The sequence below is a fragment of the Malikia spinosa genome (assembly GCF_002980625.1).
GTDB classification, from domain to species: Bacteria; Pseudomonadota; Gammaproteobacteria; order Burkholderiales; family Burkholderiaceae_C; genus Malikia; species Malikia spinosa.
In genome coordinates, this window is sequence record NZ_PVLR01000015.1 from 1 (window position 1) to 57,093 (window position 57,093).

Genomic DNA, 57,093 nt, shown 5'->3' on the forward strand with positions numbered 1-57,093 from the left:
GGGGGGCCCCCCCCCCGCGGGCCCTGCCGAGCCTGCCGATGGCTGAATGCGGTCAGAGCGTCTCGATGCGCGCCAGCGTGGCTGCAGCCTGTTCGCTGAGAGCGGCTCGCGCCTCGGGCGTCATCTTGTCGAGGTTCTTGTAGACCATGGCCAGCCGGTGGTTGCCGCGCAGGCGCTCGGCCTGGCGCTCGAAGAAGTCCCAGTAGAGCGCGTTGAACGGGCAGGCGCGCTCGCCGGTTTTCGGCTTCTTGTCGTAACGGCAGCCCTTGCAGTGGTCGCCCATGCGGTCCAGGTAGGCGGCGCTGGACACATAGGGCTTGGTCGCGAGCTGGCCGCCATCGGCGAACTGGCTCATGCCGAGGGTATTGGGCGCCTCGACCCATTCGAAGGCGTCGATGTAGATGCCCAGGTACCAGCGGTGCAGCGGCTGCGGGTCGAGCCCGGCCAGCAGCGCGAAGTTGCCAATCACCATCAGGCGCTGGATATGGTGCGCATAGGCCTGCTGCAGTGAAGCCCGGATCGCCGCCGCCAGGCAGGCCATGCCGGTGTCGCCGTTCCAGAACCAGTGCGGCAACGGGCGCTGGTGCCCCAGCGCGTTGGATTCGGTGTAGCCCGGCATGCGGGCCCAGTAGACGCCGCGCACATATTCGCGCCAACCCAGGATCTGACGGATGAAGCCCTCGGTAGCGGCCAGCGGCGCCCTGCCCTCGCGCCAGGCCTGCTCGACGCGCTGCACCACCTCCTGCGGGTTCAGCATCTTGACATTGAGCGCGAACGACAACAGCGAGTGAAACAGGCGCCAGCTCTTGCTGGAGAGCGCATCCTGGTAGTCACCGAAATGCGGCAGTGCCTGCTCGATGAAGTCGTCGAGCTGCTGCAAGGCCTCGGCGCGGTTCAGCGGCCAGCGGAAATCAGCCGCCTGCGGCTGGCCCAGGGTGACGATGCCGGCAGCCTCGATCTGGCGCCATAGCGCCGAATGGTCATGCCGCGGCCGGCGGTCAGCGGGTTCGGGCGGATTGCCGGGCCAGGACTTGCGATTGTCGGCATCGAAGTTCCACTGGCCGCCCTCCGGCTGGCCGTCGGCGTCGAGCAGCACGCCGTGGCGCCGCCGTAGCGTGCGGTAGAAATGCTCGAGCAGCCACTGCTTGCGGTCGGCAAAGAGCTCGGCCGCCTCGCCGCGCGCGGTATAGAAATGCTCGCTGTCGACGGCCTGGCAGGCAATCGGCTGGCGCGCGGCCCAGTCGTTCAGCTGCGCGTCGAGCCGCCATTCGTCGGGTTGCTGCCACTCGACCGCGCTGGCACCGTAATGGCTGATCAGCGCATCGAGGTTGGCAGTCAGCGACTGGCGGTTCGAGGCATCGTCGATCGCGACATGGCGCACGCGGTGGCCGGCGGCCTTGAGCTGGCGCGCGAAGTCGCGCATGGCGGCAAAGATCGCGATCACCTTCTGTGCGTGGTGCACGACATAGTCGGTTTCCTGGCGCAGCTCCAGCAGGACATGGACCCGCTGCGGATCGGGGCGGGCGAACCAGGAATGCAGCGGATTGAGCTGGTCGCCCAGGATCAGGCACAGCGTCGGGCCGGCCGGCGCGCTGGTGGCGGCAGCGGCTGGGCCGATGGCTTGGGCAGCAGTGGGTTCGATGGCGCTCATGGCTGGCCCCAGAGCCGGCGATAGGCGCCGTCGCGGTCGTAGTCCTGCGCCTGCTTGTGGGTGTTGAAACGGCGACCACCGCGCGGGTCGGTGCCGCGCCCGGCGACATAGAGCCAGTTGCCCTGGTTGCTCTGGACATCGTAGTCGAGCAGCTGGGACTCGAACCAGGCGGCACCGGCGCGCCAGTCACCGCCGAGGTCGTGCACCAGATAGCTGGCCACGTTCTGGCGCAGCCGGTTCGACAGATAGCCGGTGCAGATGAGTTCGCGCATGCCGGCATCGACCAGCGGGTTGCCGGTGCGGCCCTGGGTCCAGCGCTCGAAACCGCGGGCGTTGTGCGCCGGCAAGGGCAAGTCGGACAGGCCGCGCGGGCCGTAGAGACGGCGCCCATGCTTGCACTGCATCCAACGGAAATGGTCGCGCCAGAGCAGCTCGAACCAGAGCCAGTAGCTGCCGTCGTTGGCGCCGCGCTCGGCCTCGAAGGCGCGGATGGCAGCCATGGCCTGGCGTGGCGACAGCGCGCCGGTCGCGAGCCAGGGCGAGAACTTGCTCGAGTAGTCGAGCCCCGCCAGGCCGTTGCGGGTGTCCTTGTAGCTGTGCGGCAGGCCGCGCGCGCAATACTGGCGCAGATGGGCCAGCGCGGCGCGCTCGCCACCATGGCAGCAGGCTTCGGCATAAGGGAAGGAGCTGCGCGGATCGGCAGCAGCAGGCGGGATGGCGGGGCGTGCGGTCGCAGCCGCCAGCCAGGCGCGCAGCGCCGGTGCGCCCTCCGCAGCGGAATCGCCCGCCGCGCCGGGAACCATTGCCGCGACTGCAGCCGGCAGCGGTGGCAGCGCATCGGGCGCCGGCCTTGGCAGGGCTTCCAGCACACCAGCGCGTTCGAGTTTCTGGCGGAAAGTGGTGAAGGTATCGGGCACAGCCTCGGGACGGAAAGGCAGGTCAGCCGGATCGATCAGGCTGGATTGCCAGACCGTCTCGACCTGCAGCCCGGCCGCGCGCAGCGCCTGCACCGCGTCCTGTTCCTCGGGCGCGGCGATGGCCTCGCAGACCAGCCGGCTGGCGCCAAGCTGGCGCATCAATCCGGGCAGCAGCAAAGCCGGACTGCCCTGCAACTCGATCAGATCGCTGCCCAGCGCCTGCAGCCGTGGCTTCAGGTCATCAAGCGCCTGTGCCAGGAAGGCGCGCCGGTGCGACCCCATGCGCGCAAAGCCCCAGCGCGTGTCGCGCTGCTGCTGCGGGTCGTGCAGATAGACCGGCAGCAACCAGCCGCCCTGCTCGCGTGCCCGCCTTGCCGCCAGCAGCAAGGCCAGGTTGTCGTGCAGGCGCAGGTCGTTGCGCAGCCAGTAGATCACGCCGGTGCTCATCGTTGCGCCTGCTGGGACTTGGGCGCGCTGCGGCGGCAGCGCTCGGAGCAGTACTTGACCTGATCCCAGTCGCGCTCCCATTTCTTGCGCCAGGTAAAGGGCAGGCCGCAGCAGAGGCAGGTCTTGCTCGGCAGATCGGTTTTCTTCTTCATCTTCATGCGGATCGCTCTCAAAAATCCAGGCTCAGTTGCGCCGCGTCGGGCGCTGCTGCGTTGCGACGGGTGACGCGGGTGCCGCGATCAGAAACTCGCCCCGGCATGCCCTTGCGCGAGCCATGCTTGTCGACGATGGCGGCCTTGGCGGCGCGCACCTCGGGCTGGGCGCGGCGCGCGTAGAGTCTTTGCTTGGACTCACGGGTGGCGACTTCGAGATCGACCAGCGGCAGCGCGATATCGACGCCGACCCGCAGGCCACAACGCTGCTGCAGCTCGGGCGGCAGGCGCCAGGGCTCGAAGATCCAGCTGTCGGGCACGCGGCGCAAGGCCGGCAGCCAGCGCCGCACGAACACGCCCTGCGGGTCCTGGTCGCGCGCCTGCTTGATCGGGTTGTAGACCCGGGTGGTGTTGATGCCGGTGGTGCCCGACTGCATCTGCAACTGGCTCCAGTGGATGCCGGGTTCGTAGTCGAGGAACTCCCTGGCCAGCCACAGGCCGACCTCGCGCCAGTGCAACCAGAGCGGATAGGCCGCGACCGAGACCAGCATCGCGCGCATGCGGAAATTGAGCCAGCCGGTCTGGTGCAGCATCGCGACGCAGGCATCGACCAGCGGCCAGCCGGTGCGGCCCTGCACCAGAGCCTCGAAATGGGCCGGGTTCCAGTCGGGCTCGCGCAGGCCATCGTAGCCGCGGTGCAGATTGCACGATTCGAGCGCCGGCTCGCTCTCGAGCTTCTGGATGAAATGGCAATGCCAGTAGAGCCGGCTCAGGAAGGCCTGCAAGCCCTGGCGGGCCCGCGCCTGCGAATCGGGCAACCGGGCGATCTGCGCGCGCGTGGCCTGCACCACTTCGCGCAGGCTGACGCTGCCCTGCGCCAGATAGGGCGACAGGCGCGAACAGGCGGTCGGTGCCGACAGCGGCGACGAGATATGGCCCCGGTAGCGCTCGCAGCGCTGGTCGAGGAAGTCGTCGAGCAGCGCCAGCGCGCGCCGCCGGCCGCCCCGCTGGCGCTGCGGCGGCTGCCAGGGGTCCAGCCCCAGCTGCGCCGGCTGGGGCGGCAGGTCGCTGGACCAGGGCGGCTCGAAGCAGCGCAGTGCAGGCAAACCAGCCTGCGGCTGGGCCATCAGCGCCTCCCATTCGCGCTGCCAGTGCTTGCGGTCCGCCAGCCGGCGCACGACACCGAACTGCGGCCACTCGCGCCAGGCCACGCCGCGCGCGCGACACCAACGCCCGACTGCCAGGTCGCGCACATAGGTCCAGCCGTTGCCGGTCTCCTCGTGCGCGTGCAGTGCCAGAAAGGGCGCGGCGCGGTACAGCTGATCCAGCACCTCGACCGCCTCGCCGACTCGCACCAGCAGCCGCCCACCCAGGCGCTGCAGTTCGGCCGCCAGATCGGCCAGCCCCTCGAGCGCGAAGCGGTAATGCTGGGTCGCGGCGTCGGGCTGGGCCCAGAGCCCGGGCTCGATCACATACAGGCACAGCACCGGACCCAGGCGTGCCGCCTCGGCCAGCGGCGCATGGTCGCACAGGCGCAGGTCGCGCTTGAACCAGACGACGCGGTAGCTCATGCTCAGGCGTTGGCGCGCGCTTTCAGCCAGCGCATCAGGCCGCCGACCAGCGGCAGCTTTTCATAGAGCTCCTCGGCCGCATCCCAGTAGTCGCGGTGCAGCGTCACCAGCCCGGCGTCATCGAGCTTCAGGTGCGTTGCGCCCTCGATGCGCTGCAGCTCGCCGCGCCTGAAGTTCTTGAAGCGGAAGGTGAAGTCCCAGCTCAGGAAGGCGTCGCTGCCCTGCTGCAGCTGCTGGGTGACGACGAAGCGCGGCTGGTCGAGCGAGTCGAACATGTGCTGGAAGATGCGCGCGATCGCCGGCACGCCGCGCACGTCGTTGAACGGGTCCTTGAAGCGTGCGTCGGCGGCGTAATACTGGCCGAGCCGCGCGATATCGGCCGGCTGCAGTTGCTCGAAATAACGGGCGAAGCGGGAAATGGCGTCCGGTGGCATGGCTCAGAGCCCGGTCAGGCGCCGCACCAGCGCGAAATAGGCGCGGTAGGGCAGCAGTCGCAGCAGCAGCAGGAAGCGGCTGAAGCGCTTGGGGAAATGGATCATGAATTCGCCGCGCTCCCAGCCGCGCACGATCTCGGCGGCAGCCTGTTCGGGCGTCAGCAGCGCCGGCATCGGGAAGTCGTTGCCGGCGGTCAGCGGCGTCGCGACGAAGCCGGGCGTGATCACGCTGACGCCCAGGCCCCGCGGCTGCAGGTCGAGGTAGAGCGATTCGGCAAGGTTGATCAGCGCGGCCTTGGTCGGGCCGTAGGCCAGGCTCCTGGGCAGGCCGCGAAAACCCGCCACGCTGCTGACCAGGCTGACATGACCATGGCCCTGCGCCAGCAGCGCCGGCAGCAAGGCCGCCAGCAGATGCCAGACCCCGGTCAGGTTGACCTGCTGATGGCGCAACGCGTCGTCGAGGTCGATGTCCATCGCGCGCATCGGCTGGTAGTGACCCGCGAGGTAGCAGACCAGATCGAGCGGGCCGGCGGCCAGCAGCTGATCGGAGGCCTGCTGCAGCGCCGCGCGGTCGGTGATGTCGAGCGCCAGCGCCTGGCTGCCCGGATGGGCGGCGACGAAGTCGTCGAGCGCGGCGGCCTGGCGTGCCGACACGATCACGCGGGCACCGCGCCCATGCAACAGGCTGGCGGTGGCGCGGCCGATGCCGCTGGAAGCCCCGATCAGCCAGACGCGCCGACCCTGCCAGCGGTCGATGCGTGGGTTCAGGCTCATCGCGCCACTCCGGTCGGTGCGGCCGCAGCGGCGGGTTCCGCCTGGGCAGCGGCCAGCGAAACCGGCTTGTAAAAGCTCAGCGTGACCTCGCCCAGGCGCAGGCCGAACTTGCTCATGGTGGCGCGGTTCAGCATGACCTGCTGGTCGATCAGGTACATCCAGTCATCGAACTGGACCTCGTAGGTCTTGCCGTCGACCGGCAGCTTGAGCGTGTAGGCCCAGCGAAAGGCGTTGCCCGCGACCTGGCCGTTGGCCTCGCCGACCACGTCATCGGCGCGCCCGGTGTAGCGGCCGTTGCCGTGATGGGTCAGGCGCCAGATGCGGCGCTCGCGCGTGCCGTCCGAATAGAGGAAATGCTCGTCGAGCACGCCCTGCTCGCCTTCCCAGCGCCCCTCCATGCGGACCGTGAAGCGCTTGACGACCGCGCCGCCACGGTCCTGGAACATGCCATGGGCCTCAACCGGGCCGTCGAAATAGCGCCGCAGATCGAGCGCGGGTTGCTCGGCGGCGTAGTCGGTGACCTGCGGGCCGGCACAACCAGTCAAGATCGCCAGGCCGGCCGCCAGCGACAGCAGCAGAAGTTTCGGTTTCATCGGGAACTCCAGGGATGATGCAGACGGCTCCAGCGCCAGAGCGCCGCCGCCGCCAACAGTTTGAGGACACAGGGCAGCACGGCATAGGCCCAGCTCAGGGCCAGCAAGCCCTGCGCGCTGCGGCTGCCCGGCTCGTAACCCCACCAGGCCAGCAGCGGCAGCGCCAGACCGGCAGCCAGTGCGAGGTTGAGCTTGGTGGCGAAATTCCACCAGCCGAAATAGGTCGCGGCATGCTGGTCGCGCTGACCCGACTCAGCCAGCAGACCCGCCAGCAAGGCGCTCGGCAATGCCAGGTCGGCACCGAGAGCCAGACCGGCCAGCAGGCAGACCAGGCCGAACGGGATCAGGTCGCCCGCGCCCAGCGCTGCGGCCCAGCTGAACACCGCCACCGACAGCCCCATGCCGAGCAGCCAGCTGCGCGCCAGCCCCCAGATCCGCACCAGGCGCAGCCACAGCGGCAAACCGAGCGCCGCCGCCAGGAAATAGGTCAGCAGGAACAGCGGCTGCTGGGCCGCCGGGGCCTGCAACCGGTCCTCGATGAAGAACAGCACCAGCGTGGCCGGAATCGCAGTGGCGATGCCGTTGAGCACGAACACCCCGAGCAGGCCCCGAAACGCCGGCTGGCGCCAGGGCTGCCAGAACGAGACCGGCACCCGCCCCGGATCGACCACCCCCTGCGGCGCGTGCGGCGCGTGCGGTGCGTGCGGCAGCGGCGAATGCCACCAGGCCAGGCAGCCCAGCGCCAGGCTGATGGCGAACACGGCCAGCATGGCACCGATGCCCTGCCAGGCCGGCAGCACGGAGGCCAGCACAACCCCGAACAGGCCCGCGCCCTCGCGCCAGGCCACGATGCGGCCGCGCTCGACCTCGCCGCCGCCGAGCCGCGCGCCCCAGGCCTGATGCGCGATGGCCAGCAGGCTGTAGGCGGCATAGGTCAGCAGCAAGGCGGCGCCGGCCCAGAGCAGCAAGGCATTGGCAGCGCGCAGCGGTGGCAGGAACAGGCCGGTCAGGCCCAGCGCCAGCAGCAGCGCGGCCAGCAGCCCCAGCCGCTGCACGCTGCGCGCCGAGCGACGAAAGCAGCGGTCGATCCAGCGCCCCAGAAAAGGATCGATCAGCGCATCGGCCAGCCGCGCAGCCAGCAGCAAGGCACCCAGCGTCGCCAGCGGCAGGCCGAACTCGCGCGCATAGTGATGCGGCAGCAGCACATACAGCGGCAGCGAGACAAACGCCAGCGGCAGCCCGAGCAGGCCGTAGGCCAGACTCTGGCGGGCGTTCAGGCTCACGCTGCGCGGCGCTGGTCCTGCGACCGGCGCAGCGGCGACCGGTTGATCGGATTCGGAACCGAGTACGGCAGGCATGGCAGTCCTGCCTCAGCCCGGGCCGACGCCAGCCAGCAGCGCCTCGCGCAGCGTCGGCTCGGAAGTCGCGGGCGAGAGCCAGATGGCAAAGAACAGGCGCGCGAACTCGGGATCGGCCACCTCGCCCAGCAAGCGTCCGCCCTGCTCGAAGCGCGCGCCCAGGCCCGGCCGATGCAGACCGACGATCCGGTCGCCCGGCCTGACATCGGGCAGCGCCGCCTGCAGGGCACGCTGCCAGCGCTGGGCCTGGGAATCGCTGAAGGTGCCCAGGCGGCGCATCTCCTGGATCGAGCGGTCGGCGATCGCGCCGGCCTTGAAGGCGCGCCGGTATTCAAGCTCGAGCGCGAACGGCTGGCTGGCAAAGGACTCGGGCCGGAAACCGGGCCCGACCCAGAGACTGGCCTGGTAGACCTCGAGGCCCCAGAAGCGCAGCAGGCCCTGGCCCGCGAGCCGGGTCCCCGCCAGCGGCGCCAGGCGACCGCTGTCCGCCAGCGCGGCCGTCGCGGGCACCGGCTCGGTTGCCGCCAGCGCCTGGCCCTGTGCCTGGGCACTGCCCGAGCAGGACATGGCCAGCCCGACGCACAGCAGCAGCGGACCGATGCGGCGCCGGGCGGCAGGGCTCATGGCTTTTGCAGCGTGTACTGACGCACGTCAATGTCGCCGGCCCGAAAGCCAGCCTCGCAATAGGCCAGGTAGAACTCCCAGACCCGGATGAAGCGCTCGTCGAAGCCGAGCTGCAGCACCTCCTCGCGCCGAGCCAGGAAGGACTCGCGCCAGCGCCGGCAGGTCTCGGCATAGTCGAGGCCGAAGCCAAACTGGTCGACCACGCGCAGGCCGGCAGCCTCGGCCTGGCGCTTGAATTCCTGCGGACAAGGCAGGCAGCCGCCCGGAAAGATGTACTGCTGGATGAAATCGGTCGAGCGCAGATAGCGCGCGAACAGACTGTCATCGATCACGATGCTCTGGATGCAGGCCTTGCCGCCGGGTTTGAGCAGGCGCTGCACGGCCTGGAAATAGGTCGACCAGTATTCCTGGCCCACGGCCTCGATCATCTCGATCGAGCAGATCGCGTCATAGGGCCCGTCATCGATATCGCGGTAGTCCTGCAACCGCAGATCGACCCGCTCCGACTGGCCCTGGTCGGCCAGCCGCTGGCGCGCGAAATCAAGCTGCTCGGTCGACAGGGTCACGCCAGTCACCGAGGCACCGAACTCGAGCGTGGCCTTTTCCGCCAGCGCACCCCAGCCGCAGCCGATCTCGAGCAGGCGCTGGCCCGGCTGCAACCCGACCTGGCGCAACGCGCGCGCCACCTTGGCATGCTGGGCCTGGTTCAGGTCGCCGTCCGGACGACCCTCGAACCAGGCCGATGAATAGTTCATGCTCGGATCGAGCCAGAGCCGGTAGAACGCGTTGCCGAGGTCGTAATGGGCATGGATGTTCTTGCGACTGTTGGCGCGCGTGTTGCGGTTCAGCAAATGCTTGATCCGGTACAGCAGCCGGCCGGCCCAGTGGCCGAAGATCACCGCATCGAGCGCCTGCCGGTTCGCGGCCAGCAGGCCGAGCAGCTCGGCCAGGTGCGGCGTGCTCCAATCACCGGCGATATAGCTCTCGGCAAAGCCGATGTCGCCCGACTTGAGCGCGGCCGCGCAGGGCTTCCAGTTGTGCAGGTGGATCACCGCGCAGGGCGCGCCCGACTCGGCCTGGCCGAAATGCTGCAGCTGGCCATCGGGCAGCTGCAGGGTCAGCGTGCCGTGGGGCAGGCGCTGCAGCAGGCCGAACAGGGTACGGGCCGAAGCGGGCAGATCGGCCGGCAAGGGCTGCAGGCCAGAGACGCCTTGGGGAACTGTGGAACTGTTCATGGATGAAGCCTCCCGCGGATCAGCGGGTCAGGAATCGGTCGGGGGGAGTGGGCTTGGCATGGAAGCGCACGCGCTTGGCCCAGAGCTTGAGCGCCTGCCAGTGGATGCGCCACACGATCATCAGCGTCATGGCCGGATAGCCCAGCAGCGCACGCCGCAGGCTGGCGCGGGTGACGGCCTCGAGCCGCCCGCCGACGCTGGTGCGCAACAGCGGGCCGGCCTCGTCGTCGTGGTCGACCCGCACCAGGGTCTGCAGGCTGCCGGCCTGCTGCTGGCGCAGGAAACGGAAGCGATAGCGCCCCGCCACTGCACAGAAGGGCGAGACGTGAAAGACCTTCTCGGTCTGCAGCTCGACGCCGTAGCGCGGGTGCTCGAGCAGATAGCCATGGCGCTCGCCGAAGGTGTTGTTGACCTCGGCCACGATCGCGCGCAGGCTGCCGTCGGCACGCTCGCAATACCAGAAGCTGACCGGCTTGAAGCTGTGGCCGAGCACGCGCGGATAGGCATGCAGCCAGACCTCGCCATCGGCATCGCCGATGCCCTCGGCGCGCAGCAGCTCGTCGAGCCAGGCCAGCGCACCGCCCTGCTGCGGCCCACGGCCGTCGCCATGGTCGGCATCGAAGAAGCTGATCAGCCCCGGGCGGTTCAGCGCCAGCGCACCGGCGCTCGACGGGTCGGCCGCCAGGCGGCGCATCGGCAGCAGCAGGAACCAGGTCGGATAGGTGAAGTCGTTGCGGCTCGGCCGCAGCCGGCTGTGGTGCACCTGGCCGAAACCGATCAGCGGCCCGGCGCCAGGCCAGCCAGCCGGCTCGAGCGCCGCTGCTGGAGCCGAGGAGGCCAAAGCGGCTGGCGCGGCCGACAGGCTCATGCCGCCTCCCGCCAGGCCTGCAGCTGCTGCTTGAGCCCGGCCGCCACCGCCAGCCCGGACTTGAGTCCGTCCTCGTGGAAACCGTAGCCGGTCCAGGCACCGCAGAACCAGCTGTGCTGCTGACCCTGCAGTTCGCCCAGCCGCTGCTGGGCGCGGATCGCGGCCAGGTCGAACACCGGGTGCGCATACTCGTATTCGCCGATGATGCGGGCCGGATCGATCTCGCGCACCGGATTGAGCGACACCATCACATCCTGCGCGAACGGCAGCGGCTGCAGCAGGTTGAGCCAGTAATGCAGGCAGACCCGGGCCGATTCACGACCGTCATCGGCGGCGCGTTCGTAGTTCCAGGCCGCCCAGGCGCGCTTGCGCTGCGGCATCACCGCCACATCGGTGTGCAGCACGGCCCGGTTCGGTTGGTAGCGGATCGCGCCCAACAGCTCGCGCTCTTGCGCGCTGGGCTGGCGCAGCAGCGCCAGCGCCTGGTCCGAATGGGTCGCCAGCACCACCTGGTCGAAGCGCTCGGCGCCGCGGTCGGTCACGAGGCGCACGCCGGCCGCGTCGCGCTCGATCAGCCGCACCGGCGTGTTCAGCCGCTTGTCGGCGATGCCGGCCAGGATCTTGTCGACATAATGGCGCGCGCCGCCGGCGACCGTGTGCCACTGCGGCCGGTTGGTGATCTGGATCAGGCCGTGGTTGTGGCAGAAGCGGATCATGGTCGCGACCGGGAACTGCAGCATCTGGTCGGTCGGGCAGCTCCAGATGCAGCCCAGCATCGGCAGGAAATACCAGTCGCGGAACGCCGCGCCGAAGCGGTGCTGCAGCAGGAACTCGCCCAGCGGCTGCATCAGCTCAGCGTCACGCCCGGCCGCGGCGATGCGGTGGCACAGCGCATTGAAGCGCAGCAGGTCGGCCAGCATGCCGAGGAAGCGCGGATTGAGCAGATTGCGCTTTTGCGCGAACAGCGAGGCCAGGTTGCAGCCGCTCCACTCGAGCGCGCGCCCGCGGCCGGCATCCGGCACCTGGACCGAGAACGACATGTCGGACTGGACGGTCTGGACACCAAGCTCGGCAAACAGCGCGATCAGCTGCGGGTAGGTCCGCTCGTTGTAGACCAGGAAACCGGTATCGACGCCCCGGGTGACGGGGCGCCCGCTGGCGTCGGGCAGGGTCACGTCGACCGTGTGGGTATGGCCGCCGAAATAGTCACCCGCCTCGAACAGGGTCAACGCCGCCTGTCCCTTGAGCGCATGGGCCACGGCCAAGCCCGAGATGCCGGAGCCGACAATCGCAATCTTCATCGGTATCTTCTTTCAGCGTGTGGCCGGCGCCGGCTGGGCCAGCAGGCGTTCGACCTCACGCAACAGGCCCTTGCTGTCAGGGCTGGTCATGCTGGAGTAGGACGCGACCGGCTTGCCGTCGCGACCGATCAGGTATTTGTAGAAATTCCAGCGCGGCTTCTGGCCGGTGGCCTCGGCCAGCTGGCGAAAGAAGGGCGAGGCCTGGGCGCCGACGACCGAACTCTTGGCGAACATCGGGAACTTGACGCCGTAGGTGTTGCTGCAGAATTCGGCAATCTGCTGGTTGTTGCCCGACTCCTGGGCGAAATCGTTGGACGGAAAGCCCAGCACGACCAGGCCCTTGTCGCGGTAGCGCGCATGGAGTTGCTCCAGGCCCTCGTACTGGCCGGTGAAGCCGCAGTAGCTGGCGGTATTGACCACCAGCAGCACCTTGCCGCTGTACTGACACAGCGACTGCGGCTTCTCGTCCTGCAGGCGCGGGAAGCTGTGCTGCAACAGGGCCGGGCAGCTGGCAGCCGGCTCGGCGGCCTGCACGGAGGCGCCGCTGAGGGCCAGCATCGCGCCAGCGGCGAAAGGGAGGCTCAAATGCAGGAATTTCATGACGCCCTCTATTTGTCTTGGACAAAGACAAGTATGCTCTATTTATCCGAGTCGCGTGCGACAGTCAGGATAAACCCGGAACCCCATCGCCTTGCCCGCCTCATCACCCGCGAACATGAATCAGACCGCCGACTGCAGCCAAGCGCCCAACCTCTGGAGCATCGCCGAGATCGAGCGCGACACCGGGCTGGGCAAGGACACCTTGCGGATCTGGGAACGCCGCTACGGTTTTCCGACCCCGCTGCGCGACGCGCGTGGCGACCGGCTGTACGACCAGCCACAGCTGCAACGCCTGCTGCGGATCAAGCAGCTGCTCGACTCGGGCCATCGACCGGGCAAGGTGGTGCCGCTGTCGCTGCCGGTGCTCGAAGCCATGTTGCAGGCCAGCTGCGCTCCGGCTGACCAGTCCGACGCGTCGGCCGACCTGGACGACTGGCTCAACCTGCTCGAGCAAGGCCAGCCAGCGCAACTGCGGGCAGCCCTGCAACAACAGCTGCAGCAGCTGGGCCTGTCGCAGGCGATCGAGCAGTTGCTGGTGCCGCTGGGCCACCGGATCGGCCAGGCCTGGCTGGCCGACCGGCTCTCGATCCACCAGGAACACCTGTTCAGCGAAACCCTGCAGTCGGTGCTGCGCGAAGCCATCGCCAACCTGGACGCCAGCAACGGCAGCAGCCGCCCACCACGCGTGCTGCTGACCACGCTGCCGCAGGAGCAGCACACGCTGGGCCTGCTGATGGCCGAATGCTATTTCGCGCTCGCGCGCTGCGAGCGCGTCGCGCTCGGCCCCCGGCTGCCGCCGAGCGAAATCCTGTCTGCGGTCGAACATTTCCAGGTCGACATCGTCGCGCTCAGCATCAGCCTGCACGCCTCGGTGCGCGAGATCGCAGATCAGCTGGCCTTGCTGCGCCAGCAGCTGCCAGCCGAGGTCGGACTCTGGGTCGGCGGCGCCTGGGCCAGCGCCAACCGGCGCCGTCTGCCCAAGGGCGTGCTGCCCGTGGTCAACGACGCTCAGGTCAATACCGGCCTGGCGCGCTGGCGCGCGGCCCGTGGCTGATCTGCTTGATCCAGCCGATCCTCCACCCCAGGCAAGAGACGAAATGCAAGACCAGACCACCCTCCCCGCCCCCTCGATGCAGAGCCTGCGCGCGGGCTATTCGGCCCTGGTGCTGGGTGCCAGCGGCGCCATCGGCCAGGCCTTCGTGACGCTGCTGCAATCCGATCCGCGCTGCGCCAGCGTGACCGCGCTGTCGCGCAGCAGCCAGCCCGGCTTCGACCTCAGCGACCCGGCCAGCCTGGAGCGGCTGGCGCTGGCCCTGGCCGATGCCGGCAAGTTCCAACTCGTGATCGACGCCACCGGCGCGCTGACCCTGGACGGGCGCGGCCCGGAAAAGCGACTGGACGAACTCGATGCGCAGGCGCTGCTCGCTGCGATGAGCGTCAACGCGATCGGCCCGGCACTGCTGCTCAAGCAGCTGCTGAGCCGGCTCGCCAGCGGCGAGCGCGTGATCTGGGCCAAGCTGTCGGCCCGGGTCGGCAGCCTCGAGGACAACCGCAAGGGCGGCTGGTACGGCTACCGCGCGTCCAAGGCGGCGCTCAACATGCTGCTGCAGACCGCCGCGATCGAGATCGCGCGCCGGCGCCCGTTGGCCGTGATCGCCGCGCTTCAGCCCGGCACCGTGCGCTCAAGCCTGAGCCAGCCCTTCGTCGGCGAGCAGGCGCAAGACCCGCTCGAGTCAGCCGGCAGGCTGCTGCGCGTGCTCGATGCGCTCGCGCCGACCGGACGCGCGCAGTTCGTCGACCACGCCGGGCAGTCGATTCCCTGGTGAACGCCAGACAGCCCCACCCCAGAAGCAAGCCCGACTAATCCTGCATATTCCGGTAGACAGCGACCGCACTGTCCAGCCGCTCGGCCCGGGCCATCAGCTCATGCGAGGCATTCACGCTGCCTTGCACCATGACGGCGTTCTCCTGCGTCGCCCGGTCGAGCTCGACCACCGCCACGCTGACCTGCGCTATGCCATTGGCCTGCTCGCTGCTGGAGGTAGTGATCTCGCTGATCAGCTGGCTGACGCGCTGGACCTCGCGCACGATGACTCCCATCGTCTCGCCGGCCTGCTGAACCAGGGCTGATCCGCCCCTCACCTCGGCGACACTTTGTCCGATCAGTGACTTGATCTCTTGTGCCGCAGCTGCGCTGCGCTGCGCCAGGCTGCGCACTTCGCTGGCCACGACGGCAAAACCCCGCCCCTGCTCACCCGCGCGAGCCGCTTCCACCGCAGCGTTGAGCGCGAGGATATTGGTCTGGAAGGCGATGCCATCGATCAGGCCAATGATGTCGGCGATCCTCTGCGAGCTGCTCGTGATGCGCTGCATCACATCGACCACCTGACCGACCACCTCGCCACCGCGAACGGCAGCCTGGCTGGCCTCTTGAGCCAGCTGAGTGGCCTGGCACGCGCCATCGGCGTTCTGCATCACGGTGGAAGTGAGTTCCTCCATCGAGGCCGAAGTCTGCTCAAGCCCGGAGGCCGACTGCTCGGTACGCACCGACAGGTCATTGCCGGCCTGCTTGATCTGCTCGCCAACACCCTGGATGCCGTCGACCTGGACATGGACATCATCGACCAGCGCGCGCAGGTTCAACCCGGCCTGGTTGACCGACCGCATGATCATGCCGATGTCATCGACCCGGTTCAGGTGTTGCGGCCGACCCGGATTTCCCGCCGCCACGGACTGGGCCTGTTGGGCCAGCTTGGTGAGCGGACGACTGATCTGCGCTTGCAGCAGGCAGTCACCCAGGCCGGTCAGCAGCAAGGTCACCGCCGCGGCGATGGCCAACTGAACGGCACCGAGCCCGAGCGAGGCCAGCAGCCCCAGATTGCCCAAGGCAAGCAAGGCCAGCACCAAGCGCATGCGAGCTGCCACCGAGATCAACTGGAACCAGGAGAGCCAGGACCAGATCCCGGTACGGACGATCAACCCGCGGTAAAACCGGCGCGATCCGGCACGGGCCGCACGGAAATCGCCATACAGCTGCTCGGCTGCGGCGACTTCCTCACGCAGGGGCTTGGTGCGCACCGAGATATAGCCCGCGATCCGCCCGGCACGCACCATGGGCGCCGCGTTCGCGCGCACCCAGTAATGGTCACCATTCTTGCGCCGGTTCTTGACCAGGGCAGTCCAGGACATGCCTGCCTTCATGGTCGACCACATGTCGGCAAAGGCCTCGGCCGGCATGTCCGGATGTCGGACCACCTTGTGCGGCTGCCCCTGGAGTTCCTCGTAGTCGTAGCCGCTGACTTCCACGAAAGCGGCATTCGCGTAACTGATATGACTCTGGGTATCAGTGACCGACATTAGCGTCAGCCTTTGATCGTAATCAAACTCCCCCTGAATAGTCGAGGTATTGAGGCTCATCTTTGGACACGTCGAGTTATTCTTGGCGCCAGTCTAGTTTTTCGAACCTAGTTCAGCGTTGCCCAAGCAGGTGCGGCCATTGCTGGAAACCAATGTTTCAATGTCCGCCCGGTCAAACAATGCATGAATCGACAAGCCCAGAAATCCAGCGGTTGGGATTGGACCGACTGCGCGGACGGCGCCTGCTGATCGCGGAAGACGAGGAAATCCAGCGCGAACTGCTGGCGAACTATCTGCGCAGACAAGGCTGCCATGTCTACCTCGCGGGCGACGGAGCAGCAGCAATCGCTCAGGCGCAGCGCTTGCAGCCCGAGCTGGTCTTGATGGACGTGAACATGCCGGTCTATGACGGTCTGACCGCCTGCCGCATGCTGAAGTCGGATCACAGGACAGGTGCGATCGACATCCTGTTCATGAGCGCCAACACGGCGCCCGACGACCGTGTCCAGGGACTGCTGGCAGGGGCGGTTGACTACATCCTGAAGCCCTTCAACTTCGAGGAAGTGGGCTTGCGCCTGACGCTGCATCTGCAAGGAAAATCCACCCCAAGAGCTGAGCCCGTGGTTGGAATGCAAAGCCGTCCCTCGTCCACCTTGGATGGCCTGGTCTTCGAGGCCGCGCGCTCGTATCTGCGCTCCAATCTGGGCCGCACGCCCAAGCTGGACCAGGTGGCACGAGCAGCCGGTACAAATGTCAGTCGACTGAATAATTCATTCAAGCATTGCGTCGGCATGACCGTGTTCGAATACCTGCGCGAAGAGCGCATGAAGAAAGCGCGCCAGTTGCTGGCCGAAACGCTGCTGGAGATCCAGTCCATCGCACGGGAACTCGGATATACGAGCGGCGCCAACTTCACTGCGGCGTTCAAGACCCGATTCGGCTTGACGCCTGGCCAATTCCGCCAGGAACTGCGCCACGACAAACTGCCGTGAGTCTGGGTTTTGTCCTGAATTAGCCGGAATTGGCATCAAACTGACGCGCCAGCAAGGCGGTGATCGCGGCAAATGCCTCGATCAGCGCAACATGCAGTCGCCAGCGCAGGACGTCGAGCTGCTCTGGCGAGCTGACTGCGTCGTCCGCCTCACGCGCCACGGCAACGACTTGCTCCAGCCCCAGATAGCTGGCGGTGCTCTTGAGCTGGTGCACCAGATGCAGGAGCCGTCCCAGGTCCGCCGGTGACGACTGCAGTTCAGCGGCGCTGGCCTGGTAACGCTCGAGGAAGCGGCTGAGACAGTGGTGGTAGGCCGCCTCACCGGCACAAACCGCCAGGCCATGAGCCTGGTTCAGCACCACTCCAGCCGGTGCAGCGAATGATGCGGGCATTGATGCTCCGACATCGGCATCGATACCAGACCGATGCTGGCTCAGGAAGACGCCAGCCGCATTTCGGCCGCACGCGCATGCGCCTGCAGGCCTTCGCCATGCGCGATCACCGAGGCGATCCGGCCCAGCGTCTGTGCGCCCTGCTCGCTGACCTCGATCAGGCTGCTGCGCTTCTGGAAATCGTAGACGCCCAGCGGGCTGGAAAAGCGTGCGGTGCCGCTGGTCGGCAGCACATGGTTCGGACCGGCGCAGTAGTCGCCCAGCGATTCGCTGGTGTAGGCACCCAGGAAGATGGCACCCGCATGCCTGAGCAACGGCTCCCAGCGCATCGGCTCGCTCGACGACACTTCCAGGTGCTCGGGCGCGATCCGGTTGCTGATCGCGCAGGCCTCTTCCATGCTGCGCGTCAGGATCAGCGCGCCGCGCCCGTTCAGGCTCTTGGCGATGATCTCGGCGCGCGGCATCTCGGGCAGCAGGCGGTCGATCGAGGCCTGGACCGCCTCGATATAGGCCGCATCCGGACAGAGCAGGATGCTCTGCGCCAGCTCGTCATGCTCGGCCTGGCTGAACAGATCCATCGCAACCCAGTCGGGCGGCGTGCTGCCGTCGGCCAGCACCAGGATCTCGCTCGGGCCGGCGATCATGTCAATGCCCACCGTGCCGAACACATGCTTCTTGGCGCTGGCGACATAGGCGTTGCCGGGGCCGGTGATCTTGTCGACCTTCGGGATGGTCGCTGTGCCATAGGCCAGCGCGGCCACGGCCTGCGCACCGCCGATCGTGAAGGCGCGCGTGACGCCCGCCACATAGGCAGCGGCCAGCACCAGCGCATTGCGCTCGCCCCGGGGCGTCGGCACCACCATGATGATCTCGCCGACACCGGCGACATGGGCCGGCAGCGCATTCATCAGCACGGAAGACGGATAGGCCGCCTTGCCGCCCGGCACATAGATGCCAACCCGGTCCAGCGGCGTGACCTTCTGGCCCAGCAGCGTGCCGTCCTCGTCGCGGTAGCTCCAGCTCTCGCCGCTGGCGCGCTTTTGCGCCTCGTGGTAGCGGCGCACGCGCGCGGCCGCGGCCTGCAGCGCCTCGCGCTGGACTTCGGGCAGGCCGTCAAAGGCCGCCTTGAGCTCGTCCTGCTTCAATTCGAGCCCGGCCATGCCCTCGACCTGCAGTCCATCGAAGCGCTGGGTGTACTCGATCACCGCCGCGTCGCCACGCGCGCGCACATCGGCCAGGATCTCGGCCACGCGCTGCTCGATCGCGGCATCGGTGGCAGCCGACCAGTGCAGGCGCTGCTGGAAGCGGGCTTCGAAATCGGCGTCAGTGGTGCACAGCAGCAGCGGGGTGGCTTTCATCTTTTCACAGTTCCGGGTTTCAGGCCGTGGCCTGGGCAAAGGCATCGAGGATCGGGCGGATCAGCTCGCGCTTGACCTTGAGCGCGGCCGGATTGACGACCAGACGCGAGGAAATGTCCATGATCGGCTCGACCTCGACCAGATGGTTGGCCTTCAGCGTGTTGCCGGTCGAGACCAGGTCGACGATGGCGTCGGCCATGCCGGTCAGCGGCGCCAGCTCCATGCTGCCGTAGAGCTTGATCAGGTCGACGTGCACGCCCTTGCTGGCGAAGAACTCGCGCGCGATCGCCACATACTTGGTCGCAACCTTCAGGCGCGCGCCCTGGCGCACCGCGCTGGCGTAGTCGAAATCGGCGCGCACCGCCACGCTCATGCGGCATTTGGCGATCTTGAGGTCAAGCGGCTGGTAGAGACCGACGCTGCCGGCACCGCCCCACTCGGCCTCGTGCTCGATCAGCGTGTCGCGGCCGCAGACGCCCAGGTCGGCGCCGCCGTACTGGACATAGGTCGGCACGTCGCTGGCACGCACCAGCACCACCTGCACATCGGGCCGGTTGGTCGGCAGGATCAGCTTGCGCGACTTCTCGGGATCTTCCAGCACCTCGATGCCGGCGGCACGCAGCAGCGGCAGGGTCTCCTCGAAGATGCGGCCCTTGGACAGGGCCAGGGTCAGTTTGGCCTGGCTCATTGGATTCTTTCGATGTCGGCGCCGAGGGCGCGCAGTTTGACTTCCATCTGGTCGTAGCCGCGGTCCAGATGGTAGATGCGGTCGACCACGGTCTCGCCCGCGGCCACCAGGCCGGCGATCACCAGGCTGGCGGAGGCGCGCAGGTCGGTCGCCATCACGGTCGCGCCCGACAGGCGGCCGGATTCGCCCAGGCCTTCAACCAACGCGACGCGACCGTCGGTGTGGATGCGCGCGCCCAGGCGCTGCAGCTCCTGCACATGCATGAAGCGGTTCTCGAAGATGGTCTCGGTCACGCTGCTGCTGCCCTGCGCCACCACGTTGAGCGCCATGAACTGGGCCTGCATGTCGGTCGGGAAACCCGGGTGCTCGGTGGTGCGGAAGGTCTGAGCCTTGAGCTGGGCCGCGCCGGGCGAGGCCACGCGCAGGCCGCCGTCGACGGCCTCGACCGTCACGCCGGCGTCGCGCAGCTTGTCGATCACCGCGTCGAGGTGGTCGGCACGCGCATGCCGCAGCAGCGCCTCGCCGCCGGTCGCCGCGACCGCGCACAGGAATGTGCCGGCCTCGATCCGGTCGGCCACCACCGCGTGATCACAGCCGTCCAGTTTCTCGACGCCCTGAATGCGGATGCGGCTGGTGCCATGGCCCTCGATCCGGGCGCCCATCTTGATCAGCATCTCGGCCAGATCGGTGATCTCGGGCTCCTGCGCCGCGTTCTCGAGGATGGTTTCGCCTTCGGCCAGGGTGGCGGCCATCAGGAAGTTCTCGGTCCCGGTGACCGTGACCATGTCGGTCGTGATGCGGGCGCCCTTGAGCCGGGTCCGACCTGCGGGCAGGCGCGCGATCATGTAGCCATGCTCGACCTCGATCTCGGCGCCCATGGCCTGCAGGCCCTTGATATGCTGGTCCACCGGGCGCGAGCCGATCGCGCAGCCACCCGGCAGCGACACCTTGGCCTGGCCAAAGCGCGCCAGCAGCGGACCCAGCACCAGCACTGAAGCGCGCATGGTCTTGACCAGCTCGTAGGGAGCCTCGGGCTGGATCGGATCGGCCGCCTGCAGCGTGAAACCGCCGCGCTCGCCATGGGTCTGGGTCTGCACGCCCATGTTCTCGAGCAGCTGGCGCATGGTCGCGACATCGCGCAGGCGCGGCACGTTGCGCAGCATCACGGGCTGGTCGGTCAGCAAGGCGGCACAAAGCTCGGGCAAGGCCGCATTCTTGGCGCCCGAAACCGCCACCTCGCCGTTCAGGCGGCGGCCACCGCGGATCAGTAACTTGTCCATCTTCAGCCCTGGGCAGCGGCCCATTCGGCCGGCGTGTAGGCCTTGATCGAGAGTGCGTGCACCTCGTCATTGTGGATGCGTGCGCCCAGAGTCGCGTAGACCTGCTGGTGGCGCGCGATCAGGCGCTTGCCCTCGAAGGCAGCGGACACGACCACGGCGGCCCAGTGGCGGCCGTCGCCCGAGACCTCCAGGTGCTCGCAGCTCAGGCCGGCGGCGATGATGGATTGCAGTTCGTCGGAAGTCATGTTCAGTGTCGGATCTTGTAGCCGGTCTTGAGCAGGTGCAGGGCCAGGCCCGCGACCAGGGCGAAAGCCCCTCCCACCACCCCCAGGCTGAGCCAGGGCGAGACGTCGCCGCGGCCGAAAAAGCCGTGGCGGAAGCCGTCGATCATGTAGAAGAAGGGATTGAAGCGGCTGAGCTGCTGCCAGAAGGCGGGAAGCGAGTGGATGGAATAGAAGACGCCGCTCAGGAAGGTCATCGGCACGATGACGAAGTTCTGGAAGGCGGCCATCTGGTCGAACTTCTCGGCCCAGAGCCCGGCGACCACGCCCAGCGCGCCCAGCAGGGCCGAGCCCAGCAGCGCGAAGGTCAGGATCCAGAGCGGCTCGGCAAAGCTCAGCTGGGCGGTCCAGAAGGTGGCCAGCAACACGCCGGCGCCCACCACCATGCCGCGCACCATCGAGGAGCCGACATAGGCCAGGAACCAGGCCCGGTGCGACAGAGGGCTCAGCAGGATGAAGACCAGGTTGCCCATGATCTTGCTCTGGATCAGGCTCGACGAGCTGTTGGCGAAGGCGTTCTGCAGCACGCTCATCATGATCAGGCCCGGCAGCAGGAAGGCGGTATAGCCCACGCCGTCGTAGACCTCCACATGCGACTCGAGCACATGGCCGAAGATCAGCAGGTACAGGATGGCCGTCATGACCGGCGCGGCCACGGTCTGGAAGCCGACCTTCCAGAAGCGCAGCACTTCCTTGTAGAACAGGGTAGTCCAGCCCTTCATGCGCTTGCCTCCTGATGGCCGGACATCAGATCGAGGAACACATCCTCGAGGTCGGCCTTGCGGATTTCGATGTCCTCGATCGCGATGCCCTGCTCGCGCAACTGGGCCAGCAGCCGCTCGACCGCCACCGCGTCCTGCGCCGGCAAGCGCACCACGCGCCCGGTCACGCGCGCCTGCGCGGCAAGCGCGGGCGGCAAGGCCTGGTCGGTCTTGAAGCAGAGCTGGGTCGCGACCGCGCGCTTGAGCAGCTCGGAAGTCTTGTCGAGCGCCACCACCTGGCCGAGCTTGAGCATCGCGATGCGGTGGCACAGGGCCTCGGCTTCCTCGAGGTAATGGGTAGTCAGCAGCACGGTGCTGCCCTGCTTGTTGAGCCGGGAGACAAAGGCCCACAGCGTCTGGCGCAGCTCGACGTCGACGCCGGCGGTCGGCTCGTCGAGCACGATCACCGGCGGCTTGTGCACCAGCGCCTGCGCCACCAGCACGCGCCGCTTCATGCCGCCCGAGAGCTGGCGCATATTGGCATTGGCCTTGTCGGCCAGGCCGAGGCCAGCGAGCAGCTCGTCGATCCAGTCGTCGTTGCGCTGGATGCCGAAATAGCCCGACTGGAAGCGCAGCGCCTCGCGCACATTGAAGAAGGGGTCGAACACCAGCTCCTGCGGCACCACGCCCAGGCTACGGCGGGCCTGGGCAAAGTCGGACTGCACATCGGCGCCATGCACCAGCACGCGCCCGCTGCTGGCGCGCGACAGGCCAGCCAGGATGCTGATCAGCGTGGTCTTGCCCGCACCGTTCGGACCGAGCAGGCCGAAGAACTCGCCCGGCTCGATGTCGAAGCTCACGCCCTTGAGGGCGTGCAGCTCCCCGCGCGCGGTGGCAAAGGTCTTAGAAACGTTCTGGAATGAGACTGCAGGCATGGACCCGGGATTCTAGCCGGGCAGCAGGCTGCCGACCCCATAAAGTACGGCCAGTTCGCGTAAACGCGGGGGCAAGGCCAGCAGGCGCAGCTCGACGCCACGCTCGCGCGCCACGCGCGCCAGCCCCAGCAGCAGCGCCACCGCGGAGGAATCGAAATCCTGCAGCGCGCCGGCATCAAGCTCGGCCGGCTCGCCAGCGGCGGTGCGGCGCAGCTCGGCCGCGCAGGCGGCCAAGCAGGCGGGTGCCTCGGCATGCGTCAGGCGGGAGGGCAAGGCAGGCAGGCGACTCACGGCATCAGCTCTTGCTGCCGATGGGCGGCTTTTCGGTGGCGTTGCCACGGTTGCGCTGCGCCAGCGCCGCGATAAGGCCGTCCAGGCCCTTGGCATTGATTTCCTGCGCGAACTGGCCGCGGTAGGTCTCGACCAGCCAGACGCCCAGCACATTGAGGTCATAGACCTTCCAGCCGGCTTCTGTCTTCTCGACCCGGTAGTCGAGCTGGACCGGATCGCGACCCGGGGTGCGCAGCTCGGAGCGCACGATGACCTCGGTATCGCCCGGGTTCGCGCGCAGCGGCTTGACGACCAGGGTCTGGTCCTTGACCTGGCTCAGGGCGCCCGAATAGGTGCGCACCAGCAGGGTCTTGAATTCGGCCTGCAGCTTCTGCTTCTGCTCCGGCGTGGCCTGGCGCCAGAAGCGACCGACGGACGAGGCAGTCATGCGGGTGAAGTTCACATGCGGCAGCAGCCGGTTGTCGACCAACGCGATCACCCGACCGGTATCACCGTTGCGCAGCGCCGCATCGGACTTGACCGCCTCGATCAGTTCGGCGGCGACGCGCTGGATCAGCACCTCGGGACTCTCGCTGGCCTGCGCCACGGCGCTGCCGGCAAAGCCGGCCAGTGAAGATGCGACAGCCCAAGCCAGGGCCGTGCGGCGGTCGATGACAACACTCATTTTTTTCTTTCCTGTCGGCAATAGAACCGCCCCACCACGGGGCCGTTCCATGGTCAATGTAGCCGGGGCGGCAGGACAGCGCGCGACCGGCTTACAAATGACTGCAATTGTTTCATTCGAGGTCGTAGCGTTCCTCGGGCGGCGTCACGCCGATCTGGCTGTGGCGACGCTGCAAGTAGGAGTCGCGCAGGAAGCTGTAGGGATCGAGCGCCGCCTCCTGCAGCATGTCGCCCGCACGCAGCAGCCCAGCGCGCTGGTCGACGATGCTCAGGGCGCGCAGTCCGTTGCGGGTCGGGATATGGCCAATCTGGCCCACGGCATTGCCCTGTCCGTCGACCGGCAGGGCGGCGGTATCGCGCAGCGTCGACGGTCCGAGCAGCGGCAGCATCAGATAAGGGCCGTCGGGCACCCCCCAGCGACCCAGCGTCATGCCGAAGTCCAGCGTGGTGCGCTCGAGGCCCATTTCCGAAGCGACATCGAGCACGCCAGCCAGGCCGAAGGTGCTGTTGAAGACAAAGCGCATGCCGTTTTCGGTCGCTTCGCGCGGGCGCAGCTGCAGCACGCCGTTGACGGCCGACCAGCCATCGCGCAGGTTGTCGAAGAAGTTGTTGACGCCGGTACGCAGCGGAGCCGGGGTGACCTCGACATAGGCGTTGGCCACGGGCTTGAGCAGCGCGCGATCGACGTCGACGTTGAACTGGTACAGGCTACGGTTGAGCGGCTCGAGCGGATCGCGCGGGTCCGCAGCAGGTCCGCTGGCGCAACCGGCAAGGGCCAGCAAGCCGGCCAGTCCGGCCACTCGCAGCAGGCTGTTGATAGTGGAGCTCATCGCCATGGTCCTTGTTGGCTGACGGCGCTCATGGCGCCGGGGCATTGCCGGCAGAGTTGCCCGCATCAGCCGCCTTGCTGTAGAGGAACTGGCCGATCAGGTTCTCGAGCACCACGGCCGACTGGGTCTGGGTGATCACGTCGCCCTGGGCCAGGTTCTTCTCGTCGCCGCCCGGCTCGATACCGACATACTGCTCGCCGAGCAGGCCGCTGGTCAAGACCTTGAGCGAGCTGTCCTTCGGGAAAGCATAGCGCGACTCGAGCGCCAGCACCACATTGGCCTGGTAGCTCTTGTCATCGAAGCGGATCGCCTCGATGCGGCCGACCACGACGCCAGCGCTCTTGACCGCCGCCTTCGGCTTCAGGCCGCCGGCGTTGTCGAACCTGGCCGTCACCTGGTAGGTCTTCTCGAAGCTCAGGTTGAGCAGATTGGCCGACTGCAGGGCCAGGAACAGGATGGCGGCCGCACCGATCAGCACGAACAGGCCTACCCAGACATCGACTTTGGAGCGTTGCAATTGGCTCTCCCTTGAATCAGACAGCAAACATCATGGCGGTCAGGATGAAATCCAGACCCAGGACAGTGAGCGAGGCCATCACCACCGTGCGGGTGGTCGCGCGCGACACCCCCTCGGGAGTCGGGCTGGCCTCGAAACCCTGTTGCAGCGCGATGAAGGTCACCGCGATGCCGAACACCAGGCTCTTGATCAGGCTGTTGCCGACATCGGCCCAGACATCGACCCCGCCCTGGATCTGGCTCCAGAACGAACCGCCGTCGACGCCGATCATCAGCACGCCGACGACCCAGCCGCCAATGATGCCCATGGCGCTGAATACCGCGCCGAGCAGCGGCATCGTGATCACGCCAGCCCAGAAGCGCGGCGCCAACACGCGATCGATCGGATCGACCGCCATCATCTCCATCACGCTGATCTGTTCGCCGGCCTTCATGAGGCCGATCTCGGCCGTCAGCGAGGTGCCGGCGCGGCCCGCGAACAGCAGCGCGGTCACCACGGGACCGAGCTCGCGGATCAGGCTCAGCGTGACCATCAGGCCCAGCGCGTCGGTGGAGCCGAACTTCTCGAGGATGTTGTAGCCCTGCAGCGCAAAGACGAAGCCGACGAACAGGCCCGAGACGCCGATGATCGCGAGCGAATAGTTGCCGAGGAAATGGATCTGGTCGCGGATCAGGCCGAAGCGGCGCCAACTGCCCCAAGTGCCGAGCAGCAGGCGAAAGAACAGGCGTGCGCCATGGCCGAGCGCGGCCAGCCACAGGCGCACGGAAAAGCCGATCTCGGCGGGCGACAGGCGCTTCATGCGGTTCTCCCGGCGGCCAGGCCGAAATCTTCCTCGACCGAGGGGCCGGGGTAATGGAAGCGCACCGGCCCTTCGGGCGATGCGGTCACGTATTGCTGGATCAAGGGGTTGTCGCTGTCGCGGATCTGCTGCGGCGTGCCCTGCTGCGCCACCTTGCCGTTGGCCAGCACGATCACATGATCGCAGACCGCGAAGGTGGCGTCGAGCTCATGCGAGACCATCAGGCTGGTCAGGCCCAGCGTGTCGTTGAGCTGGCGGATCAGGCGCGCGGCGGTGCCGAGCGAGATCGGGTCCAGGCCCGAGAAGGGCTCGTCATACATGACCAGCTCGGGGTCGAGTGCGATCGCGCGCGCCAGCGCGACGCGCCGCGCCATGCCGCCCGACAGTTCGCTCGGCATCAGGTGGCGTGCACCGCGCAGGCCGACCGCCTGCAGCTTCATCAGCACGATGTCGCGGATCATCGATTCGGGCAGGCCGCTGTGCTCGCGCAGCGGAAAAGCCACGTTGTCGTAGACGTCCTGGTCGGTGAACAGGGCACCGAACTGGTAGAGCATGCCCATGCGGCGGCGCATCGCATAGAGGCCGTCGCGGTCAAGCGCTCCGACATCCTGGCCGTCGAACAGCACCTGGCCTTTTTGCGCCTTGTTCTGGCCGCCGATCAGGCGCAGCAAGGTGGTCTTGCCGCCGCCCGAGGCCCCGATCAGCACCGTGACCTTGCCGCGCGGCACATGCAGGCTGATGTCCTCGAGCACGATGCGGCCATCCCCATACCCGAAGGTGAGATCGCGGATTTCAACCAGCTGCGGTGTGGGCATGGAATGGGCTCGGAAATGACGAAGGCCGGATCAACCGGCCTTCATATGATAAGGGATACAGGAAAACCCTAAGTTGGATTAGGGCATACCCCTACGCGTATCAACGCGGCAGCTGAGTCGAGCCCATCAGGAACTCGTCGACCGCGCGCGCGGCCTGACGGCCTTCGCGGATCGCCCACACCACCAGCGACTGGCCGCGGCGGATATCGCCGGCAGCGAAGACCTTGGGCACGCTGGTCGCGTAGCCGCCGACCAGCGACTCGCTGGCCTTGGCGTTACCGCGCGCGTCCTTCTCGACGCCGAAGCCGTCGAGGATGGTCGCAACCGGATGGACGAAGCCCATCGCCAGCAGCACCAGATCAGCCTGGTATTCCTTCTCGGTGCCCGGGATCTCGACCAGCTTGCCGTCCTTCATCTCGACATGGACGGTCTTGAGGCCGGTGACCTTGCCGTTCTTGCCGATGAATTCCTTGGTCGAGATCGCGAACTCGCGCACGCAGCCTTCCTGGTGGCTGGAGCTGGTGCGCAGCTTGAGCGGCCAGTAGGGCCAGACCAGCGGCTTGTTCTCCTGCTCGGGCGGCTGCGGCATCACTTCGAACTGCGTGACGCTGACAGCGCCATGGCGGTTGGAGGTACCGACGCAGTCGGAGCCGGTGTCGCCACCGCCGATCACGATCACATGCTTGCCATCGGCGCGCAGCTGACCCTTGAGCTTGCCGTCGGCGTTGACCTTGTTCTGCTGCGGCAGGAACTCCATCGCGAAATGGATGCCGTCGAGCTCGCGGCCCGGCACCGGCAAGTCGCGCGACTGCTCGGAGCCACCGGTCAGCAGCACGGCATCGAAGTCCTGCTTGAGCTGCTCAGGCGCAATGGTTTCCTTGGCCCAGTTGGTGACCTTGGAATCCTTGGGCAGCTGACCGATCAGCACGCCGGTGCGGATCTTGACGCCTTCGGCCTCGAGCTGCTTGACGCGGCGGTCGATGTGCGACTTCTCGAACTTGAAGTCCGGGATGCCGTAGCGCAGCAGGCCGCCGACGCGGTCGTTCTTCTCGAACAGGGTCACGTCATGACCGGCGCGCGCCAGCTGCTGGGCCGCGGCCAGGCCGGCCGGGCCGGCGCCGACGACGGCGACCTTCTTGCCAGTCTGGACCTTGGCCGGCTGGGGCTTGACCCAGCCGTTTTCCCAGGCCTTGTCGATGATCGCGTGCTCGATCGACTTGATGCCGACCGGGTCGCCGTTGACGTTGATCACGCAGGCAGCTTCGCAGGGCGCCGGGCAGATGCGACCGGTGAACTCGGGGAAGTTGTTGGTGCTGTGCAGCACCGTGCTCGCGTTCTGCCAATCCTGGTGATAGACCAGGTCGTTGAAGTCCGGAATGATGTTGTTGACCGGGCAGCCGTTGTTGCAGAACGGCGTGCCGCAGTCCATGCAGCGCGCACCCTGGATCTTGGCCTGCTCATCGCTCAGGCCGATCACGAATTCCTTGTAGTGCTTGACGCGCTCGGCGACGGGCTTGTAGCCCTCCTCGATGCGCTCATATTCCATGAAGCCGGTGACTTTTCCCATTTTCTTTCCTTTGCGGGGCAGGACTCGCGCCCTGCCCCCTGAATCGATTTTGACGGATTACTTGGCGGCGACGGCTTCCGGGGTCGCTGCCTTGGCCTGCTTGCGAGCGTGAATCTCGCCCAGCGCGCGCTTGTACTCGGTCGGGAAGACCTTGACGAACTTGGCGCGGACTTCGCTCCAGTTGTCCAGCAGGTCGCGCGCACGCTTGCTGCCCGTCCAGCGCAGCTGGTCTTCCAGCAGCTTCTTGAGCTGTTCCTCGTCGGTCTGGCCACGGTGCCAGGTCGCGACGTCGCCGATCGCCTGCTGCTCGGTCGCCGGCAGCACCTTGTCCAGGCTGACCTGGGCGGTGTTGCAGCGCGAGGCGAACTGGCCGTCCTCGTCGTAGACATAGGCGATGCCGCCGCTCATGCCGGCCGCGAAGTTGCGGCCGGTCTTGCCGAGCACGGCCACGGTGCCGCCGGTCATGTATTCGCAGCCGTGGTCGCCCACGCCTTCGACCACTGCAGTGGCGCCCGACAGGCGGACCGCGAAGCGCTCGCCGCCGACGCCGCTGAAGAAGGCCTCACCGGTGGTCGCACCGTACATCACGGTGTTGCCGACGATGATGTTCTGCTGCGCCACGCCGCGGAAGTCCAGGCTCGGACGCACCACGATGCGGCCGCCCGACAGACCCTTGCCGGTGTAGTCGTTGGCTTCGCCGATCAGGTACAGGGTCACGCCCTTGCACAGGAAGGCGCCGAAGGACTGACCGCCCGTGCCCTCGAGCTGGATGCGGATCGTGTCATCCGGCAGGCCTTCCGGGTGCACCTTGGTCACCGCGCCCGACAGCATCGCGCCGACGGAACGGTTGACGTTGCGCGCCACTTCCATGAACTGGACCTTCTCGCCGTTCTCGATCGCCGGCTTGGACTTGGCGATCAGCACGTTGTCGAGCGCCTTCTCCAGGCAGTGGTCCTGCTCGGCCACATGCAGACGCGGCACATCGGCCGGCACCTGCGGCTGGGCGAACAGGCGGCTGAAGTCCAGGCCCTGGGCCTTCCAGTGCTCCAGGCCCTTGCGGGTGTCGAGCAGGTCGGAGCGGCCGATCAGCTCGTCGAACTTGCGGATGCCCAGCTGGGCCATGATCTGACGCACTTCCTCGGCGATGAAGAAGAAATAGTTCACGACATGCTCGGGCTTGCCGCTGAACTTCTTGCGCAGCTCGGGGTCCTGGGTGGCGACGCCGACCGGGCAGGTGTTCAGGTGGCACTTGCGCATCATGATGCAGCCTTCGACCACCAGCGGAGCGGTCGCGAAGCCGAACTCGTCAGCGCCCAGCAGCGCGCCGATCACGACGTCGCGGCCGGTCTTCATCTGGCCGTCGGCCTGGACGCGGATGCGGCCACGCAGGCGGTTCAGCACCAGGGTCTGCTGGGTCTCGGCCAGGCCGATCTCCCACGGACCGCCGCAATGCTTGATCGACGACAGCGGCGAAGCGCCAGTGCCGCCGTCATGACCCGCGATCACGACATGGTCAGCCTTGCACTTGGCCACGCCGGCGGCGATGGTGCCGACGCCGACTTCGGACACCAGCTTGACGCTGATGCTGGCGCTGGTGCCGACGTTCTTCAGGTCGTGGATCAGCTGAGCCAGATCCTCGATCGAGTAGATGTCGTGGTGCGGCGGCGGCGAGATCAGGCCAACACCCGGCACCGAGTGACGCAGGAAGCCGATGTACTCGGACACCTTGCCGCCCGGCAGCTGACCGCCCTCGCCCGGCTTGGCGCCCTGGGCCATCTTGATCTGGATCTGGTCGGCAGAGGCCAGGTACTCGGCGGTCACGCCGAAGCGGCCCGACGCGACCTGCTTGATGCGCGAACGCAGGCTGTCACCAGCCAGTAGCGGAATGTCGGCCTCGACCTGCTCGGCACCGATGACCGAAGCCAGGGTCTCGCCCTGCTTGATCGGGATGCCCTTGAGCTCGTTGCGGTAGCGCGCCGGGTCCTCGCCGCCTTCGCCGGTGTTGGACTTGCCGCCGATGCGGTTCATCGCGACGGCCAGGGTGGCGTGCGCCTCGGTCGAGATCGAGCCGAGCGACATCGCACCGGTGGCGAAGCGCTTGACGATTTCCTTGGCCGACTCGACTTCCTCGACCGGAATCGCCTTGGCCGGATCAACCTTGAACTCGAACAGACCGCGCAGCGTCAGGTGGCGCTTGCTCTGGTCGTTGATGATCTGGGCGTATTCCTTGTAGGTGTTCCAGTTGTTGGCACGGGTCGAATGCTGCAGCTTGGCGATCGCGTCCGGGGTCCACATGTGGTCCTCGCCGCGGGCACGCCAGGCGTATTCGCCGCCAGCGTCGAGCATGTTGGCCAGCAGCGGATCGTCGCTGAAGGCGGCCTTGTGGGTGCGGATCGCTTCCTCGGCGATGTCGAACACGCCGATGCCCTCGACGCGGGTCGGGGTGCCGGTGAAGTACTTGGCCACGATTTCGCTGTTGAGGCCGATGGCCTCGAACAGCTGCGCGCCGCAGTAGGACATATAGGTGCTCACGCCCATCTTGGACATGATCTTGGACAGGCCCTTGCCGATCGCCTTGACGTAGTTGTAGATCGCCTTCTCGGCCGACAGCTCGCCCGGCAGATCCTTGTGGATCGCGCTCAGGGTTTCCATCGCCAGGTAGGGGTGAACGGCTTCGGCGCCATAGCCCGCCAGCACGGCGAAGTGATGGATCTCACGCGCGGAACCAGTCTCGACCACCAGGCCGGCGGTGGTGCGCAGGCCCTCGCGCACCAGGTGCTGGTGGATCGCCGACAGGGCCAGCAGCGCGGGGATCGCGAACTGGGTCGCGCTGACATTGCGGTCGCTGACGATCAGGATGTTGTTGCCACCCTTGATCGCGTCGACGGCCTCGGCGCACAGGGAAGCCAGCTTGGCCTCGACGCCTTCCTTGCCCCAGCTGACGGGGTAGGTGATGTCGAGCGTGGCGCTCTTGAACTTGCCCTGGGTCTTGGCTTCGATGTTGCGCAGCTTGGCCATGTCCTTGAAGTCAAGGATGGGCTGGCTGACCTCAAGCCGCATCGGCGGGTTGACCTGGTTGATGTCGAGCAGATTGGGCTTGGGGCCGATGAAGGACACCAGCGACATCACGATCGCCTCGCGGATCGGGTCGATCGGCGGGTTGGTCACCTGGGCGAACAACTGCTTGAAGTAGTTGGCCAGATGCTTGTTCTTCGACGAGAGCACGGCCAGCGGGCTGTCGTTGCCCATCGAGCCGATGCCTTCCTCGCCGTTCTGGGCCATCGGCGCCATCAGGAACTTGATGTCTTCCTGGGTCATGCCGAAGGCCTGCTGGCGGTCCAGCAGCGACGGCGAGACGCTCTCGAGCGCGGCGACCGAGGACTCCTCGACCATGGTCTGAGCGTCGATCTCGCCAGCGACCGGCTGCACCACGTCGTCGAGACGGATGCGCAGGTTCTCGATCCACTGCTTGTAGGGCTTGGAGTTGGCGAGGTTGGCTTTCAGCTCCTCGTCGTCGATCATGCGACCCTGCTCGAGGTCGATCAGGAACATCTTGCCCGGCTGCAGGCGCCATTTGCGCACGATCTTGCTGTCGGGCACCGGCAGCACGCCGGCTTCGGAACCCATGATGACGAAATCGTCATCGGTCACGCAGTAGCGGGCCGGACGCAGACCGTTGCGGTCCAGCGTGGCGCCGATCTGGCGGCCATCGGTGAACACGACCGAAGCCGGGCCGTCCCACGGCTCGAGCATGGCGGCGTGGTATTCGTAGAAGGCGCGACGGCGCGGGTCCATCGTGCTGTGCTGCTCCCACGGCTCGGGGATCATCATCATGACGGCCTGGCTGATCGGGTAGCCGGCCATCGTCAGCAGCTCGAGGCAGTTGTCGAAGGTCGCGGTGTCGGACTGGCCGGCGAAGCTGATCGGGTACAGCTTGCTCAGGTCCTCGCCCAGAACCGGCGACGACATCACGCCTTCGCGCGCCTTCATCCAGTTGTAGTTGCCCTTGACCGTGTTGATCTCGCCGTTGTGGGCGACATAGCGGTAGGGGTGGGCCAGCGGCCACTCGGGGAAGGTGTTGGTCGAGAAACGCTGGTGCACCAGGCCCAGCGCCGAAATGCAGCGCGGGTCCTGCAGGTCGAGGTAGTAGGTACCGACCTGGTCAGCCAGCAGCAGGCCCTTGTACACCACGGTACGGCTCGACATCGAGGGGATGTAGTACTCGTTGCTGTGCTTGAGCTTGAGCGCCTGGATATTGGCACTGGCGGTCTTGCGGATCACGTAGAGCTTGCGCTCGAGCGCGTCCTGCACGATCACATCGGCGCCGCGGCCGATGAAGACCTGGCGCATGACCGGCTCCTTCTCGCGCACGGCGGGAGACATCGGCATCTCGAGGTTGACCGGCACATCGCGCCAGCCCAGCAGGACCTGGCCCTCGGCCTTGATCGCGCGCTCCATTTCCTGCTCGCAAGCCAGGCGGGAAGCGTGTTCCTTGGGCAGGAAGACGAAGCCGACGCCGTACTCGCCAGCCGGCGGCAGGGCTACGCCCTGCTTGGCCATCTCTTCGCGATACAGCTGGTCCGGGATCTGGATCAGCAGACCGGCGCCATCGCCCATCAGCGGATCGGCACCGACGGCGCCCCGGTGATCCAGGTTCTCGAGGATCTTGAGGGCCTGGCCGACGATGGCATGGCTCTTCTGGCCCTTGATATGGGCCACGAAGCCGACGCCGCAGGCGTCATGTTCTTGGGCAGAGCTGTACAGACCTTGCTGCTGCAGCTGAGCGATTTCGGTAGGACGGGTCACGCCAAACTCCTCAATTAAGCATTAACCCTAAGAGGATAGACGATTCCCCCAGCACAAGCAAGCAGAAAAATTGGGGTCAGAGACCAATTTATTCAAGCCACAAACAGAGGGAAAATAAATTGGGGACAGAGTAAAGACGGCCAGCAGCCCAGCCCGCCGGATCAGCCGCTCTCGCCTGGTGCTGCGGCCGGGGCACGCGGACGACCGGCACGCCCCTTCTCAAGGCGACGGGCGGTCTGCTCGCGCAGCCGGGCCAGGAAACCCGCCCCACCGAGCGGCCAGCCCTGCAGCGCCGACTCGGACAGCTCACGCTGGCGGGCGGTACTGAGGCCCTGACGCACCAATTCGGCATAGGCCGCCTCGCGCGCGAAGGGGGTGTTGCCCAAGGACCACACCAGCGGATGCGGCGTCAGCCATTTGTCGTGGCGCAAGCCGATGTAATGGGCATGGCTGGACCAGGGGTACAGCTCGGCAGCAGGAACCATGCCAGCCCGGACCGGATTGAGGTCGATGTAGACCATGCAGGCCAGCAGATAGCGCTCGCTGTCGATCACGGTCGAACGGTAGCGCCCCTCCCAGAGCGTGCCGCTGCGGCCGTGGCGCAGGTTGAAGCGCCGCACATAGCTGCGCCCGAGCGACTGCATCAGGCGCGACAAGCCCCCCTCCTGCTGCGGCGTCAACAGCAGGTGCAGGTGGTTGTCCATCAGCACATAGGCATGGACCTGTACCCGCTCGCGCTGCGCCAGCTCGGCCAGCTGGGCCAGGAAGAACTCGCGGTCCTCGCGATCGACGAAGACCGGCTGCCGGTTGTTGCCGCGCAGGATCACATGATGGGGAACGCCGGTGACAGACAGTCGGGGCAAGCGGGCCATGCCAATTCCTTCAGTACAGGCGGCGCTGCAGCAGGAACGCCAGCCCGAGCCCGATGGCACAGCAAAAAGCCGTGAACCACCAGGCCGGCGACCAATCGCCCCCCTGGCGCGCGACCAGCCAGGCCACCACCGGCGGACCGGCAAACTGGCCCAGCGAGGACAGCTGCTGCACCCAGCCGACCGTGGTCGACACCGTGTGCCCGCTCGGCGCCAGCCGCACCGCCAGGCTGAACAAGGTGCCCGGTATCAGGCCGCCGACCGATGAAAAGACCAGCACCGCGATGAACTGCCCGACCGGCCCGACCAGACCACTGAACGCGATCCAGCAGGCCAGGCCCATGGCGCCATAACCGATGGCCAGCAGATGACCCGGTGGCCAGTGACGCGCCAGCAGCCGGCCGGCGGCCAGATTGCCGATTGCATTGGCCCCCGCGGCAGCGGCACTCAGGACACCCGCGACGCCGAGCGACCAGCCGGCCTGGGTCTGGATCGTGGGCAGGAAGCCAACCACCGCCAGCCACTGCCCCGAATAGACGCAGAAAGCCAGCGCCACCAGCCAGGGACCCGACGAAGACAAGGTCTGCCGCAGGCGCCCGCCCCAGCCAGGACCCGGCAATGCGGTCGAGCGCGCGGGATCGGGCGGCACCTTCAGCCAGACCACGACCGCCCAGCACAGGGTCAGCCCGGACAGCAACAGCCAGGCCCAGCGCCAGCCCAGCGCCGCATAGAGCCCGGGGCCCAGCAGCATCGCCGTGGCCGCCCCGGTCGGCATGTAGGCGCCCCAGGCACCCAGCAGCCGGCTCAGCGCCTGCGGCCCCTGCACCAGGCGCCGGATCAGGCCCGGCGCCGGCAAGACGGCCAGCAACAAGCCGATTCCCTCCAGCATGCGCGCGGCCAACAGCAGCGAGACCCGGGATGCCATGGCACCCAGCGCACAACCCAGAGCCAGCAGGCCAAGGCCCAGCAGCATGGTGCGGCGCAGCCCCATCCGGTCGGCCAGCAAGCCGGCCAATGCCCCCAGCAGCATGCCGGCGACCTGCATCACCGACAGCAGGAAGCCCGCCTGGACCAGGGTCAGGCCCAGCTCGGCGCGCAGGATCGGGATGCCTGGCGGCAGCTTGCCCACATGCAGGGCTGCCACCACGCCAGCGACGATCACCAGCCAGGCCGCACGGCTATCCAACGCGTGCGCGACCCGGTCGGCGTGGAGTGGAGCGGCAGCAGGACTGTCAGGCGAAGGGCGCATGGAATTTCAGGAAAAGGGGCTGGCGCTGGTCAGCCGCTGGTGCTCGCGGATTGCGAAGCGGTCGGTCATGCCGGCGATGTAGTCGGCCGCCTGGCGCCGCAGCCCCATGCCCGCGCGACGCGCCGAATCGGGCATCTGCGCCGGCTCGGCACAGTAGGCCGCATACAGCTCGCTGACCACCTGGCAACCGCGGCCGGTGGTTTCGAGCACCTGCGGATGGCGATAGAGGTTGCGAAACAGGAAGCGCTTGAGCAGCGCGGACTGCTCGCGCATGGCGGGTGAGAACTGCACCAGCACCGGGGCCGCCCTGACTGCCGCGAGCGAATCCACTCCCGCCGCCTGCACCGCGGCCCGAGTCGCATCGATCACGTCGTAGATCTGCACGCTCAGCATGCGCCGGATCGCCTCGTACAGCAGGCGCCGGCCCTGCAGCGCGGGAAACTCGGCCAGCACCTCGCGCCGGTGGCAATCGAACAGCGGCACCGCCTCAAGCTGCTCCAGGCTCAGCAGGCCCGAGCGCACCCCGTCGTCGATATCGTGCGCGTTATAGGCGATCTCGTCTGCCAGGTTGGCCAGCTGCGCCTCGAGCGAGGGCGAGCGCCCGCTCAGGAAACGCTGGCCGACCCCAGCCGGCTCGCGCGACTCCAGCCATTCGGCATTGGCACGCGAACAATGCTTGAGGATGCCCTCGCGCGTCTCGAAACAGAGATTGAGCCCGTCGAAGGACGGATAGCGCTGTTCGAGCGCATCGACCACGCGCAGGCTCTGCATATTGTGTTCGAAGCCGCCGCGCGGCTCGTCCGGCCCCGGGGCAGCGGCCTGCGCCTCGTCACCTTGCAGGCAGGCGTTGAGCGCATCCTGGCCGGCGTGACCGAAGGGGGTATGTCCCAGGTCATGTGCGAGCGCGATCGCCTCGACCAGATCCTCGTGCAGACCCAGGCTGCGCGCGATGCTGCGCGCCAGCTGCGCCACCTCGAGCGAATGGGTCAAGCGGGTACGGAACAGGTCGCCCTCGTGGTTCAGGAAGACCTGGGTCTTGTAGACCAGGCGCCGGAACGCACTCGAATGGACGATGCGGTCGCGGTCGCGCTGGAAGTCGTTGCGCGTCGGCGCCGGGCCTTCGGCAAAGCGCCGGCCCTGGGTGCGTGCAGGATCGCACGCATAGGACTGGAGGCCCTGCGCCTCAGGCGCAGCAGGCATCGATGACCTCGGCCACCAGCGCATCGGGCGCGCCGCGCACCACGGCACGGCCAGCATCCTCGACCAGCACGAACTTGATCTCGCCGGCCTCGGCCTTCTTGTCGACCCGCATCAGCTGCAGATAGCGCTGCGCGTTGCTCAAGTCCGCACAGCCCTCGCCATGGCCGACCTTGAGCTGCGGCCCGCGCACCGGCAGGCCAGCAGCCTCGACCAGCCGCACCAGCCGCTCGACCTTGTCCTCGGCCAGCAGGCCCAGGCGCTGCGACAGGCGCGCCGCCATCACCATGCCGCAACCCACGCCCTCGCCGTGCAGCCACTCGCCATAGCCCAGGCCGGCCTCGATCGCATGACCGAAGGTATGGCCGAAGTTCAGGATCGCGCGCAGGCCCGCCTCGCGCTCGTCCTGACCGACGACATCGGCCTTGATCTCGCAGCTGCGCTGCACCGCATGCGCCAGCGCCTTCGGGTCGCGCGCGCGCAGCGCCAGCAGATTGGCCTCGATCCAGTCCAGGAAGGCCAGGTCGTGGATCGGTCCGTACTTGATCACCTCGGCCAGGCCCGCGCTGAGCTCGCGCTCGGGCAGGGTCTGCAGCGTGTCGAGGTCGCAGACCACCCGCACCGGCTGGTAGAAGGCGCCGATCATGTTCTTGCCCAGCGGGTGGTTGATCGCGGTCTTGCCGCCGACCGACGAATCGACCTGGGCCAGCAGCGTGGTCGGCACCTGGACGAAGGGCACGCCGCGCATGTAGCAGGCGGCAGCGAAACCGGTCATGTCGCCCACCACGCCGCCGCCAAGCGCGAACAGCACCGTCTTGCGGTCGCAGCCTTTCGACAGCAAGGCGTCGAAGATCAGGTTCAGCGAATCCCAGGTCTTGTAGGCCTCGCCATCGGGCAGGGTCACGAGATGGATCTGCGGATATTGCTGGCTCAGGGCCTGCTGCAGCCGGGCGGCATAGAGCGGACCGACAGTCTCGTTGGTCACGATCAGCGCGCTGGCGGCCTTGGGCAGGCCGGACCAGGTGGCAGGATCATCGAGCAGCGAGGAACCGATCAGGATCGGGTAGCTGCGCTCGCCCAGGTCGATCTCGACGCGAGCATGGACTTGTCCGCCTGCGGACGGCTGGTGGGTAGCTGGGATCATCCCGCTAGTTTAGCGGGGGGCAGGCACCGGTAGGTTGCCGGCCAGCTCCAGCTGCATCACGATCATGTTGACCAGGGTCGCCACCGAAGGCCTTCCAGTCTCGATCACGTAGTGCGCACACTCGCGGTACTGCGGATCGCGCGCCTCGTGCAGGTCGCGCAGGCGCTGAAGCGGATCGGCCACCAGCAGCAGCGGACGGCCGCGATCGTGCTTGATGCGGCGGTAGATATCCTCGGGCGTCGAGCGCAGGTAGATCACCTGGCCGCGTTCGTGCAGGAAAGCCCGCGTGGCCTCACGCATGCAGGAGCCGCCGCCGGTCGACAGCACCACATCCTGGCCCCGGGTCAGGTCATCGAGCGTGTCCTGCTCGATGTCGCGAAAGCGTGCCTCGCCCTCGCGCTCGAAGAACTCGCGGATCGAGCAGCCCAGGCGCTGCTCGATCACCTGGTCCGAATCGACGAAGGGAATGGCCAAGCGCCGGGCAAGCTGGCGTCCGACAGTGGATTTGCCTGAACCGGGCAGGCCGACGAGGACGATGGTCAAGAGAGCAAGGTCTGATGGGTGGGCAATTGAACGCGGCCGGCCTGCTCAAGCAGCAGAACCGGGCACCGGGATCACGGCTTGTGAGTGTAACCCGATGCCCCGTAGCACATGACGTTGCTGATCAAGGCACCGTCACAGTGAACATGCTGGTCTTGCTAAGGGTTCCAGCAGTGGTCACAACGGTGAACTCAATGATCTCGCCACCCTTGCATTTCTCAAGAATCGCCTCATGCACGGTCGGCTCGGTGCTGTTGCCGATGACCGAGCCCAGCAGCTTGGCCGTGCACTCGCTCGTTTCAGGACGTACCGACACGCTGATCGTGGCGTCGGCTGCCAATGGATTACCGTTCAAGTCTGCCAGCCTGACGATGATGGAACTCTTTGAACTGTCAAGCACGGCCGTCTGGCTGGCCAACGGGATGCTGGCATGGTACTGACCGGGCTGCCCGATCTCGCCGCCGGAAAACACTACGACGATGGAACGCCTGACCTTGGTTGGCGTGTAGCGGCTGCCGTCCGGCTTGGTACCACTGCCGTTCCATGAGGCGTTGCAAGTGCCCACCTGCGACAGCCACACGTTCGAATTATCAGGACAGGCTGCACTTCCTTTCGCCTCTACGGCTATCGGATAGGACACCTCGCCTTCGTCGGTATTGCGAACCCGGTTCTTGTAGGTCAGCGTAAGGACACCGTCCTCGTTCTTGTCCATGAAGGGCACGCCGAGATCCTCGAACAGTTCGCCAGGGTCGTAACGGTTATTGTTGTTCTTGTCGACGAAGGACTCCTCGCCATCGGCCATCGCCAGCACGGTGACCCGACCCGGGCGCGGATCGCCAAGCGGGCTGCCATCGACGTTCATGGAGCCTAGCGGTCGGTACTCTTGACCGATCAGCGGCACCGAGCAGCCCCCATTCCCATCGCTGACGATGCAACTGCTGATATTGGACTTGTTGATCTGCCCGCCCTCTGTCACGAACACGACTGGCGTGCCATTGGGCACCGGATTACCCTGGCGATCGGCCAAACGGACGGTAATATTGACGCTATCGCCGCTGTACTGGCTCGTGAATAGGCCTCCAGCATAGAAATTCCAGCGATCCGCCGCGATGTCAAAGAACCGCTGTGTCGGCAACCCAGTCTGGACCGTCAAGATGTTCGAATCGGTAAAGATGCCGGTGGCACCGGCCAGGGTCGCGCGCACCTGCACGGTCTCAGGCTGCGTGCCCGAACAGATCGAGAAGCTGACCTCACCGCTCGGAGCCGCCGACACCGCCGAGCCGGCAGAGGCCGCCGCGTCGCAGAAATGCACGCCTCCGGTCGGGTTGATCAAAACGGCATTGACGGTCTGACCACTGACTGGATTGCCGTTGGAGTCGATGACCTTGAACTTCACGATCGAACTGTTGGCCCCGACCGAATCCTGCTGATAGATGACGGCAGGACTGACCTGCACGAACTGGATGCCGGTCACGGGTGCCGTGGTCACCGTGTAGCTGGCCGTCGCGGGCGATGCGACCCCTGCAGTGGTGGCCGCGACCGAACAACTGCCGGAAACCGTGGTCTGGATCACCGCCGATGCCTTGCCGCTGCTGTCGACCTGAGCCGAAGCGGGCGAAACGGTGCCGCAGGTGCTGGTGATCGCCACCGTCACCGAGTTGGAAGCGGCAGGCTGACCATTGACGCTGGCATTGACGCTGACGTTCACCGACTGACCAAGCTGGGCTGAAGTCGGATTGACGCTCAAGCCCGAAAGGGCCACATTGCCGGCCGTGATCTGCAAGTCCAGCGTCTTGGAGACTTCGGCCCCATCAATGCTGGCCTTGGCGGTGGCGGTGACAGCACCACTTGAGGTGACAGAAGCTGGCGCGATCGCGAATACCGCTACGCCAGCGGCGTCGGTCAGCTGAGTGCCGGACTGGGGGGTCAAGACCGCCAATGGGCTGTCGAGCGTGACGACAACCCGCTTGAACGCCTGTACCGCCCCGGCAGCGTTCTTGAGCGTGACCTTCAGATTGCGCGCTTCCGTCTGCGACAGGGTCGGCGACGCCAGGATTGCGCCGGTCGAATCCACCAGCTGCAGGGTCATGGCAGAACTCGTCACGGAGCCGGTCCCCGTCCCTGTGCCGGTATCCGTGCCCGACCCGACCACCTGGGTCCCCGCACTGCCACCACCACCACCACAAGCGGCCAACGCAGCCACCATGAGAGGCGCAACAACCCATCGAAGCATCTTCATGTTTTTTCCCCTTTATGGCTGGCTCAGCGCGCCGAGGTGATGACGTCGGACAGCGTGCGCGGCGTCAGGAACACCAGCAGCTCGGTCTTCTCGGTCTTGATCGTGCGGTTCTTGAACAGGTTGCCGGCAAACGGAATGTCACCGAGCAAGGGCACCTTGTTGACGTCTTCCTGCTCGGTCGAGCTGAAGATGCCGCCGATGACCACGGTGCCACCGTTCTCGACCAGCACATTGGTCTTGACGCGCTTGGTGTTGATCGCGACGCCGCCGTTGTAAACGGTGCCGGGCGTGTCCTTGGCCACTTCGACGTTCAGGATGATGCCGCCGTCGGGCGTGATCTGCGGCGTCACCGTCAGCCGCAGGCTGGCCTTGCGGAACTGCACCGTCGTCGCGCCGGTCACGCCAGCCGCCGCCTGGTACGGGATGTCCACACCCTGCTCGATTTCGGCCTGGGTCTGGTCGGCGGTGATGACGCGCGGGCTCGCGACCACCTTGCCCTTGCCGTCGGCCTGCAGCGCCGAGATCTCGAGGTCGAGGAAGCGGTTGGCAGTCGGGCTGAACAGCGAGAGCGCGAATGCGGGCGGACTGGTGGTTCCGATCCCGATCGCGGGCAGGTTGACGAACTGGGTGTTGGCCGAGGTCAGGGTATTGGCCCGCTCGAGCGTGGTCGCCGAGACCGCGTCGTAGCTGCCACCGAAGGCAGCCCGGTTGCCGCCGCCAATCGAATAGCCGGCATCACCGCCACGGATGCCGCGCAGGTCGCTGCCACCGAGCTTGACGCCGAGCGAGCGGCCGAAGGTGTCGCTGGCCTCGACGATGCGGGCCTCGATCATGACCTGACGCACCGGAATGTCGAGCTTCTTGATCAACTCCTGCACCGCCTCTAGCCGCGACGGAATATCGGTCACGAACAGCTGATTGGTGCGCGGCTCTGGCACGGCACTGCCGCGCGGCGACAGCAAGCGCGCGCCGCCGGTGGAAACGCTGGTCGAGCCCTGCTGCCCGGTCACCTCGCCACGCAGTTGCGCGGCAATGTCGATCGCCTTGGCATAGTTCATCTGGAAGGACTGGGTACGCACCGGCTCGAGCGTGTGCATCGCTGCCTTGGCCTCGAATTCCTGCTTCTCGCGCGCCGCGATCTCGTCCTTGGGCGCGACCCAGATCACGTTGCCGGTCTTGCGCATGCCCAGGCCCTTGGCCTGCAGGATGATGTCGAGTGCCTGGTCCCAGGGCACGTCCTTGAGTCGCAGCGTGACGTTGCCGGTCACGGTGTCCGAGGTCACGATGTTGAAGTTGGTGAAGTCCGCGATCACCTGCAACAGCGACCGCACCTCGATGTTCTGGAAGTTGAGCGTGAGCTTTTCGCCGGCATAGCCCGGTCCCTGGGTCAGCTTGTTCGGATCGACCTTGGGCTCACGCACCTCGAGCACGAACTGCTTGTCGCTCTGATAGACGCTGTGTTCCCAGCGCCCCCGGGCCTCGACCACCATGCGCACGCGGTCACCGACCTGGGTCGTGCTGACGGTCTGGACCGGGGTGCCGAAGTCGCTGACATCGAGACGGCGGCGCAGCCCTTCGGACAGCGCGGTCTTGAGGAAATCGACCACCAACTTGTTGCCCTGCTGGCGCACATCGACTCCGACCTGGCTGCTCGAAAGGCTCACGAGCACGCGACCGACGCCATCGGGGCCACGGCGGAAATCCACATCCTGCAGCGGCAGCACGGCGTTGCCAGGACCTTCAGGGAAGACCGGCTTGACCACCGCGGGAGCCGCACCGGGGTCAAGCTGCACGATCAGGGTATTGCCCTCGATCCGGGTCTGGTGCGTGGCGGCGCGGCTGAGGTTCAGCATGACCCGGGTCCGGTCACCGGACTGGACCAGATTGACCGAGCGCAGCTTGCCCTGCTGGATATCGAACGAGTTACGCCCGGTAGCGTTGCTCGCAGCAGGCAAGTCGAGCGCAATGCGCGCGGGCGACTGAATCGCGAAGCTGGTTGGCAGCTGCGACAAGGGCTCGCTGGTCTGGATGCGCAACACCTCGGAGCCGTTCTGCGTCGAGGCCGTGACCGACTCGATCGCGAGCTTGGCCTCTACCAGCCCGGATGCCAGCAGGGGCAGCAGCAATAAGGGCAGGCGACGCCAGCCGATCCGGCCCGCGGTCGATTTCTGGATATGCTTCATTTGCGGGTCTCCTCCTGTAGCTGCAGCGTGACCGGGCGCTCGACCCAGTCGCCGGCGGCGTCCTGAACAATCTCGCGCAAGGCGATTTCGTGCTCGCTGATCTTCATGACGCGGCCAAAGTTCTGTCCCAGATACTGTCCGATGCCGACCTGGTAGAGCAGCTTGTCCACCCGGACCAGGGCCACCTTGCGGCCGCGTCGGTCCAGCAAGCCAACCATGGACATGGCGTCGAGCGGGATGAACTCGAGCGCTTCCTTGCGCCGATTGAGCTCGGCCCGGATCAGGGCGCCACCGCTGCCCGATGCGCTGTCGCTGCGCAGCGCGACGAAAAGCTTCTCGGAACTGAAGGGCGCCAGAGCCGACTCGGACCCATAGGCCTGCGGCACGAAACGGGTGGGCTCGGGTATGGGTTCGACCTGGGGCGAAACGGCTTGACGCTGCTCGGCCATCCATTGCCGGATTTCGTCCTGATCGGCCTGGCCGCAAGCCGCCAGCAGCAGGATCAGGCCCAAGGTCACGCTGAGCGGAGCGGGATGGATGGGCTTCATTTCTGCTTCCCCTTTTTCTCGGCGGCCTTGGCTGCCGCCTGCTGGACCAGGACCTCGTCGGGGTCCAGGTAGCGGAAAGTCTTGGCCACGGCTTCCAGTGTCAGCAGGTTGGGCTTGTTGGCTACCGGAGCGATCGTCAGGTCGTTGAGCGTGACGATGCGCGACAGCCCGGCGATGTCGGCCGCAAACAGCGCGATGTCGTGGTAGCCGCCGCTGACGCGCAGGGCGATCGGCTGCTCGGCGTAGTATTCCTGCACGTTCACGCTGCCGGGGCGGAACAGCTCGAACTGCAGGCTGCGCCCGAGACCGGCCTGGTTGATGTCGGACAGCAGCGCATCCATCTCGGCCTTGCTCGGCAGCTGCTTTTCGAGCTGGTTGACATAGACCTGGACCTGTTCGAGCTGGAGCTTGAGCACCTCGAGGTTGACGGCCTGGGCCAGCTTGCTGGTATAGGTCGCGCGCAGCTCGATTTCCTGGCGCCGCTCGGCTTCGAGCTCTTCGGCCCGACCGTTGAGCCAGCCGTACCAGAGCGCCACGAAGACCAGCGCCACTGCGACGCACAGCAGCAGGTAACGCGGCAGCGAGGGCCAGCGCGACGGGTCGCTGCGGTCGAGATTCGTGAAATCCTGACGCAGCCGATGGCGCCAGGCGGAGAAATCGACGGACGGCTGGGACTTGGATTGGGCCATGGTCGCTTTCTCCTCAGACCTTGCCGGCCGGAACGTTATCCGGCTTGGCAACAGACGGGTTGGCCTCGGCTTCCTGGCTGCGCACGAGCGCGACGCGGATCGAGAAGTTGGACACCCGTCGGGTCCCGCGCTGGGGCACGTTGACCTCGCCCGCCACGATCTCGACCAGTTGCGGCTGACGCAGCCAGGCGCTGTGGTTGCCCAGGTTGCGCAGCAACTCCGAAACCCGCTCCTGCGACTGGGCCATGCCTGCGATCACGATGCTGGAACCTTCCTGCTTGAGCGAGCTCAGGTAGACGCCATCGGGCACCTGCTTGACCATTTCCTCCAGCAAATGGACCGGCAGGTTGCGATCCGCCTGCAACCGCTCGACCGCTTGCTGGCGCGCCTTGAGGGCTTCGACCTGGGTCTTGAGGCTGGCGACTTCCTTGATCTGCGCATCGAGCAGGGCGATCTCGGCCCGGAACAGGTCGTTGCGATCACGCTGGGAATCGATGCGCGCCTGGTAGGACAGCGCCACGGCGCCGACCAGCAGCAGGCCGACCAGCAGGGCGAACAGGAGCTGAAACAGGAACAGCTCGCGACGCCGCTTGCGCGCCGCTTCGCGATGCGGCAGCAGGTTGATCAGGATCATGGGTAGAACCTCCGCAATGCCAGCCCGGTGGCAACCAGGTAAGAGGTCGACTCGAGCGCCAGCCCGGCTGACCTGACCTCGGGCCCGAGCAACATGCCGTCAAAGGGATTGACAAGCTTGCAGGGAAAGGCGGTCTGGGCGGCCACGGTCTCGACCACCCCGGGCAGGGCCGCGCAGCCGCCCGAAAGCAGGATATGGTCGACCTTGTTGTGCGGCGTGCTGGTGAAGAAGAACTGCAGCGCGCGCCCGATCTCCTGCGCCAGGCTGTCCATGAAGGGGCGCAGCACCTGATCCGCATAGTCGGGCGGCAGGTCGCCGCTCTTCTTTCTCGCATCGGCCTCCTCGAAGCTCAGGCCGTACTGGCGCGCGATCTGCTGGCTCAGGACAGCGCCACCAAAGACCTGATCGCGCTCGTAGAGCATGTCGTCGTTGCGTATGACCTGCAAGCTGGTGCTGTGCGAGCCGACCTCGATCAGCGCAATCAGCGCATCGCGGCCCTGATTGGGCAGCGCGTCCATGACGCGACCAGCCGCCAGACGCATGGCATAGGACTCGACATCCATGACCACGGGCAACAGGCCGACCGCCTCGGCCAGGGCCTGGCGATCCGAGACCTTTTCCTTGCGCGAGGCAGCCAGCAGCACATCGACCATCTCGGCCGAGCCGGCCGAAGGCCCGATCACGCAAAAGTCCAGACTGACTTCAGGCAGGGGAAAGGGGATGCACTGGGAGGCCTCGACCTCGACCAGCGATTCGAGCTCGAGGTCGCTCAGGCCGGCCGCGAGCACGATCCTCTTGGTGATGACCGCCGAACCCGGCAACGCCAGTGCGGCATTGCGGGTCTTGCTGCCGCTGCGCTGCAACAGACGGCGCAGGGCGTCCGCCACCTCGTCAAAGCGCTCGACATTGCCTTCATTGATCCAGCCACGCTCGAGCGGCTCCATGGCGCAGTGTTCCAACACCAGCTGGCCGTCCGGATTGCGCCCCAGCTCAACCAGCTTGACGGTGGATGCACTGATGTCGATACCGAGCATGGGCGCTGGTCCACGACTGATGAGTGTCCCGAATGAGATCAATTCCTCTCTCCTTCGAAAGGTGCCTGCATGGCGTATCTTTTTGTTACTTGCATACTAGCAGCAAGACATCAAAGGCAACAAGACTGTTTGAAGTCTTATTTGTTTTCATAAATGTCAATTGATTTGTAGCAACAAGAAACAGGCAAGGCGAAAGAACTGCCGGATTTCTATAATCCAGCACTACCTTCAGACGGACATCCATGCCTGCTCGCCCACCACACTCGTACTCGCAGGAGGATCCCTCCTCCCCCCGCGGCCAGCAAGCCTCCTCGGGCTGGCGTTGGCTCAAGTGGCTGCTCGGAGCGACTGTCGCTGGCGTGCTGGCCTTGCTGCTGACGGCGGGCATTGCGCTCGCCCTGGCCTTCCCCAAGCTGCCCGACGTGGCAGCGCTGGCTGACTACCGGCCCAAGTTGCCGCTGCGCGTGCTGAGCGCCGATGGCGAAACGATCGCCGAGTTCGGCGAGGAGCGCCGCAACCTGACGCCGATCGAGGACATTCCTCCGGTCATGATCAACGCCGTGCTGGCGATCGAGGATGCACGCTTCTACGAGCACAGCGGGGTCGACTACATCGGCATGCTGCGCGCGGCGCTGGCCAACCTGGGGCAGTCCAAGAGCCAGGGCGCCTCGACCATCACGATGCAGGTGGCACGCAACGTCTATCTCTCGAGCGAGAAGAGCTACCTGCGCAAGATCTACGAGGTGCTGCTGACCTTCAAGCTCGAGGCCCTGCTGAGCAAGGACCAGATCCTCGAGATCTACATGAACCAGATCTTCCTGGGTCATCGCGCCTATGGTTTCGCCGCCGCGTCACAGGTCTACTTCGGCAAGCCGCTCAAGGACCTCACTGTTGCCGAAGCCGCGATGCTGGCCGGTCTGCCCAAGGCACCTTCGGCCTACAACCCGATCACCAACCCCAAGCGCGCCCGCATCCGCCAGCAATACATCATCGAGCGCATGCAGGAAAACGGCTTCATCAGCGCCGAGCAGGCCCGCCTGGCCAAGGAAGAGCCGCTGGTATTGCGCCGCGACAATGGCAAGCTGCCGCTGCATGCCGAGCATCTGGCCGAGATGGTGCGCCAGGCGGTGTTCGAGCAATACGGTCCGGAAACCTACACCCGGGGCCTGACGGTGCACACGACACTCGACGCAGCGGCGCAGCGCGCCGCCTACCAGGCACTGCGTCGGGGCGTGCTCGACTTCGAACGCCGCCAGCATTACCGCGGACCGGAGAAATTCATCACCTTGCCAGCCGACCCCAAGGCGCGCGCCGATGCCATCGACGAGGTGATTGCCAGCCACCCCGACAGCGGCGAACTGCGCACGGCGGTGGTGCTGGAGGCCGGACCGCGCAAGGTGGTGGTGCTGCGCGGCGATGACGAACCGATCGAGATCACGGGCGAAGGCCTGAAGCCGGTCCAATCGGGCCTGTCGGCCAAGGCGCCGCCCAACCTCAAGCTGCGTCCGGGCGCCGTGGTGCGCGTGGTCAGGGGTGCCAGCAACTGGGAGCTGACCCAGCTGCCCGAGGTCGAGGCCGCCTTCGTTGCGCTCGATCCGCGCAGTGGCGAGATCCGCGCGCTGGTCGGCGGCTTCGACTTCGAGAAGAACAAGTTCAACCATGTGACCCAGGCCTGGCGCCAGCCGGGCTCGAGCTTCAAGCCCTTCATCTATTCGGCGGCGCTCGAACATGGCGTGACGCCGGCAACCATGGTCAACGATGCGCCGCTGTATTTCAGCGCTGGCGTCACGGGCGGCCAACCCTGGGAGCCCAAGAACTACGACGGCAAGTTCGAAGGCCCGATGAGCGTGCGCACCGCACTGGCCAAGTCCAAGAACATGGCATCGATCCGCATCCTGCAGATCGTAGGCGCCAACGAAGCGCAACAATGGGCCACCCGCTTCGGCTTCGACGCCGACAGGCATCCGCCCTACCTGACGATGGCGCTGGGCGCGGGCTCGGTCACGCCGCTGCAGATGGCGGCCGGTTACGGCGTGTTCGCCAATGGCGGGCACTATGCCGCGCCGCGCTTCATCAGCCGCATCGACGACCACAAGGGCCGCGTGCTGCAGGAATACCGGTCGCCGTCAGTGCAAGAGATGCCACAGGTGATCGAGCCGCGCAACGCCTTCATCATGAGCCAGCTGCTCAACGAGGTCGCGCGCTCGGGCACCGCAGCGCGCGCACAGGCCACGCTCAAGCGGCGCGATCTCTATGGCAAGACCGGCACCACCAACGACGCCGTCGATGCCTGGTTCGTGGGCTATCAGCCGACCCTGGTCGGTGCGGTCTGGGTCGGCTACGACAACCCGCGCAACCTGGGCAGCCGCGAGACCGGCGGCGGCCTTTCGCTGCCGATCTGGATCAGCTTCATGTCCGAGGCGCTGCGCGACACACCGGTAATGGAGCTGCCCGCTCCTGCCGGCGTGGTGAATGTCGCCGGCGAGTGGTATTACGACAACTATGCGCCCGGCAGCGGCATGGCCAGGATCGGCGGCGGCGAAGGCGAAGCCGCACCGGTCGAATCGGACGAGAAGCGCAGCATCCTCGACCTGTTCAGGAACTGAAGACCAGCGGCTGGCCCGCTTGCGCGCTGACCTCGCGCGTGAGATGGGCGAAGAACTCGCCCTGGCCCTTGGTGTCCTGCCACTGGCTGCCGTCGAACTGGTAGTGGTAACCGCCCGAGCGTGCGGCGAGCCAGATCTCCTGCAGCGGTTTCTGCAGGTTGATCACGATCTGGCTGCGATTGGCGAAGGTCAGCGTGATCATGCCACCGACGCGCTGGTTGTCGATGTCGGCATCGCTCTCGTCGTTGATGCGGTCGCAAGCCAGTTCGATGGCCTGGAGCACCGCTTCGGCGCGATCCATGTATTCGAGGTCGGTCATTACAATTCCCGGATGTTTGAAATTCGCCGAATTTTAGGCCTGCGCGGCCTCCCAGCCCTTGGCCCCATCAGGGCCAGGGCCTTGACCCGCCCGGGACGACTGGCACTGGTCGGCTGTTGCAGCGCCGCCCTGCTGGTCTTGAGCGGCTGCGGCCAGAAGGGCCCGCTCTATCTGCCTGGGCACCAGGCGTCCACCTCGCCCGCCACAGCCCCCTCCACTGCCAAGCCTCTCCGATAAGCCCACCATGTCTTCACTCGAACAAGCCCGGACCGATCTGCCGGCACGTCCCTTCATCGATTACCGCGACGGCCAGCTGATGGTCGAGGGCGTGTCGGCCGCCGAGCTCGCGCGCGCGCATGGCACGCCGCTGTTCGTCTATTCCCAGGCTGTGATGCTGGACGCGCTCGCGGCCTACCAGCGCGGCTTCGCCGGCCGCCAGGCACTGATCTGCTACGCGATGAAGGCCAACTCGACGCTGGCCGTGCTGCGCACCTTCGTGCAGGCCGGCTGTGGCCTCGACATCGTCTCGGGCGGCGAGCTCGAGCGCGCGCTGCGCGCTGGCGTGGAGCCGGCCAAGGTGATCTTCTCGGGCGTGGGCAAGACCCGCGCCGAGATGCGCCTGGCCCTCGAAGCCGGCATCGGCTGCTTCAACGTCGAGAGCCTGCCCGAGCTCGACGTGCTGAGCGAAGTCGCCGCGGACATGGGCCTGCGTGCACCGGTCAGCCTGCGCGTCAACCCCGATGTCGACGCCAAGACCCATCCCTATATCTCGACCGGACTGAAAGGCAACAAGTTCGGCATCGCGCACACCGATGCGCTGGCGGCCTACCGCCATGCCGCCGCGCTGCCTGGACTGAAAGTCACCGGCATCGACTGCCATATCGGCTCGCAGATCACCGAGACCTCGCCCTACCTCGACGCGATGGACCGCGTGCTCGACCTGGTCGATGCGATCGAGGCCGGCGGCATCACGCTCGAGCACATCGACTTCGGCGGCGGCCTGGGCATCAACTACCACGGCGAGACCCCACCGGCAGCCGACGCGCTGTGGCAACTGCTGCTGGCCAAGCTCGACGCGCGCGGCTACGGTCAGCGCAAGCTCGTGATCGAGCCGGGCCGTTCGCTGATCGGCAACGCCGGCATCTGCCTGACCGAGGCGGTGTTCCTCAAGCCCGGCGAGCAGAAAAACTTCCTGATCGTCGATGCGGCGATGAACGACCTGCCGCGACCCGCCATGTACGAGGCCTACCACGCGATCGTGCCGGTGCAGCCGCGCGAGGCCAATGGCGAAATCCAGAGCTGGGACGTGGTCGGCCCGGTCTGCGAGAGCGGCGACTGGCTCGGACGCGACCGCCAGCTGGCAGTACAAGCCGGCGACCTACTGGCGGTCTGCTCGGCAGGTGCCTACTGCATGAGCATGTCGAGCAACTACAACAGTCGCGGCCGGGCCGCCGAGGTGCTGGTCGATGGCGATCAGGCGCGACTGGTGCGCGCCCGCGAATCGGTCGAAGACCAACTGCGACTCGAATCGATATAAATCAGCACTAGCCTGGGCATCAGCCCAGGACTAGACTGCACGGCGGAGGTCGCCGTGCAGAGAAATATCACTTTTGACCTGATCGGGCATGCCCAGGCGCGCCCGGATGCTGCAGCCCTGCTGCTGCCCCACAGGACGATAAGTTTTCGCGAACTCGACCAGAAGGTCTGGCAATACGCAGCCGCGCTCCACGCCCAGGGCGTGCGGGCCGGCCAGGTCGTCGGCTTGAGCTTCGTCGAGGAGCTCGGCCTGGTGCTGACGCTGCTGGCGCTCGCGCGCCTCGGGGCGACCGCCTACTCGATCCCACGCAGCGCGACCCCCAGCCAACGCCGGCAGCTGGCCGATCAGGCCGCCATCGCCTGGCTCGCAAGCGACCAGCCCGAGCGCTTCGAATCTGGCGTGGCCAGCCTGCGGCTGGAGCGCCAGGCGATCGAAGCCAGCCCGGCCCGGATCGACAAGCGCCTACTGGAGCCGGCGCCGGACGCCCCCTGGCTGCTGATCACGGGCTCGGGTTCGACCGGCCGGCCCAAGCTGATTCCGGTCAGTCACGCCCAGGGGCGCGCCAGGTCGGAACTGGGTGCCAAGGCGCTCGGACTGACCGCGTCGGACCGGGTAGCGGCGCTGAGCCATTTCGACTTCTCGACCTCGAAGTTCCGCCTGCACGAGGCCCTTTGGGCCGGGGCTGCCTGCGCGCTGGAGCTATGGGGCGAGGCCCCCCAGTTGCTGCAGCGCTGCGCCAGCGACAGGCTCTCGGTGCTCTACGGCACCGTATTCCATGCCGAAAAGCTGATCGCCGCACTGCCGACGGGTAGCCAAGAGACCCTGCCGGCCCTGCCGGCCCTGCCGATGCTGCGGGCGTTCGAGCTCACGGCCTCGACCGTCAGCGACGACCTGCGCCAGCGCTTCAGGCAGGCGCTGACCCCGCAGCTCTATGTGCGCTACGGCATCAACGAGGCCGGACCGGTCGCGATCGCGGCACCGCCCGAGGTCTATCAGATCGCGGGAACGGTCGGCAGCCCGCCCGCCGGGGTCGAGATCGAGCTGGTCGACCGACGCGGCCAGGCGCTGCCGCCCGGCACGGTCGGCCTGGTCCGGATCAGGACACCGGCGCTGGTCGATGGCTACCTTGGCGACGCGGAGGCCTCGCAGGCGAGCTTCCAGGACGGCTGGTTCCTGCCCGGCGACCTCGGCCTGCTGACCCGGGAGGGACAGCTGGTGTTTTACGGTAGGGCCGACCACATGCTGATCATGAACGGGATCAACATCTACCCGGCCGAAATCGAGCAGCTGATGGCCGCCCATCCCGCCGTTGCCGATGTGGCCGTGGTGCCGGTGCAACATCGCGTGCACCAAGACATCCCAGTCTGCGCGCTGACCCTCAGGGCTGGCGCGACCCTCTCGGAACAGGCCCTGCTCGACCATGCCAGCAGCCAGCTCGGTGCGCGCGGCCCTTATCGGGTGCTGATTGTCGAGGCGATCCCGCGCAATCCGGAAGGCAAGCTCATGCGCGCCGAGCTGCTGCGACTGATCGGCACCCGGCTGCTCGCGCCTGGCGCGCCGACCGATTCGCAGGGTCAAAAGCCGGCGCCAGCAGCCAGCCAGCGTCGACAGCGTCGACAGCGTCTGCAGCGCTTCGAGCAGGTCTTCACCCTGCCCGCACCGGTGGACCTGCCCGCACTGGACTGCTGGCTGAGCCAGGTCCTGCAGTCACCGATCGAGACCATCGATTCAGCGGGCTTGCCGCAGTCGCCACCCTCAGCGCAGCAGGAAGGCGCTCGCCAATGGCTGTGGCGCGCCCTGCTGCTCGCCCGCCAGTTGCTGCAGGCGAGCCGGATCCCGGTGTTCGACCCACCGCAAATCCTCGCGCTCGGCGGGCCTGACCCCACAACGGGCCACTGGCAGGCGCAGGTCGGGCTGGCGCTGGTCCAGCAGCTGCCCCTTGCGCTCTACAGCGAAGCCCTGACAGCAGCGCTCAGGCTCTGCGAGCTGGCCGCCAGCCAGACGCTGACCGAAGCCAGCCTCGAAGGTTTCTACGCTGAAGCCCAGCGCGTGGTCAGCCGGCTGACCCACCTGATGCCACCCGGCAAGTCCACCCTGCCGGTGCTGCAGGCCGCCCATGACAAGGGCATTCCCTTCATGCATCTGGGCGGCGGGGTCTTCCAGCTCGGCTGGGGCAGCAAGTCGCACCGGATCGATCGCAGCGCGACCGAGCTCGACTCGGCCATCGGCGCCAGACTGGCGCAAAACAAGGCGCTGACCGCCAGACTGCTGCAGGGGGCGGGACTGCCGGCACCACAACACCAGGTCGTGACCGATGCGGCGACTGCGCTGGCGACGGCGCAGCGACTGGGCTGGCCGGTGGTGGTCAAGCCGCTGGATCGGGACCGGGGCGAGGGCGTGACGGTCGATGTCGCCGATGGGGCCGCGCTGCAGGCCGCCTTCGCCGCGGCGCAAGGCCTGTCGCCATCGAGGCAGGTGATCGTCGAGCGGCAGGTCGCTGGCTGCTGTCACCGACTCTTCATCGACAGGGGGCGGCTGCTGTATGCCGTCAAGCGCCTGCCCATGTCGGTCCTGGCTGACGGCCAGCGTCCGGTCGCTGAACTCGTGCAGGCCGAGCTGGAGGCGCAACGGCGCCTGCCGCCCTGGCAACGCTCGAAGATCCAGCCACTCGACGCACTGGCGCTGAGCGCGCTCGCGGCGGCCGGCTACAGCGCCGACTCGGTACCCCCCGCAGGAACATGGGTAGCCCTGCGCCGGATCGAGTCGACCGCCTGGGGCGGCGTCGACGAAGATGTCAGCGCCATCGTCCACCCGGAAAATCTCAGGATCGCCCTTGATGCCAGCCGGCTGTTCGGGCTCGACATCGCCGGCATCGACCTGATCACACCCGACATCACTCGCCCCTGGTTCGAGAACGGCGCCATCCTCAACGAGGTCAACCACGCACCGCAACTGGGCGGCGGCGAGATCTCGCGCCGCCAGATCCCGGTCCTGCTGGACTTGCTGATCCAGGACCGGGGCCGGATACCGATCGAGGTATTCGTCGGCGGCGAAGCCGCCTGGACTGCGGCCAGCCAGCGCTGGCAGGCCTTGCTGGCGGATGGCCTGCGCGCCTACCTGACCGGCCCCGAACTCACGCTCGAGCCCTCGGGCGCGCGCTGCCACATGGCGCTGACAGGCAGCTACCCGCGCGCAAGCGCGCTCGCGCTGTCGTCCCGTGTCGACGCCATCGTCATGGCCGTGCCAGTGCAGGAATTCGTCGCGACCGAATTCCCTTTCGAGGGCCTGGACCGCCTGGGCGAAAAAGCAACCCGACATGCACGCGCCAGCGGCCAGTCAGCCAGCGCGCACTGAATCAACCACTTTCCGGTCTTTTCGAATTAAACTGACAGAAAACGAAATGCTGAGATATCCAACAAGGACATACCAGCATGAATACATGGTTACACATTGCTTTCATTGACATACCGAAACATGCTGCGATCCCTATCCTCCTCGCCACAAGGCAGCTGGCCTGCCAGGCGCCAGCGTGGCTTGACCCTGCTGGAGCTGATGGTGACGGTCGCGATCGTGGCAATTCTCGGCGCACTCGCCACCCCTTCCTTCAAGACCATGATCCAGGCCAACCGGACCCGAACCGTAGCCAGCGAGTTGATGGGCATGTTGAATCTGGCCCGCTCCGAGGCGGCGCGCCGCAGCCAGCCGGTCAGCGTATGCCGCAGCAGCGATGGCAGCAGCTGCTCATCCACGGGCACGGGCTGGGACAGCGGATGGATCGCCTTTGTCAACGAGGACGGCATCAGCGAGGGGGCAGCGCCCGCACGCGACAGCAATGAGTTACTGCTGCAGACCAGACAAGACCTGCCGACTGGAGTCACCGTGCGCCCGAACAGCAACTTCACGAACGGAATCACCTTCCTGCGCACAGGCCTGGTCTGGGGGCTGGGAAGCGGAACCTTCGCGGTTTGCGCCAACAGGGAGCTCAACCAGTCCCAGGCCATCCTGGTGATCGCGACCCGATCGGTGCTGGCGACCGACAGCGATGACAACGGCATCCCCGAAAAAGGCGACGGCAGCAATCTGCAGAACTGCGAGAGCCCATGACCCGCCACTCCTACCCCGCGCGCGGCAGTTCCCTGCTAGAAGTCTTGGTCACGATCGTGATCATGACGATCGGACTGCTGGGTCTGGCCAAGCTGCAGGTCAGCAACCTGCACAACAACCAAAGCACCCTGCACCGCGCAGAAGCCACCTTCCTGGCCAACGACATCCTCGACAGCATGCGCGTGCTCAACAACATCAATCACGACCAGTCGGCGGCTTACGTGGTGGCTCCCGGTGGCAGTTCGGCAGCCGCCGGCCCCAGCGGCGTGGCAATTGAAGATGTCAGCGCTTGGAAGGATCGGATCGCGCAGGCGCTGCCGGACGGCGACGGTCATGTCGAGTTTGACGCAGACTCCCGCACCGCCAGCATCTGGATCGAATGGAACGACCGCCGATCAGGCGCGCCTGACTGCCAAGAAGGCTGCAGCTGCACCGAGACCAGGCCCGCCTGCTTCAAGACCGAGGGGGGGGTATGAAATTGCGTCGCCATGCCCGCGGGCTGACCCTGGTCGAACTGCTGGTCAGTATCAGCATCGGACTGGTCGTCGTCGGCGCCCTGGTGGCCCTCTACCTGAGTACGGCCCGCAGCTACCGTCAGCTCGAGGCACTGAGTCAACTGCAGTCGAATGCGCGTTATGTGTTCGAGATCATGGGCTACGACATCCGGATGGCGGGCAACATGACTTGCCAGATACCGGGCCAGGCCAACCCCAGCAACTTCATCAACAACTACGCCGCCCAATGGTGGAGCAACACCGACCGGCCGCTGTTCGGACAGGACGAAACCGCAGACAGCAACGCGGTGGGCGATGCCAACTTCCCCCAGACCGCACCGGGCGGCTACGGGCCTAACGCGCTCCGAGGCGACACCCTGATCGTGCTGCGCGCCAACGCTGACGACACAGCACCTGGTGTCGTTTCCAGTTACAGCACCGGCTCCACCAACCCGATCGCCTTGAGCAGCGGCAGTTTCAATATCGGCAGCCTGCTGCTGCTGACCGACTGCCAAACGACGGCCTCGCTGTTCCAGATGACGGGTAATACAGGCGGCATCCAGCACAGCACAGCACTGACCACCGGCTCCAGCCAGGACATGACCGGAGCCAAGCTGCTGCCGCTCTCTGCCAACGCCTACTACCTGCGCAACAGTGGCCGCAAGTACAGCCGCAGCAACAGCTTAATCCCGTCGCTCTACCGTCAGACCTTGACTACCAGCAGCAATGCCCCTGCCACCTCGGCCGAGGAACTGGTCAGCGGCGTCACGGACCTGCAAATTCTTTATGGCATGGGAACACCCAACGCCGACGGTACCCTGGTCATCAGTGCCTATGTCGAGGCAAGGAACGTGACCGACTGGACCAGGGTGCTGGCGGTGCGCGTGACCGTGATGCTCGAATCCCAGGACGACAACGTGAGCACCGCAAGCAGCAGCTTCACGCTCGGCAACGGGACCGTCATCACCGACCGCCGGCTGCGTCGCAGCTACACGATGACCTTCGGCCTGCGCAAGCGACTGTCATGAACGCCTACCACCATCGCCCCCAAGCCCGCCGTGGCCAGCGCGGCATCGTGCTGATCACCGGACTGCTGCTGCTGGTGCTGATCACGCTGGTCGTGCTGGCGGCCTCGCGCAGCGGACGCCTGCAGGCCGTCATGAGCAGCAACACGCGCGACCGTGACCTGGCCTTCCAGGCGGCCGAAGCCGCGCTGGTGGACGCCGAGGAAAGGCTGGCGTTCGAGTACCACGCCCTGTTCACGGACAGCACCAACAGCAACGTGGAAAACGTGGCGGCCGGCCTGCTCAACCGCAGCGCCCTCAGTGGCAGCGCCAAGACCGGGATCATTGTCAAGGCATCGAAGGCCGATTACTGGGTCAGCCCCGCTGGTGCGGACGGCTACGGCTGGTTCGACGCCAACGGAGCGATCGACACCAGCAAGTCGATCGCGACCAGCCATGCCATCGAGGGCGTGGATCAGCAGCCGAGATTCGCGATCGAGTACCTGGGCACGGCCGCACCTTCAGTGGACTGCACGTTGCCTCAGACGCACTACCGCTACCGCATCACCGCACTGGCGGTTGGGGCCTCGACCGGGTTGCGCAAGCAGGCCGACACCCGGGTGCTGCTGCAGAGCGAATACCGCTTGTGCCTGGAAGCCAGCTGAAGCCAGCTGCCCCCACCGACATGCCCAGAGGGAATCCACCATGAAGCGCATCAGCCTGAAACTGGCCCTGACAAGCGTGCTGCTGCTGTCTGGCCCGGCAGACAGCTTCGACATCGAGCATGTGCCACTGTTCCTGTCGAACCAGGTCGACCCCAACCTGATCCTGACGCTCGATGATTCAGGCAGCATGAGGCGGGCCTATGTGCCCGAGCTTTGCGGCGACAGCAGCGACTGCGCCGCGCTCGACAACCGCTGGGCCAAATCCGCGCAAGGCAACGGGCTCTACTACAACCCCCAGGTGCTCTATTCGGCGCCAGTGGGCGCTGACCGAAAGACGCTCGACACCCAGTTCGATGCCGCCTGGCGCAACGGCTACTACCGGACCTCCACCTTCAACCAGACAGTCGACCTGTCGAGCAATTACCGGCCTACCGCAGCACTCGACATGACAGGCTATACATCCTGTGCAGCAGGCGGCGGTAGCGATGGCGACTACGAATGCTATATGGGGCATTTCACCGGCCAGAACAGCGAGCGGGAAGTCAGTGGCGTGATGCTGGGCAACAAGAACAACCAAGAGGTACCCTACTTCGACATCACCGGTTTTGTCGATGTGGACGGCAGCGTAAAGGGTGTCGACCCCGGCAGCAATCTGATCAGCGTGAGCGTCAACGGCGTCGCGTTCAGCGGCGACGGCAACTCCGTCAGGGACAATTGCAATCCCAGCGTCCAACCCGCAGACGGACGCTTCAGGAGCAGGCTCATCAACAGCAACACCCTGCGCCTGTGCTTCAATGAAAACAACAGTGGTGCGGCTGTGGTCGTTCGCCTCAAGGTATCGGCGTCAAGCCAGAGCGGGGAGCCGACCAGCGCGTTCGGCGGTGTGCCGGCCTATTACTATCTGTTCGATCCGAGCCAGTCCGGCTGCGCCGACCCGGTCGCGCAGAAGAAGAACAACAGCTGCTACCGCTATGTGCGGGTCGGTTCCACCTCGGGCCCCAACGGCAGCGACGAGCGGCAGAATTTTGCCAACTGGTATTCCTTCTACCGTACCCGCAACCTCGCGACGCAGGGCAGCGCCTCGCTGGCCTTCTCGGAGCTCAGTCCCAGGATTCGCGTGGCTTGGCAGGCGCTCAATACCTGCCATGACAAGGCCAATGACCAGTTGGTCACGCCCAACTGCTCAGGCTGGATAGGTCAGTTCGGCAGCAACGCGATCCAGGAGTTCGGCGACAGCCAGAG

At 66.6% G+C, this 57,093-nt stretch carries 53 protein-coding genes (1 of these 53 only partly in view); 12 read left to right on the forward strand and 41 right to left on the reverse strand.

From position 1 onward, the window contains the following. Positions 1–52: 52 nt before the first annotated feature. The 13 genes from C6P61_RS05720 to C6P61_RS05780 are packed head-to-tail and all read right to left on the reverse strand — an operon-like array spanning position 53 to position 12,525. Entirely contained in the window at positions 53–1,651 is a 1,599-nt protein-coding gene (locus C6P61_RS05720; protein ID WP_105728975.1) for a cryptochrome/photolyase family protein, read from the reverse strand. Further along, positions 1,648–3,015, reverse strand: coding sequence for a DASH family cryptochrome (locus C6P61_RS05725; RefSeq protein ID WP_105728976.1), 1,368 nt, complete (start codon positions 3,013–3,015; stop codon positions 1,648–1,650). Before C6P61_RS05725 ends, C6P61_RS05720 begins: the two co-directional genes overlap by 4 nt. Then, positions 3,012–3,167 carry a DUF2256 domain-containing protein gene (locus tag C6P61_RS18305; protein WP_425319733.1) on the reverse strand — a complete coding sequence of 52 codons (156 nt, stop codon included), beginning with the start codon at positions 3,165–3,167 and terminating at the stop codon, positions 3,012–3,014. Before C6P61_RS18305 ends, C6P61_RS05725 begins: the two co-directional genes overlap by 4 nt. A gap of 17 nt (positions 3,168–3,184) precedes the next feature. Next, positions 3,185–4,738 (reverse strand): cryptochrome/deoxyribodipyrimidine photo-lyase family protein, encoded by a 1,554-nt coding sequence (locus tag C6P61_RS05735; protein WP_105728978.1) that lies wholly within the window; start codon positions 4,736–4,738, stop codon positions 3,185–3,187. Positions 4,739–4,740: 2 nt separating this feature from the next. Then, positions 4,741–5,172 carry a nuclear transport factor 2 family protein gene (locus C6P61_RS05740; protein ID WP_105728979.1) on the reverse strand — a complete coding sequence of 144 codons (432 nt, stop codon included), beginning with the start codon at positions 5,170–5,172 and terminating at the stop codon, positions 4,741–4,743. A 3-nt stretch (positions 5,173–5,175) separates the two neighbouring features. Then, a complete protein-coding gene (locus C6P61_RS05745; protein ID WP_105728980.1) occupies positions 5,176–5,946 on the reverse strand; it encodes an SDR family NAD(P)-dependent oxidoreductase in 771 nt (256 codons plus the stop codon). Next, a complete protein-coding gene (locus C6P61_RS05750; protein ID WP_105728981.1) occupies positions 5,943–6,539 on the reverse strand; it encodes a DUF3833 domain-containing protein in 597 nt (198 codons plus the stop codon). Before C6P61_RS05750 ends, C6P61_RS05745 begins: the two co-directional genes overlap by 4 nt. Next, complete coding sequence (locus C6P61_RS05755) at positions 6,536–7,897, reverse strand: MFS transporter (protein ID WP_105728982.1); 1,362 nt, start codon at positions 7,895–7,897, stop codon at positions 6,536–6,538. The genes C6P61_RS05750 and C6P61_RS05755 overlap by 4 nt, the downstream gene beginning before the upstream one ends. A gap of 12 nt (positions 7,898–7,909) precedes the next feature. Beyond that, a complete protein-coding gene (locus C6P61_RS05760) occupies positions 7,910–8,521 on the reverse strand; it encodes a chalcone isomerase family protein (RefSeq protein WP_244908782.1) in 612 nt (203 codons plus the stop codon). Next, positions 8,518–9,756: an SAM-dependent methyltransferase gene (locus tag C6P61_RS05765; RefSeq protein ID WP_105728983.1), complete on the reverse strand. Its 1,239-nt coding sequence runs from the start codon at positions 9,754–9,756 to the stop codon at positions 8,518–8,520. The genes C6P61_RS05760 and C6P61_RS05765 overlap by 4 nt, the downstream gene beginning before the upstream one ends. 19 nt (positions 9,757–9,775) lie before the next feature. Beyond that, positions 9,776–10,624, reverse strand: coding sequence for a DUF1365 domain-containing protein (locus C6P61_RS05770; RefSeq protein ID WP_105728984.1), 849 nt, complete (start codon positions 10,622–10,624; stop codon positions 9,776–9,778). Beyond that, positions 10,621–11,925: an NAD(P)/FAD-dependent oxidoreductase gene (locus C6P61_RS05775; protein WP_105728985.1), complete on the reverse strand. Its 1,305-nt coding sequence runs from the start codon at positions 11,923–11,925 to the stop codon at positions 10,621–10,623. The genes C6P61_RS05770 and C6P61_RS05775 overlap by 4 nt, the downstream gene beginning before the upstream one ends. 12 nt (positions 11,926–11,937) lie before the next feature. Next, positions 11,938–12,525: a glutathione peroxidase gene (locus tag C6P61_RS05780; protein ID WP_105728986.1), complete on the reverse strand. Its 588-nt coding sequence runs from the start codon at positions 12,523–12,525 to the stop codon at positions 11,938–11,940. 115 nt (positions 12,526–12,640) lie between these two features. Between C6P61_RS05780 and C6P61_RS05785 the strand changes: the two genes are divergently transcribed. Continuing rightward, on the forward strand, positions 12,641–13,579 hold the full coding sequence (locus tag C6P61_RS05785; protein WP_105728987.1) for a MerR family transcriptional regulator: 939 nt from the start codon (positions 12,641–12,643) through the stop codon (positions 13,577–13,579). A gap of 43 nt (positions 13,580–13,622) precedes the next feature. Next, positions 13,623–14,351, forward strand: coding sequence for an SDR family NAD(P)-dependent oxidoreductase (locus C6P61_RS05790; protein ID WP_244908783.1), 729 nt, complete (start codon positions 13,623–13,625; stop codon positions 14,349–14,351). A 34-nt stretch (positions 14,352–14,385) separates the two neighbouring features. Here the strand turns inward: C6P61_RS05790 and C6P61_RS05795 are convergent, their stop codons facing one another. Then, on the reverse strand, positions 14,386–15,882 hold the full coding sequence (locus C6P61_RS05795; protein ID WP_211296932.1) for a methyl-accepting chemotaxis protein: 1,497 nt from the start codon (positions 15,880–15,882) through the stop codon (positions 14,386–14,388). A gap of 152 nt (positions 15,883–16,034) precedes the next feature. Between C6P61_RS05795 and C6P61_RS05800 the strand changes: the two genes are divergently transcribed. After that, on the forward strand, positions 16,035–16,874 hold the full coding sequence (locus C6P61_RS05800; RefSeq protein WP_244908784.1) for a response regulator transcription factor: 840 nt from the start codon (positions 16,035–16,037) through the stop codon (positions 16,872–16,874). A 19-nt stretch (positions 16,875–16,893) separates the two neighbouring features. Here C6P61_RS05800 and C6P61_RS05805 read toward each other — a convergent pair whose 3' ends face one another. The 26 genes from C6P61_RS05805 to C6P61_RS05930 all read right to left on the reverse strand — a co-directional run bounded on the left by C6P61_RS05805 (position 16,894) and on the right by C6P61_RS05930 (position 45,164). After that, entirely contained in the window at positions 16,894–17,265 is a 372-nt protein-coding gene (locus tag C6P61_RS05805) for an Hpt domain-containing protein (protein ID WP_105728990.1), read from the reverse strand. Positions 17,266–17,306: 41 nt separating this feature from the next. Continuing rightward, a complete protein-coding gene (gene hisD / locus C6P61_RS05810; protein WP_105728991.1) occupies positions 17,307–18,623 on the reverse strand; it encodes a histidinol dehydrogenase in 1,317 nt (438 codons plus the stop codon). A gap of 19 nt (positions 18,624–18,642) precedes the next feature. Beyond that, positions 18,643–19,311 (reverse strand): ATP phosphoribosyltransferase, encoded by a 669-nt coding sequence (gene hisG, locus C6P61_RS05815; RefSeq protein ID WP_105728992.1) that lies wholly within the window; start codon positions 19,309–19,311, stop codon positions 18,643–18,645. Then, on the reverse strand, positions 19,308–20,591 hold the full coding sequence (murA, locus tag C6P61_RS05820) for a UDP-N-acetylglucosamine 1-carboxyvinyltransferase (protein ID WP_105729058.1): 1,284 nt from the start codon (positions 20,589–20,591) through the stop codon (positions 19,308–19,310). Before murA ends, hisG begins: the two co-directional genes overlap by 4 nt. Positions 20,592–20,593: 2 nt before the next feature. Next, a complete protein-coding gene (locus tag C6P61_RS05825) occupies positions 20,594–20,836 on the reverse strand; it encodes a BolA family protein (protein ID WP_105728993.1) in 243 nt (80 codons plus the stop codon). 2 nt (positions 20,837–20,838) lie between these two features. After that, entirely contained in the window at positions 20,839–21,594 is a 756-nt protein-coding gene (locus C6P61_RS05830; RefSeq protein WP_105728994.1) for an ABC transporter permease, read from the reverse strand. Beyond that, entirely contained in the window at positions 21,591–22,508 is a 918-nt protein-coding gene (locus C6P61_RS05835) for an ABC transporter ATP-binding protein (protein ID WP_105728995.1), read from the reverse strand. The genes C6P61_RS05830 and C6P61_RS05835 overlap by 4 nt, the downstream gene beginning before the upstream one ends. Positions 22,509–22,520: 12 nt before the next feature. Beyond that, entirely contained in the window at positions 22,521–22,799 is a 279-nt protein-coding gene (locus C6P61_RS05840; protein ID WP_170067325.1) for an STAS domain-containing protein, read from the reverse strand. A 4-nt stretch (positions 22,800–22,803) separates the two neighbouring features. Continuing rightward, positions 22,804–23,463, reverse strand: coding sequence for an MlaC/ttg2D family ABC transporter substrate-binding protein (locus tag C6P61_RS05845; RefSeq protein WP_105728996.1), 660 nt, complete (start codon positions 23,461–23,463; stop codon positions 22,804–22,806). A 112-nt stretch (positions 23,464–23,575) separates the two neighbouring features. Next, positions 23,576–24,292, reverse strand: coding sequence for an MlaA family lipoprotein (locus C6P61_RS05850; RefSeq protein ID WP_244908786.1), 717 nt, complete (start codon positions 24,290–24,292; stop codon positions 23,576–23,578). A gap of 28 nt (positions 24,293–24,320) precedes the next feature. After that, on the reverse strand, positions 24,321–24,809 hold the full coding sequence (gene mlaD, locus C6P61_RS05855; RefSeq protein WP_105728998.1) for an outer membrane lipid asymmetry maintenance protein MlaD: 489 nt from the start codon (positions 24,807–24,809) through the stop codon (positions 24,321–24,323). 16 nt (positions 24,810–24,825) lie between these two features. Then, positions 24,826–25,608 (reverse strand): lipid asymmetry maintenance ABC transporter permease subunit MlaE, encoded by a 783-nt coding sequence (gene mlaE / locus C6P61_RS05860; protein WP_105728999.1) that lies wholly within the window; start codon positions 25,606–25,608, stop codon positions 24,826–24,828. Continuing rightward, entirely contained in the window at positions 25,605–26,423 is an 819-nt protein-coding gene (locus C6P61_RS05865; protein ID WP_105729000.1) for an ABC transporter ATP-binding protein, read from the reverse strand. Before C6P61_RS05865 ends, mlaE begins: the two co-directional genes overlap by 4 nt. 100 nt (positions 26,424–26,523) lie before the next feature. Continuing rightward, on the reverse strand, positions 26,524–27,990 hold the full coding sequence (locus C6P61_RS05870) for a glutamate synthase subunit beta (RefSeq protein ID WP_105729001.1): 1,467 nt from the start codon (positions 27,988–27,990) through the stop codon (positions 26,524–26,526). 57 nt (positions 27,991–28,047) lie between these two features. Then, entirely contained in the window at positions 28,048–32,796 is a 4,749-nt protein-coding gene (locus C6P61_RS05875) for a glutamate synthase-related protein (protein WP_105729002.1), read from the reverse strand. A gap of 161 nt (positions 32,797–32,957) precedes the next feature. Next, positions 32,958–33,668 carry an REP-associated tyrosine transposase gene (locus C6P61_RS05880; protein WP_105729003.1) on the reverse strand — a complete coding sequence of 237 codons (711 nt, stop codon included), beginning with the start codon at positions 33,666–33,668 and terminating at the stop codon, positions 32,958–32,960. Between the two features lie 10 nt (positions 33,669–33,678). Continuing rightward, the gene (locus C6P61_RS05885; RefSeq protein WP_105729004.1) at positions 33,679–34,914 is read right to left on the reverse strand and encodes an MFS transporter; all 1,236 of its coding nucleotides are present in this window, start codon (positions 34,912–34,914) and stop codon (positions 33,679–33,681) included. Between the two features lie 6 nt (positions 34,915–34,920). Then, a complete protein-coding gene (locus tag C6P61_RS05890; RefSeq protein ID WP_105729005.1) occupies positions 34,921–36,114 on the reverse strand; it encodes a deoxyguanosinetriphosphate triphosphohydrolase in 1,194 nt (397 codons plus the stop codon). Then, positions 36,098–37,255 (reverse strand): 3-dehydroquinate synthase, encoded by a 1,158-nt coding sequence (gene aroB, locus C6P61_RS05895; protein ID WP_105729006.1) that lies wholly within the window; start codon positions 37,253–37,255, stop codon positions 36,098–36,100. The genes C6P61_RS05890 and aroB overlap by 17 nt, the downstream gene beginning before the upstream one ends. Positions 37,256–37,264: 9 nt before the next feature. Beyond that, a complete protein-coding gene (locus C6P61_RS05900; protein WP_105729007.1) occupies positions 37,265–37,798 on the reverse strand; it encodes a shikimate kinase in 534 nt (177 codons plus the stop codon). Positions 37,799–37,919: 121 nt separating this feature from the next. Beyond that, positions 37,920–39,884: a hypothetical protein gene (locus tag C6P61_RS05905; RefSeq protein WP_105729008.1), complete on the reverse strand. Its 1,965-nt coding sequence runs from the start codon at positions 39,882–39,884 to the stop codon at positions 37,920–37,922. Between the two features lie 173 nt (positions 39,885–40,057). Beyond that, positions 40,058–42,217: a type IV pilus secretin PilQ gene (locus tag C6P61_RS05910; protein ID WP_105729009.1), complete on the reverse strand. Its 2,160-nt coding sequence runs from the start codon at positions 42,215–42,217 to the stop codon at positions 40,058–40,060. Further along, positions 42,214–42,765 (reverse strand): pilus assembly protein PilP, encoded by a 552-nt coding sequence (locus tag C6P61_RS05915; RefSeq protein ID WP_105729010.1) that lies wholly within the window; start codon positions 42,763–42,765, stop codon positions 42,214–42,216. The genes C6P61_RS05910 and C6P61_RS05915 overlap by 4 nt, the downstream gene beginning before the upstream one ends. Beyond that, positions 42,762–43,454 (reverse strand): type IV pilus inner membrane component PilO, encoded by a 693-nt coding sequence (locus C6P61_RS05920; protein ID WP_105729011.1) that lies wholly within the window; start codon positions 43,452–43,454, stop codon positions 42,762–42,764. The genes C6P61_RS05915 and C6P61_RS05920 overlap by 4 nt, the downstream gene beginning before the upstream one ends. Before the next feature lie 13 nt (positions 43,455–43,467). After that, entirely contained in the window at positions 43,468–44,088 is a 621-nt protein-coding gene (locus tag C6P61_RS05925; protein ID WP_105729012.1) for a PilN domain-containing protein, read from the reverse strand. Continuing rightward, positions 44,085–45,164 carry a pilus assembly protein PilM gene (locus C6P61_RS05930; protein WP_105729013.1) on the reverse strand — a complete coding sequence of 360 codons (1,080 nt, stop codon included), beginning with the start codon at positions 45,162–45,164 and terminating at the stop codon, positions 44,085–44,087. The genes C6P61_RS05925 and C6P61_RS05930 overlap by 4 nt, the downstream gene beginning before the upstream one ends. Positions 45,165–45,364: 200 nt before the next feature. Between C6P61_RS05930 and C6P61_RS05935 the strand changes: the two genes are divergently transcribed. Next, on the forward strand, positions 45,365–47,728 hold the full coding sequence (locus C6P61_RS05935) for a penicillin-binding protein 1A (RefSeq protein WP_105729014.1): 2,364 nt from the start codon (positions 45,365–45,367) through the stop codon (positions 47,726–47,728). Here C6P61_RS05935 and cyaY read toward each other — a convergent pair. Further along, positions 47,718–48,047 carry an iron donor protein CyaY gene (gene cyaY / locus C6P61_RS05940; RefSeq protein ID WP_105729015.1) on the reverse strand — a complete coding sequence of 110 codons (330 nt, stop codon included), beginning with the start codon at positions 48,045–48,047 and terminating at the stop codon, positions 47,718–47,720. The two genes, C6P61_RS05935 and cyaY, sit on opposite strands and share 11 nt — an antisense overlap. A gap of 12 nt (positions 48,048–48,059) precedes the next feature. Here cyaY and lptM point away from each other — a divergent pair, with 12 nt between their 5' ends. The 8 genes from lptM to C6P61_RS05980 form a co-directional block, all read left to right on the forward strand. After that, positions 48,060–48,284: an LPS translocon maturation chaperone LptM gene (lptM, locus tag C6P61_RS18335; RefSeq protein WP_105729016.1), complete on the forward strand. Its 225-nt coding sequence runs from the start codon at positions 48,060–48,062 to the stop codon at positions 48,282–48,284. Between the two features lie 7 nt (positions 48,285–48,291). Continuing rightward, complete coding sequence (gene lysA, locus C6P61_RS05950) at positions 48,292–49,584, forward strand: diaminopimelate decarboxylase (RefSeq protein WP_105729017.1); 1,293 nt, start codon at positions 48,292–48,294, stop codon at positions 49,582–49,584. Between the two features lie 54 nt (positions 49,585–49,638). After that, complete coding sequence (locus C6P61_RS05955; RefSeq protein ID WP_105729018.1) at positions 49,639–52,938, forward strand: AMP-binding protein; 3,300 nt, start codon at positions 49,639–49,641, stop codon at positions 52,936–52,938. 120 nt (positions 52,939–53,058) lie between these two features. Beyond that, positions 53,059–53,688: a GspH/FimT family pseudopilin gene (locus tag C6P61_RS05960; protein WP_105729019.1), complete on the forward strand. Its 630-nt coding sequence runs from the start codon at positions 53,059–53,061 to the stop codon at positions 53,686–53,688. Then, a complete protein-coding gene (gene pilV / locus C6P61_RS05965; RefSeq protein ID WP_105729020.1) occupies positions 53,685–54,164 on the forward strand; it encodes a type IV pilus modification protein PilV in 480 nt (159 codons plus the stop codon). The genes C6P61_RS05960 and pilV overlap by 4 nt, the downstream gene beginning before the upstream one ends. Then, positions 54,161–55,210, forward strand: coding sequence for a PilW family protein (locus C6P61_RS05970; RefSeq protein WP_105729060.1), 1,050 nt, complete (start codon positions 54,161–54,163; stop codon positions 55,208–55,210). The genes pilV and C6P61_RS05970 overlap by 4 nt, the downstream gene beginning before the upstream one ends. Then, entirely contained in the window at positions 55,207–55,851 is a 645-nt protein-coding gene (locus C6P61_RS05975) for a pilus assembly PilX family protein (protein WP_105729021.1), read from the forward strand. The genes C6P61_RS05970 and C6P61_RS05975 overlap by 4 nt, the downstream gene beginning before the upstream one ends. 40 nt (positions 55,852–55,891) lie before the next feature. Then, positions 55,892–57,093, forward strand: partial view of a pilus assembly protein gene (locus C6P61_RS05980; protein WP_105729022.1) — the beginning only. 2,737 nt of this gene lie beyond the right edge of the window; 1,202 of the gene's 3,939 nt are visible here — the first part of the coding sequence; its start codon is at positions 55,892–55,894; the stop codon falls past the right edge of the window.

Coding starts and splice junctions, on each gene's coding strand:
- C6P61_RS05765 (WP_105728983.1), bottom strand. CDS start 9,756: ATGAACAGTTCCACAGTTCCCCAAGGCGTCTCTGGCCTGCAGCCCTTG.
- C6P61_RS05755 (WP_105728982.1), bottom strand. CDS start 7,897: ATGCCTGCCGTACTCGGTTCCGAATCCGATCAACCGGTCGCCGCTGCG.
- C6P61_RS05735 (WP_105728978.1), bottom strand. CDS start 4,738: ATGAGCTACCGCGTCGTCTGGTTCAAGCGCGACCTGCGCCTGTGCGAC.
- C6P61_RS05775 (WP_105728985.1), bottom strand. CDS start 11,925: ATGAAGATTGCGATTGTCGGCTCCGGCATCTCGGGCTTGGCCGTGGCC.
- C6P61_RS05760 (WP_244908782.1), bottom strand. CDS start 8,521: ATGAGCCCTGCCGCCCGGCGCCGCATCGGTCCGCTGCTGCTGTGCGTC.
- C6P61_RS05870 (WP_105729001.1), bottom strand. CDS start 27,990: ATGGGAAAAGTCACCGGCTTCATGGAATATGAGCGCATCGAGGAGGGC.
- pilV (WP_105729020.1), top strand. CDS start 53,685: ATGACCCGCCACTCCTACCCCGCGCGCGGCAGTTCCCTGCTAGAAGTC.
- C6P61_RS05750 (WP_105728981.1), bottom strand. CDS start 6,539: ATGAAACCGAAACTTCTGCTGCTGTCGCTGGCGGCCGGCCTGGCGATC.
- C6P61_RS05975 (WP_105729021.1), top strand. CDS start 55,207: ATGAACGCCTACCACCATCGCCCCCAAGCCCGCCGTGGCCAGCGCGGC.
- cyaY (WP_105729015.1), bottom strand. CDS start 48,047: ATGACCGACCTCGAATACATGGATCGCGCCGAAGCGGTGCTCCAGGCC.
- C6P61_RS05865 (WP_105729000.1), bottom strand. CDS start 26,423: ATGCCCACACCGCAGCTGGTTGAAATCCGCGATCTCACCTTCGGGTAT.
- lysA (WP_105729017.1), top strand. CDS start 48,292: ATGTCTTCACTCGAACAAGCCCGGACCGATCTGCCGGCACGTCCCTTC.
- C6P61_RS05970 (WP_105729060.1), top strand. CDS start 54,161: ATGAAATTGCGTCGCCATGCCCGCGGGCTGACCCTGGTCGAACTGCTG.
- C6P61_RS05850 (WP_244908786.1), bottom strand. CDS start 24,292: ATGAGCTCCACTATCAACAGCCTGCTGCGAGTGGCCGGACTGGCCGGC.
- C6P61_RS05800 (WP_244908784.1), top strand. CDS start 16,035: ATGTTTCAATGTCCGCCCGGTCAAACAATGCATGAATCGACAAGCCCA.
- C6P61_RS05780 (WP_105728986.1), bottom strand. CDS start 12,525: ATGAAATTCCTGCATTTGAGCCTCCCTTTCGCCGCTGGCGCGATGCTG.
- C6P61_RS05905 (WP_105729008.1), bottom strand. CDS start 39,884: ATGACCCTGCAGCTGGTGGATTCGACCGGCGCAATCCTGGCGTCGCCG.
- C6P61_RS05925 (WP_105729012.1), bottom strand. CDS start 44,088: ATGATCCTGATCAACCTGCTGCCGCATCGCGAAGCGGCGCGCAAGCGG.
- C6P61_RS05880 (WP_105729003.1), bottom strand. CDS start 33,668: ATGGCCCGCTTGCCCCGACTGTCTGTCACCGGCGTTCCCCATCATGTG.
- C6P61_RS18305 (WP_425319733.1), bottom strand. CDS start 3,167: ATGAAGAAGAAAACCGATCTGCCGAGCAAGACCTGCCTCTGCTGCGGC.
- murA (WP_105729058.1), bottom strand. CDS start 20,591: ATGGACAAGTTACTGATCCGCGGTGGCCGCCGCCTGAACGGCGAGGTG.
- C6P61_RS05785 (WP_105728987.1), top strand. CDS start 12,641: ATGAATCAGACCGCCGACTGCAGCCAAGCGCCCAACCTCTGGAGCATC.
- C6P61_RS05790 (WP_244908783.1), top strand. CDS start 13,623: ATGCAAGACCAGACCACCCTCCCCGCCCCCTCGATGCAGAGCCTGCGC.
- hisG (WP_105728992.1), bottom strand. CDS start 19,311: ATGAGCCAGGCCAAACTGACCCTGGCCCTGTCCAAGGGCCGCATCTTC.
- C6P61_RS05885 (WP_105729004.1), bottom strand. CDS start 34,914: ATGCGCCCTTCGCCTGACAGTCCTGCTGCCGCTCCACTCCACGCCGAC.
- C6P61_RS05825 (WP_105728993.1), bottom strand. CDS start 20,836: ATGACTTCCGACGAACTGCAATCCATCATCGCCGCCGGCCTGAGCTGC.
- C6P61_RS05795 (WP_211296932.1), bottom strand. CDS start 15,882: ATGTCGGTCACTGATACCCAGAGTCATATCAGTTACGCGAATGCCGCT.
- C6P61_RS05845 (WP_105728996.1), bottom strand. CDS start 23,463: ATGAGTGTTGTCATCGACCGCCGCACGGCCCTGGCTTGGGCTGTCGCA.
- C6P61_RS05745 (WP_105728980.1), bottom strand. CDS start 5,946: ATGAGCCTGAACCCACGCATCGACCGCTGGCAGGGTCGGCGCGTCTGG.
- hisD (WP_105728991.1), bottom strand. CDS start 18,623: ATGAAAGCCACCCCGCTGCTGCTGTGCACCACTGACGCCGATTTCGAA.
- C6P61_RS05830 (WP_105728994.1), bottom strand. CDS start 21,594: ATGAAGGGCTGGACTACCCTGTTCTACAAGGAAGTGCTGCGCTTCTGG.
- C6P61_RS05720 (WP_105728975.1), bottom strand. CDS start 1,651: ATGAGCGCCATCGAACCCACTGCTGCCCAAGCCATCGGCCCAGCCGCT.
- C6P61_RS05740 (WP_105728979.1), bottom strand. CDS start 5,172: ATGCCACCGGACGCCATTTCCCGCTTCGCCCGTTATTTCGAGCAACTG.
- C6P61_RS05725 (WP_105728976.1), bottom strand. CDS start 3,015: ATGAGCACCGGCGTGATCTACTGGCTGCGCAACGACCTGCGCCTGCAC.
- C6P61_RS05920 (WP_105729011.1), bottom strand. CDS start 43,454: ATGGCCCAATCCAAGTCCCAGCCGTCCGTCGATTTCTCCGCCTGGCGC.
- C6P61_RS05805 (WP_105728990.1), bottom strand. CDS start 17,265: ATGCCCGCATCATTCGCTGCACCGGCTGGAGTGGTGCTGAACCAGGCT.
- mlaE (WP_105728999.1), bottom strand. CDS start 25,608: ATGAAGCGCCTGTCGCCCGCCGAGATCGGCTTTTCCGTGCGCCTGTGG.
- C6P61_RS05910 (WP_105729009.1), bottom strand. CDS start 42,217: ATGAAGCATATCCAGAAATCGACCGCGGGCCGGATCGGCTGGCGTCGC.
- C6P61_RS05915 (WP_105729010.1), bottom strand. CDS start 42,765: ATGAAGCCCATCCATCCCGCTCCGCTCAGCGTGACCTTGGGCCTGATC.
- C6P61_RS05960 (WP_105729019.1), top strand. CDS start 53,059: ATGCTGCGATCCCTATCCTCCTCGCCACAAGGCAGCTGGCCTGCCAGG.
- C6P61_RS05890 (WP_105729005.1), bottom strand. CDS start 36,114: ATGCCTGCTGCGCCTGAGGCGCAGGGCCTCCAGTCCTATGCGTGCGAT.
- C6P61_RS05770 (WP_105728984.1), bottom strand. CDS start 10,624: ATGAGCCTGTCGGCCGCGCCAGCCGCTTTGGCCTCCTCGGCTCCAGCA.
- aroB (WP_105729006.1), bottom strand. CDS start 37,255: ATGATCCCAGCTACCCACCAGCCGTCCGCAGGCGGACAAGTCCATGCT.
- C6P61_RS05935 (WP_105729014.1), top strand. CDS start 45,365: ATGCCTGCTCGCCCACCACACTCGTACTCGCAGGAGGATCCCTCCTCC.
- C6P61_RS05835 (WP_105728995.1), bottom strand. CDS start 22,508: ATGCCTGCAGTCTCATTCCAGAACGTTTCTAAGACCTTTGCCACCGCG.
- lptM (WP_105729016.1), top strand. CDS start 48,060: ATGTTTGAAATTCGCCGAATTTTAGGCCTGCGCGGCCTCCCAGCCCTT.